This is a genomic window from Corynebacterium spheniscorum (assembly GCF_900113445.1).
GTDB lineage: Bacteria > Actinomycetota > Actinomycetes > Mycobacteriales > Mycobacteriaceae > Corynebacterium > Corynebacterium spheniscorum.
The window spans coordinates 1-57,671 of record NZ_FOPJ01000004.1; the positions used below are offsets into that span (position 1 = coordinate 1).

Consider the following 57,671-nt stretch of genomic DNA (forward strand, 5'->3'; position numbering starts at 1 on the left):
CCTAGGTGGAGGAGTTGTTTTTCTAGGTTCGGCAGGATCCACATGACGCCAACGCCTTTGAAGGCTTGTTCTACTTTGTAGGTGGTTTTGCCTAGCCGGGCGGCGAGTCGGGTAATGGAGGTTTCGTAGTTGTCGGTGCCTTTAGGGAGAACCTTTTTTAAGGTGGAATAGATTTCCTTGTTGATCCGCACAGTCATGTGGCACACGGGATCATCCGGGTGGGTGTTAGCCCAAAAAGGTGTGTCAATCACCTTAAGCTGGGTGCAGGTATCTGCCATGATGATCCCCCGAAAAATTACTACTACTACTACGTGCGATCTTTTTAATCGCATATGTGTCTTGCTGTGTCCTCTATGTTAATAGCACACACCGGGGTTGTCTAGGGGTGTGGGCAAACTATTTTCCACCCCACCCCCACAATTACCCCTGCTACGGTAAACCGGCTGGTGAACACTACTTTCCAGGGCGCTACACATGCTCAATCATGGCGCTAATCAAGCGTCCCACAATGCCTTTCATGCTAATCGAACACGGGCTTTCACCCGCCCCGCTGAATCGCTACTATCAGCGATAACCCACCCATGTTCGATACCTCGCACCCGTACCCCACACATCACCCCACAAACCCCTCAAACCCGCGCCCCATACCTTCGCTATTATCGGTTTCACTTCCCCGTTAAAACGATCAACCCGAGCCTTCCCCACACACAACAACTCACGCCCAGCCCACGCACAACAACGCCCAACAACCCGCACACAACCCCCGAGATTGGAGACTCATGCCCGACCTTGTTATCCACGGGCTAGAGAAAAGCTTCGGCTCGCTCAAGGCCCTCTCAAACGTATCCTTCCAGGTGAAAGCCGGTGAAATCTTCGGTTTCGTCGGATCCAATGGAGCCGGCAAAACCACCGCCATGAGGATCATCCTCGGCGTCCTCGCAGCCGACACCGGAGAAGTCACCTTCGATGGAAAACCCCTTGATCTCAAGACCCGTCGCCGCGTGGGATACATGCCAGAAGAACGCGGCCTCTACCCCAAAATGAAAGTCGGCGAGCAACTCATCTACCTCGCTCAACTCCACGGTGAAGACAAATCCAGCGCCACCAAGTCCATGGAGTATTGGACCGAACGTCTTGGCGTAGATTCCCGTCGCGACGAGGAGGTCCAAAAGCTCTCCCTCGGTAACCAGCAGCGCGTACAACTAGCTGCCGCCCTAGTCCATAACCCCGATGTCCTCGTCTTAGATGAACCCTTCTCCGGCCTAGACCCCATCGCCGTGAATGTCATGAGCGATGTCCTCAAAGAACGCGCCGCAGAAGGCGTGCCCGTCATCTTTTCCTCGCACCAACTCGACCTGGTCGAGCGGCTGTGTGACCGCGTCGGCATCATCCGGGAAGGCCAGATGGTGGCCTGCGATACCATCCCCAACCTGCGCCAACACGATCAACAGGTCGTGGATATCCGACTTCTCAACGCTCTTCCCGACTGGACGCAGCATCTCCCCGCCACCATCACCGTCATAGAACCTGGTGGCAACACCGCCCGCGTTTCCCTCCCCAGCCACGACCAAGAACTTCGCGCCCAACTGCTCGCCGCCGCAACTCAAGCCGGCGCCCTCCAAGAGATCAGCAACTACTATCCCCCGCTCACCGAGCTCTACCGCGAAGCCATCTCCACACCCCACGGAGGCCACCATGCATGATGTACTTCTGATCGCCCGCAGAGAGTTCAAAGTCAGCTTCTTCAAAAAAGCCACGCTGATATCAATTGCGGTGACCTTCTTGCTCATCATCGGCGGAATGTTCTTCATCAGCTGGCTCAGCAAAAACGCTGATGATACCTCAACTGTGCACCTCGGCGTCGCCCCAGAAGCCATGGTCCTCCAAGATGAACTGCACGACACCGCCACCCAACTCGGCGCTGAACTCAACCTCGTAGAGCTCAACGAAAGCACCGCCGTAGAGCAGCTCAAAACTGAGGATATCGATGCGTATATCCAAAGCCTCAACCCCGCCACCGTCCTCACAGAGCATCAGCTTTCGGCCACCGAACAGTCCCTCATTTCCACTGCGGCACAGAATTACAGCTTCAATACGCTGCTCAGCTCCCTCGGCGCTGACCCCGCCCAGGCCAAAGAAACCCTCACTGGCGCGCAACTAGAGGTACGCACCCTAGAAACCGAGGACGCCGCCACCACCGCCCGAACCTTCACGGTCACCCCCATGATCACACTGGTTTTCTTCACCATCATCGTCGCCGGATCCATGCTGGCCATGAGCGTCGTGGAAGAAAAATCCTCCCGCGTGGTCGAAGTGCTCCTCTCCACCATCCGCCCAGTCCAGCTCCTCGCCGGCAAAATTATCGGCATCACTTCCCTAGCCTTCTTACAGCTCCTCCTCTACGGTGCTGCCTTCTCCTTAGGCCCACGCATCCTCGGGCAACCCAACCTCCTCGAAGGCTTCGATATCCCGCTCGGCCTGCACGTTTTGGTCTGGGGATTACTCGCCCTGATCCTCAACTCAGTGCTCTGGGCCGCACTCGCCTCACTGGTCTCCCGCCAGGAAGACATCGGCGCCATCTCCATGCCTATGACCTTCATCCCCATGGCCGGTTTCTACCTCGCCATATTCCTCGTCCAAAACCAGTCCGAGCTCACCCCATTAGTCACGGTGCTCGCTCTGATTCCGCTGTTCACCCCCTTCGTCATGCCCATGCTCTTGGCCAAGAACCTTGCCCCACTCTGGCTCATCGGTGCAGGTTACTTAGTTCTCATCCTCTCGATCCTCGCTGTCCTCTTCCTCGGCGCACGCATCTACCGCCGCGCTGTCCTGCACTCCGGCGGACGCATGAAGCTACGCGAAGCACTCTCCTAACCCTTTTAAGCTTTCCCCGAGACCCGCCGCCCGCCGCCCGCGCCAAGGATGGCGGTAGTCTCGGGGAAAACTTTGCCGCACGTGGTTGCTTACAACCCGAGATTGAGAAAGCGAGGGGCGCAAACCATGAATGAGAAGCAGGAGCGCGACTATCATGCGCGCGGGGCAATTGCGCAGTTATTCTGCTCTTGGCTCAATCACGATGGGGAGCGCGCCAAACTTATGGAACGCCTAGGTGTTCGCACACTGCCAGTCATCCTCCCCGCATTCGGAGACACACTCGCCACTTTGAAAACGGTGAGGAATACGTGGTCGTCCCAGTGGGTTTTCCTGGTCAGGGGTCCAAGGGCACCAAGCTTTGCGTACTGACCATCTCATCTCAAGATTCCAAAACTCTGTGGCAATCAAACACTAATATGGCGCAGGTTGCTGCAGCACTAGATTCCAACAAGAAATGGGACATTGTAGATCTGGCTGCGTTGATTTAAGCACTGAAGCCTTCCCGCACCTCCTTGCCCTAAGACCTGGGATTCTGTTACACAGGTCACATTAGGAGGAATCATGCGAACCGTTGGATATCTCTGGGACTCCCTCTATGGGTGGGTTGATACTGGCAGTGGTGGGTTCAGCCCGGCCGATCCCCTTGCGGGCTTACAACCCATTGCGCACCACGTAGCGCATCCGGACACTAAGCGCCGCTTTCATGAAGCAGTCCAAGTCTCGGCCCTTAAAGAACACCTCACCTTTATGCAGGCCACCGCGGCCAGCGATGAGGATCTATTAAGGGTGCACACCGCGGAATATGTGCAGCGCATTAAGGATCAATCGACGCTAGCGAAGGGTGGGGATGCCGGGGATGGGGCCACGCCTTTGGGTAAGAATGGATTTCATATTGCCGCCTTGGCTGCTGGTGGGGCCATGCGGGCCACCAAGGCGGTAGTAGAGGGGGAGGTGGATTGCGCCTATGCGCTTATTAATCCGCCGGGTCACCACGCTGAGGCGGGCCAAGGGATGGGGTTCTGCCTTTTCAATAATGTCTCGGTGGCGATTGCTTATGCCCGCGAAAAGCTTGGGATACAGCGGGTAGCGGTGGTTGATTGGGATGTGCACCACGGCAATGGCACAGAAGCGATCTGGTGGGATGAGCCAGAGGTATTAACCATTTCGCTGCATCAGCACCTGTGCTACCCGCCGGAATCTGGGTATCGGACCACACATCCGGGTGCCCTGAATATTCCGCTTCCGCCGGGAAGTGGAAATAAGGTGTACGAGCTAGCGATGGACACCGTGGTGGTGCCGGCATTGCGACGCTTCAAACCGGAGTTAATTATGGTGGCCAGTGGTTTTGATGCTGCGGCGATGGATCCGTTGGCCCGGCAGATGCTCACGCAGCGGGGGTTTAACGCATTGACGGAGTCGTTGATGGCGGTGGCTGATGAAGTGTGTGGTGGCAAGGTGGTGTTCTGCCAAGAAGGGGGTTATTGCCCGCATTATGTGCCCATCTGTGGGCTGGGTGTATTGGAGGTACTGACCGGGCACAGCAGTGGGTTTGGGGATCCTTTTGCAGAGATGTTGGATCCACAGGGCGTGGATGATCTCTATGAGCACCAGCGTGTTGAAGTGGAGCGTGCCGCCGAACTACTCGCGCCCAAAGAGTACTAGCCGCGGTGAACCCCGGGCACCTGCTGGGGGGTTGGAATGTGCCGCGCGTGACTCGATCTCGAGGAAGCGTTACCCCCGATAACCCTGTGGTGAGCGGGGGCTCCTGGGACGGGTTGGGAGGGCGGCGGCGGGGTGCGGTGATGCTGAGGTTTTTCGATGTACAGGGCGGGTATGACCCCTGCACTAATGCGGGGAAAAGTGCATAGTTGGGGGTCAGGACTCTTAAGTAATTTCGGTTAGGCTACCCCCGGTGGTACGAGGGTTGGCTAGCCTTAAGTGTTGATGCAGTGCTCTGTGCTGCTTCAGATCCCACGCCCCTTCTTTCAAGAGGTATATATGTCACTGAAGAAAAAGATCACTGCGGCCGCTCTGGCGCTTGCTGGAACGTCGCTGATGGTTGTTGGTTGTTCGAACTCCGAGTCCGCCTCGGAATCCAGCACCACGACCACTAAAACCGAGGCTGCTGAGAAGTCTGAGAAGTCGGAGGCCAAGGAAACCGAGGAAGCATCCGATGGGAAGCTGGTTATCTACTCCGGACGTAGCGAGAAGCTCGTTGATCCGCTGATCGAAGATTTCCGCAAGACCGTCGACTATGACGTCGATGTGCGTTACGGCAAGACCCCGGATCAGGCACAGTTGATTCTGACCGAAGGCGAGAGTTCACCGGCGGATGTGTTCTTCTCGCAGGAAGCTGGCGCGTTGGGTCTGCTTTCTGATCAGGACATGCTGGTCACCTTGCCGGATGATGTACTGAAGATGGTTCCGGCAGGCTTCTCCGGCGACGATAAGACGTGGGTGGGCATCACCGGCCGTGCGCGCGTTGTTGCCTATGACAAGGAGCAAGTCTCCGAGGCTGATGCCCCCGACACCATCGAAGAGATGGTTGATCCGAAGTGGAAGGGCCAAACCGGTGTTGCACCGGGTAACGCCTCCTTCATTGCCTTCGTGAGCGCCATGCGCGTCGATAAGGGCGATGACTTCACCAAGGAATGGCTGCAGAAGCTGGCCGCCAATGAGCCGAAGTTCTACGAAAAGAACACCCACGTGCTTGAGGCTGTCGAAAAGGGTGAAGTCCAAATGGGCTTCATTAACCACTACTACTGGTTCCGTGCCGCCAAGGAACGCGGTGGCGAGAACCTTCGTGCACAGCTGAAGTACGGTGCTGATGGGGACCTGGCTGCACTGGTGAACTCCACCGGTGTAGGCATCCTGAAGAAGGCCGAGAATGATCCCAAGGCGATGGACTTTGTGAAGTACTTGCTCTCCAAGGAAGGCCAGACCTACTTCACCACCAAGACCTTCGAATTCCCGCTGGTTGATGGCATCGAAACCCCCGAGGGCGTGCCCTCCATGGATTCCATGAAGGTTCCGGATGTTGATCTCTCCAAGCTCGGTGATGTCAAGGGCACCGTTGCCCTCATCGATGAAGCTGGCTTGAGCGCCTCCTAAACAACGCGCTTTATGAAGCTACGGACTCGGTCCGGCGCGCCTACGCGTGTCGGGCCTCATCCTATTCTGCTGGTCGCCTCGGTCATTGCCGTGGCGATGGTGGCGACGCCGCTAGTGTTTTTATTCAGTGAAGCCATTGTGGCCCCCACTGAACGAATGCTGGCGGCGCTCGCACGCCCACAGACCAAAACCGCGGCGATCAATACGGTGATGCTCACTGTGAGCGCGATCCTGGGGTCCTTGTTGGTTGGGGTGCCCACCGCCTTTGCGCTGGTGCGCATGGATCTGCCGCTGCGCAAACTCTGGTGGGTGTTAGCAGCCTTGCCGCTGGCGGTGCCCTCCTATGTGGCTGGTCTGGCCTGGGCTGTGATGATTCCGCTGCGTGGCTTTTGGGGATCACTTTTTGTGTTGGTGCTGGTCACCTCCCCCTATGTGACCTTACCGACCGCCGCGGCGCTGCGGCGAGCAGATACTCGGGCTGAGGATGTGGCGCGCACCCTGGGGCGTGGGCCGGCGCAAGCCTTTTTCACCATGACTATGCCGCAAATCGCGCCGGCTGCCGCCTCCGGGGCGCTATTGGTGGGGCTTTATACCATCAGTGAATTTGGGGTGGTAGCTATTATGCGCTTCCGCACGCTAACGCCCTCTATTGAACGCGCCTTTGGTGGCAGTTTTAATCGCGAATTAGCGATGCTGCTTTCGGTGCTTTTGGTGGCCATGGCGTTGGTTGTGATTGCGGTGGAACGCGCCGTGCGCCGACCGGTGATGGTGCAAAAATCCGGGCATGGGCGCGCGAGCTCCACGGTGCGGACCGGGCGGGTGCCGACCATGATCATGCTGGCCGGGATGGCTGTATGTGCAGTGGGAGTACCGGTGGGATTGCTGCTATGGCGTTCTACTCAAGGCATTGCTGGTGGTGGCGTGGAGTGGGCGCGGCTACTGGGTGCAGCGAAAACCACGGTGTTCCTCGGATTTGCGGGGGCCTTGGTGGCAATTGTGGTGGCGCTGCCGGTGGCCATTTTGGCGGCCAGGTGGCGGACACGATCCGCAGTGATCTTAGAGACTGCTGTGTATGTGGGCCATGGGTTGCCGGGCATCGTGCTGGGTCTGTCCATGGTGTACATGTCCTTGAAGGTCGTGCCCTCGCTCTATCAAACGCTGACCTTGATGGTGCTGGCCTATGGGTTGCTCTTCGCCCCGAAGTCTTTGGGTTCCGCGCGCTCGGCGTTGGAGCAGGTGCCTTTGTCTTTGGAGGATGCCTCCCGAACCTTGGGGCGCTCCCCTATTCAAACCTGGTTGACCGTGACCGGACGGATTGCGTGGCCGGGGATTGCTGCCGGTGCTTTGTTGGTGGCGTTAACGGTGATGAAGGAATTGCCGGCGACGTTGATGTTGCGGCCTACCGGGACCGATACGCTGGCGACCAGGTTGTGGCAGCTCACCGATATTGTCGCCTTTAGTGATGCTGCACCTTATGGCGTTGCTTTGGTGTTGGTAGCGGCGGTGCCGGCTTTGGTGTTGGCGCGAGATTCCTCCGGATCTTTGGATGCTGATAGTTCTGATAGAGGAGAAAAGTAATGGCTGGTGGCGAACTCCGTATCCGAGGATTGAAGGCCGGATATGGGCGCGGGCGGATGGTCCTAGATGGGGTGGATCTGGATGTTCCCGCCGGTGGTTTGGTGGCAGTCTTAGGGCCTTCTGGGTGTGGCAAAACCACTCTATTGCGGGTACTTGCTGGGCTATTGCCGGCAAGTGAAGGCAGCGTGGAGCTGGGGGAACGCAACCTGGTGGGAGTACCACCGGAGAAACGTCGGGTGGGGTTGGTGCCCCAAGACGCCGCACTCTTCCCGCACCTTAATGTGAGTGGGAATGTGGGCTTTGGACTACCGCGGGCAGAACGACGCGGGCCTCGGGTGCGCGAGCTATTGGAACTAGCGGGTATCGCGGAATTAGCGGATCGCTCCCCGGCGGCGCTTTCTGGTGGTCAAGCAGCGCGCGTGGCTTTGGCACGAGCCTTAGCACCGAACCCAGATTTGGTGTTATTGGATGAACCCTATGCGGCTTTGGACGCGGGGCTGCGGGGGCGTTTAAGGACCGATGTGGCCGCTATTTTGAAGGCTGCGGGGACCACCTCGGTGCTGGTGACCCATGATCAGGATGAAGCTTTATCCATGGCTGATTATGTGGCGGTCTTAGATTCCGGGAAGGTAGTGCAATGCGCACGACCACAGGAGCTCTATGCGCGCCCCCAGAATGCCTGGGTGGCGAACTTCGTGGGTACCTGCGCAACCTTGCCGGTGAAACGCCGCGCTGATGGTGGTTGGGATTCTGGTTTAGGTGTGATCGAGCAGGCTTCTGCTTCTGCCGGGGTGGGCGAGCAGGCACTGGCGGTGGTGCGGCCGGAGCAGGTGGCAGTGGGAGTTTCTGGGGTTGCTGCAGAGGTGGAGGGGGTGTCCTATGTGGGGCATGCGACGACCTATCACCTGAGGTTGGGTGATGGTGCTGCGATAGAAGCGATGGTGATTGGGGCACCGAGTTATGGTGTCGGGGAGACGGTGCCGGTGGCGCCGCTGCAGGCGCTGCATATTGTGGCTGAATAGCAGAACTCGCCTTCTCTGTTACTTGCAGGGAAGGCGAGCTTCGTTTTGGGTTTAGTCTTTGGGGATGATGAACCAGGCGATGAAGTAGATGAGGGCCTGCGGTCCGGGTAAGAGACAGGACAGAAGGACCGCGATACGCACCAAGGTGGCATCCCAACCATAAGTTTCGGCTAGACCGCCGCAAATACCGGCAATCATGCGGTTAGAGCGAGAGCGGTGCAGACGACGCTGTGGGTAAGCGTTGTAATCATTGAGCGACATGTCTGATGTTCTCCTTTTTTGGGTGAGTTAGGTTCAGGATATCGTGAGGATTTTAGGCCTCGGGCATGAAGTACCAGGCGAAGAAGTAGAGAATGGCCTGGGGCCCGGGGATGAGGAAGCTCAGGATGAAAGCCATGCGCAGGAGGTTGGAATTCCAACCATAGGTTTCTGCGATCCCGCCGAGAACACCTGCAACCAAGAAGTCCCGGCGCGAGCGGTGAAGAATACCGGCGTGTGCGGAGCTATGAACCGGAGCGTAGGCGATGGTCGACATGGTGACGGGGGTCCTTTCTTTCATCTCCCGCGATCTGCTGAAGCTGAAGTGTGTTTTTCGATCTACTTCAAGTCTGCGCGGCAGGACGCAAAAGAACATCGGGACTGACCCCGAAAATCACCCTGAGCTTTCCCCCAGAGCAATGGCCCTAAAACCCTGATGGACCTGGGATTAAGCAGATATCTTCGAGTAATCTGAGGTGGTCTCCATCGAGACGATAACGAGCGCCCAGGGCAATACCAGCGGTGTCGGGGGCATGGCCGAGCTCATCGCTTCGGAAGATGGGCACATGCTTCGGCACAAAGCGGTTGAAGATTGTGAGCAGCTCTGCGAGGTCGTGGTGTTTTTCGAAGGTAGTGAATGTGCCAAGAAGCAGGGCTCGGGCCTGTTCGAGGACCCGCATGTGCTGGAGTTGCGCAAGTTGCGGGATAAGCGCGGCGGGGTCGGAGCTACGGGCTTCGAGAAAAAGGATCTTACTGCGGAGATCCGGGAAATAAGGTGTGCCGGCAAGCTTGAGCAGGCAACGCAGATTCCCGCCGATCAGCACGCCTTCTACTGGGTGCTGCGGGCCGCGAAGCTGGTAGACGTGGGGTTCGAGTAGCTGCTGGTTTCTGCCGGCGAGAAGGTCGAAGAAAGCTTCGGTGCGGCCGGTGGGATAAGTGGCGTGGCGGGCTTGGTACCAGATGGTGGGACGCTGCGCGGCGACGGGGACCAGCACGCTCGTGAGATCCGAATAACCCATGATCGTTGGGAAGGGGGATTCCGGTAGCGCTGGGATGAGCAGCTCAAGCACCTCGTTGGCATAGTTTCCGCCGGAAAGATCGAGCACTACCTTCCCGGCTTGAAGAGCACGGAGGATCTCCGTGCTCCGCTGGGTAGCCGGTGAGGCAGTGTGCTCGTGGTTGCTAAAAAGCTGTGCTTGGGTGACACGATAGCCGCGGGCTGAGAGTGCGGCCACTAACGTGGTGACGCTGCTGCGTTCAGCAGGCGCCAACAAGTTAGAGGTAGCCACCAGATGGATCATGCTTCTTAGCCTATGCGGGAAACATCACCCATGTTCACAGTTTTTTCCGCACTCACAGCATCGAAGCGTTCCGGGAAGCAGGTCAGCACAAAGATCTGTCGCTTCTCCCCTACCTTGTTCAAAGCCAACGCCATGCTTTCTAGGCGCTGGGCATCGGTATTACCCAAGGCATCATCGATGAACATGGGGACGCGATCTTTTTCCTCGATGAGCATGGCCACAGTCAGCCGCTCTAATAGGGCGATCTGTTCCTTCGCCCCACCGGAGAGGTCTGCGATCTCGAAGGTGGTGTTATTTAGGGTGCGTTCCGCGGCCATGAGTGCTTGATCAAGGTGGAAGTCGACGTCCTTGCCGAATACCAAGCGAGCAAGCTCATTAAAGCGCGCCTGGAAAGGTGCTGCATAGGCATCACGGGCCTGGCCATAATACTTCGTGAGCACCTCATAAAGTAGTTTGACCGCTGATGCCTTGGCTTCAATATCTTCCAAGGCAGCGCGAGCGCGATCTTCTTCTACCCGCGCGGCTTCCAGGACTTCCTGGTCACCTTCACCAGTGGAAATCACGCCACGGGCTTCGTAGAGTTGTTCCTCCAGCTTCTCTTGGCGATGTTGACGATTCTTTAGCTTGTTTTCCGCAGCCTTCAGCTGTTCGGACGTGCCGGTGAGGTCAGCGGCATCACGCTGCTTCTCGGCTTCCTCCCAGAGGGTTTTAGCCGCTTCCATGGCTAAGGCAGCGTCCTTAGAGTTTTCCTCTAATTGGCTTAGCGGGATTTCTTTTTCCTTCAGCGCTGCGCGTTCCTGTTCTTCTTCCAAGGCGCTGCTGAGGGTATCCACCTCGGCTTGGGCACGGACGCGGGCTTCTTGCTCAGAGCTGGCCATCAAATCATCGAGAGCTTTTTGGGCATCTTCGCGGCCTTGGGTTGCTTCTTCAGCTGCCTTGTCTGCTTCTTCTAGCTCTTGGGAAGCTTGATCACGTAAAGCGCGGCTCTTATCTAGGTCAAGGTGTGCGCCTGCGAGATCCTCGCCTTCGGACAGTTGGGCTGTGAGTTGCGCCAGCTCTTGGCTGAGCTCATCAAGAGTGCTGCCCGCCGGCAGAATATCTTTGATCCTTTGGTCCAAGCTGCTGCTTTGATCTTGGTACTCGCGGTAGGCGCGATGTGCTTCGCGGGCGCCAGCAAGATCCGAGACCCCGTATTTTTCTAGCAGGTCAGCGAAACTGCGTTCGGCTTTCTCGAGCTCTTCGCGGGAATCCCCCAAGGCATTGCCATCTTTATCGCGGCCAGCGCGATAGGTGAGGTGGAAATCCCCAAGCTCGACGCTGGTGCCCTCACGTAGCAGCACCTCAGTGTTATCTTCGAGGAGTTCGCGCGCTTCGCCATCGACGCGCACCCTGCTGCCCTGCGGGCCTCGAATATCCAGACGCGCACTACTCATGGCGTGATAGTGCTGCTGGATGCTGAGGTTTTGTTGGGCCTCAGTGAGGGCATCCAGATCCTCAGCTTCGATCTGGGTTGCCGGAACCTTCAGGTTCTTGCGCTGGGTATCGAGATCATTGGCTTTAGTGACCACGCTGTGCAGATCAGCGTGGCGCACGACCAGTTCGGCACGGTGGTTATTTCGCCGGGCTTGGCGAAGTTTGTCATCTGCCTGCGTGGTTTTATCTTTCGCCTCACTGAGGGCCTTTTCTAAGGCCTGCTGTTGGGCAAGAAACTTCTCTGAATCCTCATTAAGCTTTTCTAGCTCAGCTTTTTTAGCCTGAAGTGCTTCTTCGCGCTTCTTCAGGTCTTGCTTCAAGGCGAGGCGATCATCGAAGTCCTTCTTGGCGCGCTGGAAATCCGCGGAACGTTGAGTGAACTTTTCCTTGGCCTTCTCAGCTTCTGCAGCGACCGCGGCGCACTTCTGGACAGCTTCTTCAAGAGCTTTGCGGCGTGCTTCAAGCTCCGGTTTTCCGGCGATGAGCTCTTGAATCGCTGGCTCGTTTTTCTCAATCACTCGCAGGGCATTATCAAGGCTCTTCACCTTGTTTTCGCATTGAATACGCTGGTCAATAGCATCTTCGAGTTGTTTCCGATATCCCTTGAAGGTGCTATTTTCGGCACCTGTTTTCGCGGTGTAGTACTTCTTGTACTCTTCCGTGACCCTCTGCATCAGCTCATCGCTAAACGCAAGCTTCAGGTCCTCGCTATCGGCATCCGGGGCAACGTGGCTTTGTGCCGCTAAAGCTTGGGTGACGCAAAGAATTCCTGATGCGGCAATCTGATTTGCCACATCTTCTTGGCGTACGAAGAGCGCCTCCCGCAGATTTTCGTCGGTGTGTTTTTCCAATAGTTCCTTGAATTGGTCATCGGAATCACGGCCGGTTGCGGTGCGTGCGGGACCACCATCTAAGGGAGTTATGGTGAGCTCTGAGCTTGCTCCCCGCAGGAATTTTTTCCTCAGCTGCACACGATATTCGCCCATGGTGGCATCCAGCGCCATCTCCGGGCTTTCTTGCCCCGCCCCTGGGCTACGACTCTGCAGGCTCTTCACATCTTTTTTGGCACTGCCGTGAAAGTCATTAATCAGCGCCCTGAAAGCATCTTGAATGGAGGACTTGCCGGACTCGTTTTCGCCAGTGATGAGCACAATGCCTTCTTCTGGCAGGTCATCGAGGACAAGGTGCTTGATGCCGCGGACATTCTTTATTTCCAAACGGTGAATAATCATGCTTAGTGTCCTTCCGAAGAAGAGCTCAGACGAAAGAGCAAGTTCAACGCATCTCGGGCAGCTTCACTTTCGGCGGCGTCGGTGTCAGCAAGTTCTTGTAATTCCTTGACCGCTGCTTGAGCCACTGCGCCTAGCTCCAGCTGGCTGATTTCTTCTTCGCTTGGTGCAATACGCAGGTCGTGGTAGCGCTTATGCACCTGCAAGCTGGCGAAGGTGCTTTCCAATTCTTCGATCACCCCATGTAGGCGCGCATATTCCGCGATCGGCAAGCTGCCTTGGAGGGAGTAGCGAATAGCGGTGCGGGCTTTTTCGGGGTAGCTGCGTAGCCTTTCTAAGAACCGATCCACGTCATAAGCGGTGGTGAGGTTCGCGTCGATTTCCTCAAAAGTCCAGGTTCCCACCGGGATCTCCTGTACTTCCACAACCGCATCGGTGGCATCGTTTTTATAAATATCCACTACCAGCACGTTGCCGGAATTATTCTCACCGCCATCCCGGCCACCACATTTATTGTGGAAATCGGTGACTTCCGGGGCACCGGAATACCAGGCGCGTTTTTTTGCTTCCACGGGTTGAGCAGAGTGCGTATCGCCTAAGGCGAGGTAGTCAATCACGCCTTGATCCAAAGCCTCGCTGACCTTGACCATGTCAATGCGTTCCGGGGAATCTTCGCCGAAGCTTTGGGTGGGGCCATGGCCCGCCATAATGCGGATAGTATCTGTCGGTTCGAGGTCTTCTAGTACCTCATTGACGAGGTCATGCGGTGCCCGGATGCTGCGTAGCGGGGCACCAATGAGTTCCACGTCCTGAGAGATCTCAATGGGCTGAGAGTCGCTAATGACGTGTATTTTTTCAAGATCTTCGGTTTTATAGAAGATGCTGTCCGCGGTTAAAGGGTCGTGATTGCCGGGCAATAAATACACCGGTATTTCCAGCTTGTTTAAGGCTTCTTTAGCGCGGTTCAACACCCGAGCAGATAGACGATTCTTCTCGAACACATCTCCGGCGATGACAATAAAGGAACACTGCTGATCAACTGCGACTTTGCCTAAAGCCTCAATTGCATCCAAGCGGGCCTCGTTGAATCGGGCTTGTCCATCATCGCCTAGGTAGGCAAGAGTCTTGCCGATTTGTAGGTCAGAAGTGTGCAGGAAGCGCACATGGTGGACAGCATCTTGATAATTAGGGCTAGTCATAGTCTTGGGTGTTCACCTCCTGCAGGTGTTATGGGGTTGAGGAAAAGTGTGAATGTATGTGGGTGGGTTCTTAATCCTCCAGCTCATTGCGTTTCAGTCGCCTAAACGGCGTCACAATGTCTGGATCCGGTAGTTCCGGCACGATATGGGCATCAATGATGCGTGGGCGCGGGGGTCGTTTTAAGGAAGGCTCAAACCGCGGCATCCGAGGGTCATCGTCTTCATCATCTTCATCGGCGAAAACGAGGTGATCATCAATATGATCTCCGAAGTCATCAGCTAGGCGGTAGCCTTCGCCCGTAGAGTCATCTTCTTCCATGCGCTCGCCATATTTGTTGACTGCGCGGCCGACCATGCGGTCATAGATTTCCCTGAGTTCATCAACCGCGTGCTGGGCTTGCATCTTGGTGATCACAACGGGGCGCAAGGCATGCTCCAAAAGGTCTTTGGACCCCTCCTCAAAGACCGGGCTGACCTCCACTGGCGGTAAGGGCGGAAGCCGTTTACCGTGCCAATAGCGCTCTGGCTCAAGCAGCTCAGTTTCATCCATCGGGGTGGCAGCTTCCACCAGTTTTTCGATGTCATCTAGGTCAAGCCCTCGGATTCTGGCAAGCCGATTGGGGTCATCGGACACCATCTCCCCAGCGATAAGCGCTAAAGCCACTGCATGTTTACAGGGCACACGCCCGAAGTCCGGGCAGGTACAACGCCACTCGATATCCTCAACAATCGGGTTTCCCACCATTGCGTCGAAAAGCTCATCGCTAATCTGACCGTCGCGTAGCGCAGCGAGCGATTCGCTATTGCTGAGCATGGCCGCGAGGCGTACCGCATCTTCACCGCGGCGCTCCGGTAGCCAGAGGCTTACCTGGAAAGGTTCGAGCTGCGTGCCCTTGACATATCCAGAAATGCGGTTCGCATCAAAGACCACACCATGGACGCGGTCTTGGCGGGCATACTCAATACCCCGGGTTTCACGTCCGCGGTCAGTCATATCGGCGATCACCCGGAATAACTGATCGGCAATAGGAGAGCGCACACCTTCGGTGCAGGTGCGGCGCACACCTTTTCCGGAGAGTTCCTTCTCCAGGGCCCGCCGGATACGCGCTTCCGCCTCAGCTAGTGGGTCCGGTGGTGTCGGGGCAGAGCCGCGACTGGCACCAAATTTTGCGTAGACGACATTATCAACCTCAGGGCGCTGGGTTTTAGCCCCCAGGTTCAAGGTCGGATGAAGATCATCCTGAGAACCTGAAGCACCGCCATCTTTTCCTTCCGCACTGCGCCGAGCACGCGTGGCGATGAGGCGTTTAATGCTTTCAGCAGGGCTCGGAGAACCAGGCTCAGACTTCTTAGCTACGGCCTTGAGGGCTTTAGCTTTAGCGGTCTTTCCTTTGGTTTTCTCGTCGTCTTCGCTCATCTTTGGTTACTCCTCCTCTCGGGAATATTCGACCAATTCCAAAAGCTGTTCTTCAGGCAGTTCGGTGATCCAGCCTTCACCTTCACCTAAGACCTGGCTGACCAGCACTAGCTTTCCTTCCAGCACATCTTGAATCGCTTCTTCCATGGTGCCTTCCGACACCATTTTGTGCACCATCACGTCCTTAGTTTGGCCAATGCGGAAGGCACGGTCAGTCGCCTGGTTTTCCACCGCGGGATTCCACCACCTATCCATGTGCACCACATGGTTGGCGGCAGTCAGCGTCAGCCCTGTTCCGCCGGCGCGCAGAGACAAGATCATCACATGCGGACCTTCTGGGCGTTGGAAGTCCCGCACCATCTCGCTGCGCTCATGGCGGCTTACCCCACCATGGAGGAAGGGCACGCCTTCTTTGAGGTACTCGGAAAGGAAAGGCTGCAGGATCTTCCCGAAGGCCTTGTATTGGGTGAAGATAATCATCTTCTCATTCCTGTGTAGGGCGTGGTCAATGAGATTCATGAGCTCTTCGACCTTGCCGGAACGATGGTTGCCGTCTGCATCCAGGATCCCGGAGCCATCAGCTAAGAAGTGCGCCGGGTGGTTACAGATCTGCTTAAAGCGCGTCAAGGAAGCCAAGATCAACCCGCGTCGACCCATCTGGCTGGTCTGCCCAGCTCCCGCACAGGCCAAGCCAGTGGCGAGTTGTTTGACCATGCCCTGGTACAAGGCGGCCTGTTCCTCGGTGAGCCGCACCTTGATAATGTGCTCTTCCTTCTCCGGAAGATCATCAATAATCGAGGTGTCGGTTTTCACCCTTCGCAGGATAAACACCGAAGTGATCTGCTTAAGGTGCTCGGCTAAGACGCGATTGTCTTCGCCTTCGATGGGGCGAGCATAGGTGTGGCGGAAGAACTTAGCGGAACCCAGCGCGCCGGGGTTACAAAAATCAATGATGCTGCGCAGCTCAGCCAACCTATTTTCCACCGGGGTGCCGGTCAGCGCGATGCGATGGTCCGTGGGGATCTTCCGCGCTGCTTTCGCTGCCGCGGTGGCAGTGTTTTTAATCATCTGCGCTTCATCCACCACTACATGCGCCCACTCCACCTGACAGAGATCAATAATGTCGCGAGTCAGCAGGTTATAGCTGGTAATACACAAATCGGTCTCCGCCATAATCGCGGCGAATTCCTCATCATGAACCCGCTTATTCCCATGATGCACATACACCGTCATCGAGGGCACAAAGCGCGCAGCTTCCCGCTGCCACGCCGACAACACCGACGTCGGGGCAATCACCACCGTCGGCTTCCACGGGATCTTTTCATCCTCCGGCACTCCCGCCGCCTCAGCTTCAGCGTTCTGCTTCTCCCACTGCGCTTTTTCGGCAGCCAAGAAAGCCAAGACCTGCAGAGTCTTCCCCAAACCCATATCATCAGCCAGCACCGCACCCAGGCCATGCTGCGACATCCAATAGAGCCAGTCCACCCCACGTTTTTGATAGTGCCGCAGCGTCACCTCCACGGTATCCGGCAAGGCAATAGGCTGCGGCGCTACCTGGAAGCTTTCACCATCAATGACTGCCGAAACCCAGCTGCTCTGCAGGCGATCAGCGTTCTGCTCTTCTTCAGTCGGCGCAATATCAATCAGCAATAGCGGATCATCCAATCCACTGGCCGCCTGGTGCATCTTCAATTCACGCATCTTCTGCAAACTGGTCACCAACTGCTGGTTCGCCGCTGAATCCGCTTGCTTCCAGCCTTCCGAGCTGCCGGTTTTTTCCGCCTGAGCGCTAATCAATGCCTGACGCAGCTCCGCCACCAGATCCACTCGCTGCTTCTGCAATAACCGCAACGCGGTAGTTGCTTCCTGCCGAGCATTAAAGTGTCCACGGCTCGTTGCTCTAAAGGTCTTTTCGATCTCCTTATCCAAGCGCCGCAACTGTGCCGCTAGCTTCTGTGAGGGCCCACCCATGAGCAACGCAATTTCTTCTCGCAGCTGCGCCACATCCTCAGAATCCGCATGCAACCACCCATTACGCAGCCGCACGAGCCCTTCTTGGGATACCAGCAGATCCATGATTTCTGCTGGCGATAGCTGAGTATCCCCCAGCGCCACCTGGACATTGAACTTCACTAGCTCATCAAGGCCGAAACGCGTATGCGTGTTGGTGTCATAGGGGTCCACTGCATTAACCCGTGCCTGCGGGCGTCCATCGATCCATCCCTTGGGCCATAAGATCGGCACATCATGGGATTTCAGGCATTCCAAGGGCCCGGCAATGAACTCGGCCATCTCGTTGATATCCAGTAGCGCATCCCAGTCGCCGGTTCCCGCCGCATATTCACGGATCACTGGGTTGATGGAGTCTTCGAGTTCTTCCCTTCGGGTGATGTACGGCTTATAGGGGTCGTGGATCTTCTGCCCCAAAACGCTCTTGCAGTCATAAATAACGCGGCGTTTCTTCGCTAATACGCGCAGCACGTTATCCGAGATTTCTTCATGGCGCACCGGCCTGGGCACACCCTGGTCCTCGCGCATCATCAAGCGCACCATAAAGTGCGGTTCGGATAATTCCGGCATGCGCGTGCTCAAAGCCTCAGCCACATCATCTGGCACCGGCTCAATGACTACCGCCAAATCAATGCGATTGGCAGCCGCATCCTGGGACCATTCGCCGATACGGTGCGAGAGGCTACCGGGTTTGCTCGAACGCGGGAAAGATTCGCCATAGAGGAAGGCACGAGTCACCGGGTTGGTACTGAGCTCTAAGGAGGTCCCGGCTAGGTTGCCTAATAAACGCGGCACCAAGATATCGCAGAAGCGATTAAAGGCCTCATGCGCCACCCCTACCCCACCGTTGGTGGTAATCACCCCAGGTGCGGCCTCAGCGACCTGCTCGATATAGCGTGCAATCGCATCATCATCGGCGAGGCGCCATGCCCCATGAATCTTTTGCCCATGTGGGCGATCCGGATCCACTGCAATATTCGGCAGCACCCGACCGGAGCGAATGAAATTCTTCGTTGCTCGGTAAATATGGAGGAACCAGCGAATATCCGAAGATAAGGCCTCGCGCTGCGCGAAAGTACCTGCTAGGCGTGGGGTCGCAACCGGCGGTAATTTCACAAGGTCGCGGGCACGCCACGGCCGAGGTTCCCCAGCTTCTTCAGCTTCCTCATTTTGTCGTTGACGCCTTTCAATAATGGCGTCCTGGGATTCTAACTCCTCTTCATATTCCACAACCTCAGTCATGGCATCGAAGAGTTTGACCAGGAGGTCAGCGTCCGGCTGCGCGGTAATCAACTCCAATTCAGTAGTGCGCCCGCCGGGGGTTCTTAAGGTACTAGCTAAACGGTAACGGAAATGAGTGCTGTGGATTAGTTCATCAACATGCGGGGGAAAAGTTCCTTTGTCGAGGTGACGCGGGAGAACCACACTGTGGCCCTCCACCTTCTCGAGCCACAGACTCAAGCCCCCCATGTGGTGATTCCACAGCCCGTGCAAGAGAAAATTTGGCATGCCTCTTTGTTACCAGGTGCCGGGGACACAACCTAGCTCTAAGCGAAAATTAATCGAACACCTGTGGATAAACCACGCTGTTCCTAAAAAACCCGTGATCTATCCACAATCCCCTAAGAACTCCCCTCCCCCGAGGCGCCCCCGAGACATCTCGGGGCAACCCGCACCAACCCGCGCCAACCGAGGCGCTCCCACACCACCCCACACCAACCCACAGCTCTCCCGCCCGGGGGTAAGAGATTGAGTGCAGGCCCGGTCAACAGATACCTTGCAATCAGCCTCAGAATTATTCGTGCTCCACGGCCGGAGGGCGCAAGGGCCACACCAAGCCCCACACAAGGGCCACACCAAGCCCCACAAGGGCTCACAAAGCCCGCCCGAAGCCCCGCACAAGGCCGCAACACCCACGCGTCACCGCGCGAATTTCTCTTAGCTGCACTACCCCGAATAACTCAACACCCCCTCAACACCCCTCAACGCCCCTCCCTGGAAGGAGCACCTCCCCCGTGTCGCAGCACACATGGTTCATCCTGGCCATCATCATCTACATGCTGGTGATGCTCGCCATCGGCTATTGGAGTTTCCGCCAAACCACCGAGTACGACGACTACGTCCTCGCCGGCCGCGGACTCAACCCCTTCATCGCAGCCATGTCCGCCGGCGCCTCCGACATGTCCGGCTGGCTGCTCATGGGTCTTCCCGGCGCGCTGTTTGTCACCGGCCTTTCCGAACTCTGGATCGCCATCGGCTTAGCGATCGGCACCTGGGCGAATTGGAAGTGGGTCGCCCCACGCCTGCGCAGCTACTCCGAGGTCGCCAAGAACTCCATCACCCTGCCCTCTTTCTTCGAGAACCGGCTGCACGATAAATCTCGCGCACTCCGCATGATCTCCGCGCTGATCATTATCGTGTTCTTCACCTTCTATGTCTCCTCCGGCATGGTGTCCGGCGGCCGCTACTTCGAGTCCACCTTCGGCGGCAACTACCTCGACGGCATGCTGATCGTCGCTTTCGTCACCGTCGCCTATACCTTCATCGGCGGCTTCCTCGCGGTGTCCTATACCGACGCGGTGCAGGGCATCATCATGTTCTGCTCCTTGATCATCGTGCCAGTCATGGCGCTAATTTCGCTGGATAACCCCGGCGATATCCTCTCCTGGGCGGCCAGCCACGACTATGGACCCTACACCCAGGGCATCGGCAACCCCACCTACTTCAATATGATCGCCGGCGTGGGTGCTGCCACCTTAATCGGCAATCTCGCCTGGGGTTTGGGCTACTTCGGCCAGCCCCATATCGTCATGCGCTTCATGGCGCTACGTAAACCCTCGGAAGCCAAAATCGGTGGCCGCATTGGTGTCTTCTGGATGGTGCTCTGCATGCTCGGCGCGCTATCTACCGCGGTGGTCGGCACGGTGTTCTTCTCCCAAAACCCGGATGTCGCGGTCACCGATCGCGAATCCTTCGAGACGATCTTCCTGGATATGGGCCGTATCCTCTTCCACCCCTTGATCGCCGGACTGGTGCTCACCGCAGTGCTCGCCGCGATTATGTCCACCATGAGTTCTCAGCTGCTGGTGGTCTCTTCTTCCCTGGTGGAGGATATTTTCAAAGTGTTGCGCCGCCAGATCCCCTCCGAAGCGGTGCTCATTAATCTCTCGCGTACTGCGGTAGTTGCGGTCGCAGTTATTGGCGCGGTGCTATCCATCCATCCCTCGGATTCCATTTTGGGCCTGGTGGGCTTCGCCTGGGCTGGCTTCGGTTCTTCCTTCGGCCCGCTCATGCTCGCCTCGCTGTATTGGCGTCGCCTGAATTACCAAGGTGCTATCGCCGGCATGCTCACCGGCGCAATCGTCTCCTTCGCTTGGGGCATGTCCAGCCTCTCGAATCTCATTTATGAGATCGTCCCCGGCTTCGGTTTCGGTGCGCTGGTCATGGTGCTGGTTTCCCTGGCCACCAAGCAGCCCACGGATGCCATGAACGATGAATTCGACCGCGCCACCAAGCTCGCTCGCATCGCCGAATCCAACCCGGACATGGATATCGATAAAGCCATTATCCAAGTCGACGGCTAGGAACCTCTCCGCGTATTCTCCCGTCTAAGGGAGGTGTGAGCACAAGGACTAATTTTCGCCCCGTTCTCCCAGCTTTGCGCTTCCCGAGAGCGGGGTTCCCTACGCGTGCACACATGTGGCGGTGGGTGCTACTTCGGGTATGCCTCACCGCCACGCTCATCTTGGGGTTTAGTCATTTATTAGCCATCTCCCCACGCACCCAATATGACCCCGTCGTCGAAGAAGCTCTTCCCAGCTTCAAAGAGCTCGCCCCGCAACTAAGAACCATTCCCCAAAGAACCCGGGTACTGGGTTATTCCCGCAACGAGTTCGGCCAAGGCTGGGCCCCAGCCTTAACCTCCCAAGGGTCCTGCAGTACCCGCGAATACATGCTCGAAGCACAATTCGGTGCGGCAGCTTTAGAAGGTTGCCGTCTGCGCCATGCCCCAGGCAAAGATCCCTACTCAGCTTTGGAGTTTCGCGATACGACTATCGATATGGACCATATTTATCCGCTGCGCGCTGCCTGGGATATGGGGGCGTATAGCTGGGATGAAAATAAGCGCCGGCATTTCGCTAATGACCCCATCAACCTCATCGGAACCACCGCTTTTCTTAATCGCGAAAAATCAGACATGCTGCCGGGTGAATGGATGCCCCCAGATAAGCACGCCGGCTGTTGGTATGCCCGCCGGATTGCGTTGATCTCCCTGCGCTATGAGCTGCCGCTCACCACCGCGGACCTGCGCGCTATGCACTGGGCCTGCATCCTCGAATAGCAGTAGAAGAGCGTACAGGTTAGATTAGGTTCCTACACCCCCTTAACGCACAACAGCCCTGATGGTGCGTTAGCAATGCTCTAAAACCTCTGAAAGGTGGGAGTTCTACCCCGTGCTCACCCCCGTCCTGATCCTCCATGTTCTGGCCGCCTTGATTTTCCTCGGCCCAGTCACATTCGCAGTATCTGCTTTCCCCAAAGCCGCCTTGGCTGCCCACAATGGTGAAGGCCATGCAGCTGGTCGCGCCCAAATCCTGCACCGCGTGTCTTCCACCTACGGCATGCTCTCGCTTTTGGTGCCGCTGCTGGGTGTGGCAGTGATGTTCACCGAGATGTCCTATTGGCGCGAGGGCCGCTTCCATGCCTCCATCGCACTATCGCTGGTCGCCTGGATCATCCTTTTGCTGCTCATCTTGCCTAAGCAGCGTAAAGCCATGGGTTCGCTGAACCTCCTGGGGGTTGAGGAACATGATGGCGATGAAGATTTCTCTGGTTTGGATTGGCAGAAGAACACCAAGCAAATGAATATGTTCGGCGGGATCTTCAGTCTTCTCTGGGTGATCGTCGCCGTGCTCATGGTGATCTAACATCTCCTTCAAACAGAACAAACCCCTAACAGCTCTTAGCTGCTAGGGGTTTCATTCATGCGGGGGTGCTAAAGGCTAGTCGCGCCAACCGCCGCCACCGCGACGATCATCACGGCCGCCACGGAATCCACCGCGATCATCGCGACCACGGCCACGGAAACCACCGCGATCATCACGATCCCGGCCACCACGGAAACCACCACGGTCATCGCGGCCACGGAAGCCACCGCGATCGCGGCCACCACGGTAGCCACCGCGTTCACGGTCACCGCGGTATCCACCGCGGTCCCCGCCACCGGTATCCGGGCGGATATCAATGCGCTGGCCCGAAATGCGAGTATCAGCCAGGTTGTCAAAGACTTCCTTGGGCAGATCCTTCGGCAATTCCACTAGCGTGTGGTCAGCTGAAATGGTGATCCGGCCGAAGTCCTTGGAGCTCAAGCCACCTTCATTAGCCAGGGCACCCACAATGGCGCCGGGGCGCACATTCTGGCGACGGCCCACAGCCAAGCGGTACACAGACATATCGCCACGGTCGGCGAAACGATCACGGCCACCACGGCGATCATCACGATCAAAACGGCCACCGCGACGATCATCGCGTTCGAAGCGACCGCCGCCACGACGATCATCACGGCGATCAAAGTCGCGGCGACGGCTATCACGCGGCGGTTCCTTCATCAAGAACTCATCGCCACTAATTGCCTGCGTAGCCAAAGCAGCTGCCACATCCTCTAGGGGAACATCATGTTCCTCGGAATAGGACTTCACCAGGGAGCGGAAGATATCAATCTGCGAATCTTCCAGGGCCTCAGTAATGGAGTCCGCGAATTTCTCCTTGCGGGATTCATTCACTTCATCAACGGAGGGCAGCTGCATTTCCGTCAAGGTCGCGTTGGTAGCGCGCTCAATGGAACGCAGCATGCGGCGCTCGCGCGGGGTGACGAAGAGAATCGCTTCGCCGCTACGGCCAGCGCGGCCGGTGCGGCCAATGCGGTGCACATAGCTTTCGGTGTCATGCGGGATGTCGTAGTTCAACACGTGGCTAATACGGTCCACATCCAAACCACGGGCAGCCACATCGGTTGCCACCAGAATGTCCAGGCGGCCGTCCTTGAGCTGGTCCACGGTGCGTTCGCGCTGTGCCTGCGCAATATCGCCGTTGATGGCGGCTGCGGAGAAACCACGGGCACGCAGCTTCTCAGCAACCTCTTCAGTTTCGTGCTTGGTGCGCACGAACAGAATCATGGCTTCAAATTCGGTAACTTCCAGAATGCGGGTTAACGCGTCGAGCTTATTGCGGTGAGCCACATTCAAGTAGCGCTGCGTGATATTGGTGTTCGTGCGGGTTTCCGAACGCACCGTAATCTCATGCGGTTCGTTGAGATACTGCTTCGACAGGCGACGGATCGCATTCGGCATGGTGGCGGAGAAAAGCGCCACCTGCTTTTCTTCCGGGGTGTCCGCGAGAATGCGTTCCACATCTTCTTGGAAGCCCATATTCAGCATCTCATCGGCTTCATCCAGCACCAGGTAACGCAGGCCGGAAATATCCAAGGAACCCTTTTGCAGGTGGTCAATCACACGACCCGGGGTGCCCACAATAATCTGGGCGCCGCGGCGTAGCCCGGACAGCTGAATGCCATAAGCCTGGCCGCCGTAAATCGGCAGCACTTGCAGGCCACCAAGGTGGTCCGCGAAGGATTGGAAAGCATCGGCAACCTGCAGCGCCAGTTCACGGGTCGGCGCCAAAACTAGGGCCTGCGGGAAGCGCTTTTCGCGGTCAATACGCGCCAAAATTGGCAGTGCGAAGGCAGCGGTTTTACCGGTACCGGTTTGGGCTAGGCCCACCACATCATGGCCATCCATGAGCACCGGAATGGTTTGTGCCTGGATCGGCGAAGGAGCTTCATAGCCCACACGGTTAACCGCAGCAACAACCTTCTCCGGCAAGCCCAGGGTGTCAAAGCCCGGAACCTTAGGCTCCTCGTCCTTCACCGCTTCGGTCTTCGGCTCTTCGCTCTTGGGAGCTTCAGTGTGGATCTCAGTGTCAGTGTTCTCAGGAGCAGTCGCGGCAGTGGTGTCCTCCGCCTGCTCATTCGCATTCACGTCGGTCATAACCTCGGTGTTCCCATTGTCTTCGCCGGAGTTCTCTTCGGCTACGACATTCTCTTCAGTGTTCTCAGCAACATCCGCATTCAGGATGTCATCAAGGCCCATGGGGCCATTGTCCGCACTAGTAGCGGTGTTTTCAGCGTCAGTATTTTGATTCATGCTCTCATCGACGCTCGGTGAAACGGCGCCGTCATTCTGCTCAGATTGGTGCGACGAACAATGCGTCGCTGAGGAAAGATCCTCGGTGGTCAGGCCCTCATGATTAGGGGCCTCGGGGTTGTCATTCGCGACGCGTTCATGCGAAGTCACGTTTAAAAACTCTCAATCCTGCACATTATGTGCCCTGCGTTCCAATTTCTGGTCTCAGACCTAGAGCTCCCAGAAATTTCCGCGCACAGCAACAACGTGAAGGTCACACAAGTTTATGAGGTGCCCACGCCAGCCCAAAAGGCAGCGTTTTTACTCGCGAATTATCCTGAGATACCGACACAAAAATATTCCCCCAGCGGCCAAAAACTGCCTGGGGTTCCCATCGGTCATGCTCATTGCCCACCCACGTTACGCTACTTCCGCTCCAACAGCTATTTGACCCTAAAAATTGCTCTCCCCGAGACCCGCCTCCCGCACGCTTCCCACACCCGCACCCCCGCACTGCAAGGGGTACAACTATGCCGCACCTGCACCGTTTTCCAACCCCCTACGTATGTGAGTTAGGTAGCAGTCTTTCTCCCCTGTGGGCCTCGCGAAGTACAGTAATCCGCGGTTGATTTCTTTATCGTTCTTCAATTCCTGCACGCTACTACTCACCACACTCATTCCTCGCGAGGTTAATCGCCACCATGATGGTCCAGGGATCCCCCACCCCGTCTCAGCGCACCGCACCAGTCACCCAGGAAAAGAAAATCCCGGGACTCAAAGCCCGCCACATTCACTTCATCGCCTTGGGCTCAGCAATCGGAACCGGACTCTTCTATGGATCTGCTGGTGCTATCCAAGCCGCCGGCCCTTCCGTGCTCCTGGTCTACCTCCTCGGTGGCGCGGTGGTGTACTTCATGCTCCGCGCACTCGGCGAAATGGCGGTACGCCACCCCGTTTCCGGCTCTTTCGCCGAATACACCCGCGCCTACCTCGGTAACTGGGCCGGGTATATCACCGGCTGGATGTATGCCTTCGAAATGGTGATTGTTTGTCTTGCGGACCTCACCGCCATCGCCATCTATATGCGCATGTGGTTCCCCGATTCCCCACAGTGGATGTGGGTTGCCGTCACACTGCTGGTCGTCGGTGCCGCGAACCTCGCCAGCATCCGTTGGTTCGGGGAACTCGAGTTCATCTTCACCATCGTCAAAGTCACCGCCGTTGTCGCCATGATCCTCGCTGGTGCAGCCATCTTGATCTTTGGTTTAGGCAGCACCCCTACTGATCATGTTGGCCTCGATAACCTGTGGAATGATGGCGGCTTCTTCCCCAATGGTCCCAGCGGAATGATCGCCGCCTTTATCCTCGTGCTCTTCGCTTTCGGCGGCACCGAAATCATTGGTGTTGCCGGAGCGGAAGCCGAACACCCAGAACGCGATGTCCCCCGTGCCGTAAATACCGTGCCGGTACGCATCTTATTGTTCTACGTCGGTGCCATCCTGGTGATTCTGGCGCTGAACCCCTGGCGCAATGTCACCGGTGAAGAATCCCCCTTCGTTCAGATCTTCTCCGCACTGGGCGTCAACTGGGCAGCTGCGCTGCTGAATATTGTGGTTATTACCGCAGCTTTATCAGCTATTAACTCTGATCTTTTCGGTGCCGGCCGCGTCATTACCGGCATGGCCACCCAACATTTGGCACCGCGTTCCATGGGCAAAATCAGCTCCAAGGGTGTTCCCATCACCACCGTCGCCGCGCTCATCGTGGTGCTTATTGTCGGTGTTATCCTCAACGCCATCTTGCCGGAGCGAATCTTCAATCTAGTCGCCGCGCTTGCCACCTTCGCCACCATCTTCGTGTGGCTAATGATCCTGCTGGCCCACCTAGCCTCCCGCCGTGGCTTAAGTGCCGCTGAGCTTCAAGCGCTGCAATTCCCAGTACCGGTCTGGCCGGTGGGACAATACTTCGCCATCGCCTTCATTATTTTCACCTTCGGCATTATGGTGTGGCTTCCGGAATATCACCTGCCGCTGGCAGCCGGCGTTGGTTTCACCCTCATCATGAGTGTGCTCTACGTATTCCGGCGCAAAGAAAAACTCACTACCTAGGCGGCATCTACGCGATAACCCGGTTGTTTACTTGCCAAGGTCTCCCTACCAAAAGTCCAGGAGACCATGGCCACGAGGCCAATGCCCGCGCACACCAAATATGCGAGCCTAAAGCCATAGGTTTGAGCCAAAAAGCCCACCACAATGGGCCCGGTGATAGAACCTAAATCTTGGGCCATCTGGAAATTGGCCAGGACTTTACCGCCAGAGCGTTCATTGCCAATCACATCGGCTAGCACGGCCTGCTGAGCTGGATTAAACATGCCAGCACCAGCACCAGCAATCGCTGAAACGATAAGCAACGCTGTCATGTCATTGACCAACCCAATGCCGCCGGTAAAGATCGCATTGACCAATAAGCCACTCAAAATCAGCGGCTTACGCCCCATCGTGTCCGCCAGGCGACCAGAAAATTGCAGCGCAATGGCATTACCCGCAGCGAAGGTCGCCATCGCCAGACCTGCAACTGCTCCACCTTTATTGAATACCGCGGCAGTAAACAGTGGTAGTGCAGCTACGCGAACACCCAGGTTCAACCAGCCATTAGCAAAACCACCAACCAGCGCGCAGCGATAAGCCGAATCCTTTACCGCCTCCGCAAAGCGCATGGTCTTTTGGACAACCCCATCAGCATTCACTGCCGGGCCGGAGGAAAGCACCGGCATCCGCCACCACACCACAAAGCTGGCAACGCCCAAGCAGGCACCATAAATAAAGAAGGGAATGCGCAGCCCCAGTACCGATAGTGCCGCACCCACCACTGGGCCAATCACATTGCCGATCAGGAAGGCAGAAGCGTAGATCGAAGAACAACGCCCGCGAATAGTCGGCGGCGATAAGCGCACAATCAGGCCCATCGCGGACACCGTAAACATGGTGGACCCCACCCCGGCGAGGAAGCGAAGAGCCAAGATATTCCAATATTCGGTGGAAAGACCAACCGCCGCGGTAGTTACCGCCACGGTAAGAAGTCCAGTTAAATACACCTTCCGCGAGCCCAATTTATCCACCAGGCGGCCGGATACCGGGGCAAAGAGCAAACGCGATGCCGAAAACACGCTCACCACTGCGCCAGCGGCGGCGAGGCTGACATCAAAGCTGCGAGCAAACTGCGGAATAATGGGTGCGACCAGGCCAAACCCTAAGGCGATAATGAAGGCGGCAACCACAAGAACCCAGATCTCGGTGGGGATGCGAACCTTATCGCCTGGTTCCGGCTGGGCCTCTACCGCCTTTTCGCGGCCGCGAGCCTCCGGATGCTCATCTAAGTCAATATGCGTGAGCTGGTCATCAGCGAGGTCCTGGGCGATGTTCTTCTTGGGTTGCTTCCTAAAATTCATTGGGCGCGGTGGTCTTCCCTTCCATCATCTTTGGCGCTTCAGCGAATAAATGGTGGGGACTCGCCCCTTTTTCCGACCCTACTTGGGTCCGCGATACATCCTATCTACCTTGTCAAACAACAGCCTGAACGAAAAGGTGTTCTATTATTTTCTTAGGCGTGTTCCGGCTGCCTTTTAAAGTACGAGCCATGAAAAACATCAAGAACTTCCCCCAGCTCAACGGCCACTCCCTACCGCTTAACTTCACCCGCCGCTTCGCGCGTCGTAGTGATCACGCACTAACCCGCATCCATCAGGTGGATAATGCTGAAAGCTACGCCCACCTGATCGAAAAGTATTGCGCCCCGGAGCTGGCCAATATCACCTCAATTCTGCGCCACCCACGCTCCTTGGCACGCCCCTTGCCCTCATGGCGGCCACCGCAAATAAAGCTTCCAGCACCCCCAGCCCAGGAACACAACCCCCAAGGTCTGGTCCTGGTGATTACCCGCCACCGCGTGGGCCCGCGAGCGAAAGCTCGACTCCGTGGCTTCGGTGAACAACGCAACCCCGCTTACCTGGTGACACTGCGCTTTACCGACCCTCAAGGTGCGGAGGTTGATCCTCAGCTAGCTGAAGCCTGGGTGCGTGTACTTACTCGCGATGCCTGCAAAGGCAGCATCCACGAGATCAGCAACCAACCAACTCTGACTTATCGTTGGCTCGTCGATGGGCACTATGTCCCCTTAAGCGCCCCGGCCAGCCTCTTCGCTGAAACTACGAAGGCTGCATAAGCAATGAATAACCCCAAGTCCGGAAACTATCGAGCACGTGGACCACCAGTGCAAGCATCTAAGGCATAGTGGTTTGACTACCAGGAGTAAGCACATACCTGCCGGCTGTGAGATCTAGAAACGCAGCTATGTTTCTCACGTCCCCCCCGAGCGAGAACGAGCCGGTTGTTTTCTTCCCCCCGAGGATCAAGCAGCACGAATATACAGGAAAATTGCTTGCACCCCCCTTTCTGGTTGTGCGGCTTCGCAATGCTGGTATCCAGTTCTTTGCCTGACACCATGTCTCGAGAGCACCCCTCCCCCGAATCTCGAGACAGGAAATCTCCTTCCGAGAGTGGATACCTAAAATCACCCTCGTAGGTTGCTGGCGTTCCTATGCCACGTACCGAACCTACGAGGGTGATTCTTTTCTTAAGAGCTAGTCGTTGAAGTTCGGGGCGAAGGGACTATTCCCACCAAGCCCACCTTCATCAGCGTCGGGCCCAAAATCATCATCCGAAAACTCACCATCGAAGTCGTCTTCCCACATGGGAAGCTCCCAATCGCGATTGAGCAGCTCCGCTTCCCAATCATCGGCCTGTTCAATTGCCAGAGAAATAATGTCCAGCGCGCGATCGAGGTCCTCGGTTTCGCCTAGCTGCAAGGTTTCCGACATATAAGGAACCCCCATCTCCAGGGAGCGCAGCTTCGCTTCTTGAATCACGATCTCGAGCATCGCATCATCGGTGATCGGTTCGCCGGAGTTTTCTTCCACTTCGGCTTGAATGTCATCGATCAAAGCCTTGGTCTCTGGCAGTACGGTTTCAAACTCAACCGCGACCGACGTCGTACCTTCAGTGGTGCTAATGGAGAGATGAATCGTAGAGGTCTCCCCCACAAAGCCCATCACTTCGAAGGGATTACCCGGGTCTGGTACAAATTCCACATCGCCGAGCCGCTCATCATTACCGAGCATGAGATCGGAAAGAAAAGTTGCTGCCTCATTAGTGGCCACGTGTTGGGCGACTAGGTTAACCGCATCATCAACGCTGGTGGCCACGGCAACGAGGACCTCTTCTTCCACAATGTCGCCGTCTTCGGAGTCAAGGGAAACGGTATATACATTCGCGGCCGGCAAAATTGGGTCGATTTCTTCGAAACGGACCTCAAGGTCACTGGTGATGGGGACGAACATGGTCGAGTCATGAACTCGCGATTCGATGCCTTCAGCATCCAGGGCTGCTGCGATGTCCTCGAAAAAGCTCATTATGTGGTCAATTCCCTTCAGTAGAGAGGCGCTACGGCCACAAAGAGAAGGCAGATTCGCCCACGCCTTGCCTGCTGAGCAACCACGCTGAGCTCCTGATCATTTCCCATGCACCAGCACGAAAGATCTCAGGCCCGCGTGATAACCGTCGCTAGCCGCGATAGATCCCACCACCTTCGAAACGATCCCTGCGGGGGATAATCCTTCAGGCGGTATAAAAGCTAAGCCTACTGAGAAGCGGCCACGGTTCACAGGTGCCGCCTTATTCTTACTGTTCACCCAGTACACGGCGGGGCTACTGGTCACCTAACCCCAGTTCCTCCATAAGCTCCGGGCGGCCTACGCCCCACTCGCGCATGTCATAGCTTTCCCATGCCCGGCGACGCAGTGACTGCGGATCATAAACCACCCGTGGGTGCTCATCGAACACCATCGTTGCTCGAGGCGGTCGGGAATCCGGGTAAGGCTCATAGTGCGGCCACTCCACCCCAGGATCACCGTGGTGGATGAAATTGCGCCAATACCGCTGAATCAAAGAGGTCAGCTCCCCGATCGCTTCCGCATCCCCAGGTCGCGATAAGGCCTTCGTCTTCGAAGCGGAAGGAGTACCGAACACCGCAGATAACTCCAAGGCATGGATTGCGCCTAAGCGAAGGCGCTTCAACGGCGATGGTGCGTAATCAAAGCGGTACATCCAGGTAGGGGCAACTGCAGCATGTCGGGCTGCCAAGGTGATTGAAGGTGCCCAGAAGAAAGAGTCACTGACCAATTGTGAAAAATCTGCCCGCGAGGTGGCATCCCCATAAGCGGCTAACACTGTGTCAGCGTTGTCTGGATCAAAAGCCCGCAGTAGACGCTGCGCTGCCCGATTACGAGCGGCGGTGCGTAAATAGAAGGCCTTGGAAAAACTCAGCTCATCAGCATTCGTCCCCATCAGCATCGGCACCTTGGCTTGGTTCGCGGCAGCAAAACTATCCAAGGGATGATCCGGCACCATCGCGCCATCCACGGCTGGGCCATAACAAGAGTTCAGGTGGATGATCTCACGGGTACGCCACATCATGGCCTGCCCGGCGCGCACCACATCCTCATAAGGGGCTTCGCGTAATTCTTTTAAGCCCGCTGTTGCTGGTAGCGCCATGCGGTAAAGCAGCTCACGTGCCCAAAATGTTGATTGGGTAATGGAGTGCACGATCGCAGCCGGAGCAGATTGCACAATCACGCGGTGAAATAAACCGTGGGCTGCTGGACAGGACATCAAGGTGATAACGGAGTTCGCACCCGCGGACTCCCCCATCAAGGTCACTTGATTGGGGTCCCCACCAAAAGCAGAAATATTTTCTTTCACCCAGCGCAGTGCCAAAAGCTGGTCATAAAGCGCCGGGTTAGCCACACAATCATCCCCCAGGCTTCTTAAGTCAAGGAAGCCTAGGGCCCCGAGCCGGAAGTTAATAGAGACATAAACGCAGTCTGCGGACCGCGCAAAATCAAAGCCACGCAGCATCGGGTCATGGGAGCTTCCGGTAATAAAACTGCCGCCATGGAAGTACACCACCACCGGTAAAACATCGGCATCATCTGGGCGCACAATATCTAGGGTCAGGCAATTTTCTTCCCCGAGGACCGCATCATTAAAGGAATAGGTGGGTTGCGGGGCTACTTTCCCATAGGTGGTGCATTCTCGTACTCCACTCCAAGCCGCTACCTGGCGCGGCGCCCGGAAACGCGTATGCCCGCTTAGAGCCCCGAACGGGATTCCTCGGTAGCTGCGGATCCCACGTTCGCGGTCAACCAGTCCGCTAAGTTTCCCATAGCCGGTTTCTACTACCTCTTCGGCGCTGGTGGCCTCCCAATTGAAGTCACTATCAACCTGCGCCTGTGCTGGTTTTTCTTCGCTATCTCTCCCCCACATCCGGCCCGGATACGGGTTCCAACGGTTGCGCTGGCCTTGCGCAGCCAGCTTTTCTTGCTTATCCACCAAAGCCGCGGCGCGACGAACCTTTTTCTTTTCTTCTTTCTCTGCGCTCTTAGCGGTCTTCTTCTCTTTGCGCAGTCGCTTTCGCTCTGCTTCGCGTTCTTCTTCTTTGGCGCGCTCAGCTACGCTACGCAGCTTCTTCTTCAAGGGCTTCTCTTCGCCCTTCGCTGCCTTCTTCTTGGACTTCTTTTTCTTCTTCTCTGTTTTCCTCAGCTTCTTGGCGAGCTTCGCCTCATCGTCCATGATCAAAGAATCTGCCAGGGAGACCTCAGTGGCTTCCGCGGAGTTCTTCGAATCATCATTCTTCATGCCTTCCAAGGTAATAGGGAGAAGTAATTTGTCGAATTAGAGGCAAGGTCGGCGGAGTACGCTTTCCCCTAGGCAACCTTCACGGGAATATAGCGATCGATAAAATACGTTGCATAATTGGAATGCTCCTACGCCCACACCCAGCAAGAGAGCGCACCTAAAGAAAAGAGGCACACACTCCATGAGCGAACACATCTCTGTCCTCGACGCCCTAGGTTCTGATCCCGCCACCATCGAAGACAACGCCGGTCCGGTGGGTCGTACCCTCATCCGCGCCTTGGACAAGGCCGTCCATGTGCAGTCCGGTGCAATTAACGCTTATATCAACACCATCCGAGCCCGTAATCCGGAAGCTTCCCCCGCGGAGATCCAGGATATTTTGGATAAGCACTTCATGATGGTCGCTACTGGTTCCGGGGCATCCGCTGGGGCCGCAGCAGCTATCCCGGGGATTGGATTCTTCATGGGTGCAGCTGCGGTAGGTGCCGAGTCGCTGGTGTTCTTAGATGCCGCCAGTTTCTACACTGTCGCCAGCGCTAAGATCCGTGGCGTAGATATCTCAGATCCGGAGCGTCGTCGCACGCTGATCCTCATTGCGCTGCTTGGTTCCCAAGGCACCGCGATTGTGGATGCCTTCTTAGGAGAAGCCAACTCCAAGGGCCGTTTACTACCCGCCCCTAGTGCCATTGCGCGTTTCTCGGCACCAAAAATTACCGAGATTAACTCCCGGCTCTTGCGCACTACGCTCAAGCAGATCCGTAAGCGTTTCACTCACGCTTGGGTTGGCAAGCTCATGCCCTTGGGTGTGGGTGCAGTATTAGGCACCATGGCTAATCGCAAGCTTGCTACCAGCGTGGTCAATAACACCAATGAGACCTTCGGCCCGCTGCCGGATGAGTTCGATGAACCAGCCCCGCGTAAAGAAGAGGTCATCGATGAAGATGGCAACCCCATCGTTGATGACTCCGGGGTCATCGCCAAGGCAAAGTCTGCTGCCGGAACGGTGGCCAAGGGCGCGGTGCAGAGTGCCGGAACAGTAGCCGGTGCAGTCGGCACGGTCCTTGGTAAAGCCGTGGAAAAAATCCAGAATAAGGATGATAAAAATTAGGACCAGCGCTTATTGACAAGTAGTCAATAAAGCGGTGTAGGGTGCCTACACAAGGTCAGTCCCCACGCGTCGCCAAATCAGTGGCAAACTGATTAAGGTCTGACATGGGGACTTCGTCTTTTCTCACCCCCCGATCATGGATAGGTAGGCGATTAACCCATGCAGCACCTGTGGGCAGCCCTCAGACGCCACCGTGGACTCACCGCCACCACTTTGCTCGCGGGCCTGATCAGCATTGTTTTCGACGCAGTGATTCCACTGCTCACTCGCGATGCGATTGATACCGCCACCGGGGTGCGCACCCCAACTACCGGCCCAGACCATAGCCGCTGGTTCCAAGTACCAGACACCATCCACGGCATCATTGTTGTTTTATTGATTATTGCTGCGGTGAAATACGCCGGGCATTTCACGCGTCGTTTTACATCCGGTTGGCTTGCCTATCACGTCCAACATGACCTGCGCATGGCGGTGCTGACGAATCTACAAAGGCTCGATCCCCCAGCCCGCCGAAGCTTAGGTACCGGCCAGGTGGTGTCTCGCACCATCTCTGATCTTGGCCAGATCCAGCGTCTCCTCGGCATGGCCCCAATGGGGCTGACGATGGTTCTGCATCTCGTGCTAGTCGTCGCCATTATGGTGATTATCTCCCCGCTTCTTACCGCCGTAACTTTGGCCTTGGTGCCGCTGATTGTGTGGGCGGCAGCGCGCTCTCGTAAAGCTTTATACGGTGCCACCTGGTTAGCTCAAGCAGCCGGCGCAGATGTAGCCACCCATGTTGAGGAAACTGTCACCGGTGTGCGCATTGTGAAGGCCTTCCACCAATCCGATACTGAGGTAGAACGCAACGCTGCCTTAGGCCGCACCCTCTACTCACTGCGTATGCGCGCAGCAAGGCTCAATGCCCGCTTCCAGCCCGTATTAGAGCAACTGCCTCAAGTCAGTGTCGTCATTGTGGTGCTGGTTGGCGGCATGCTGGTGATGCGCGAATCCCTCAGTGTGGGAACCTTCTTTGCTTTCTCGGTATACCTCAACCGGGTCACCGAATTCGCCCGGATTCTTGCTTCCATGGTGGTGCGCTTTTATATGGGGCGCGCAAGTATCGACCGTGTTGCGGATCTGTTAGATGCCCAACCTGTACATCCCTTCATTGAGGCTGAGCCTAAAGAGGCTCCGCGCGGCACCGTAGAAGTCAAACTCGAACACATTGCCTTGGCTCCGACCTTGGTGGACACCACACTGGAACTGCCCGCCGGGGAAGTTACCGCTCTGGTGGGCCCCCCGGGCTGCGGCAAAACCCTCCTGGTTCGGCTCATCGCTGGTCTAGATCAACCAGATGAAGGGCAGATTCTTTTCAATGGCCGCGATTTACGAGATTTTCCTGAGGAAGAACTGCGTCACCTCGTTAGCTTCGTGCCCGATGAGCCCTTCCTTTACTCCGGGAGCATCGCCCATAATATTGCGATGGCTACGGGCGCTAGCCAAGAAGAAATTGAATACGCTGCAAAAATTGCCTGCGCCAGTGAATTCATCGATCGCTTAGAAGATGGTTATGACACCATCGTCGGCGAACGTGGCCTCACGCTTTCTGGTGGACAACGTCAACGCATTGCCTTAGCCCGCGCACTGCTTGCCCGCCCCAAAGTTCTCCTACTAGATGACGCCACCAGCGCTATTGATGCGGCAACCGAAGCCCAGATTGTCGCGAATCTACGTGCAGAGCTACGTGGAGTAACCATCCTGGCAGTCGCACACCGTCACTCCACCTTGGATTTGGCTCAGCAAGTAGCGCTCATGGATGAAGGCCGAATTATCACCTGTGCGCCCTTGTCGGAGCTAGAGAAGCATCCTGGCTACCAACAGCTCATGGGCTTCCGGGAACTCACCGCTGCAGCGGTACCGGATGATCACACGTATGATCCAAACCTACCCTCCCATGGCGATACCCAAGACCAAGGTGAACCACCTCTGGACCAAGACGTGTCGGATGAACAACTCTGGCCCCATCCTTCCTGGGAACTAGAAGAAGCTCACTATGTGGGTATTGGGGCTGCTCCCCCACCGCCTGGGGTAGATACCCGCATCCCAGAAGAGGTGCTCCAAGAAAAGCCCCGCGAACCTATTCTTCAGGACGCGTTCAGCATGCGCGAGATGCTGGGTAGCGTCCGCGGCCTCATCGCAGCCGTAGCGGCACTGCTCATCATCGGTGTGGTGATGGATCTATCCTTCCCCACCCTGATTCGTTGGGCGCTCGACCATGGTGTTGCCCAAGGCGAGGTCAGTGTTCTGTGGTGGTTGAGTCTGACCGGGCTTATCGTCATTGGCATCGCCTGGGGTGCTGCCGCGTGGCGCACCGTATTGGCCGCTAAAACCGGTGAAGGGTTGCTGTACCAGCTACGTTTACGCAGCTATGCGCACCTGCAATCGCTCTCGATGAATTATTTTGAGACGCACCTATCCGGCCGCATTATGACGCGCATGACCACCGATGTGGACAACCTAGCTGGCTTCTTACAAACCGGTTTAGCCCAAACAGTGGTGTCAGCCGGCACCCTCATCGGCATCTTGGTGATGCTCGGTGTCACCGCACCTTCACTTGCGCTGATCGCCGCCGCTTTCCTGCCCATCATTATCATCGCCACCATTTTCTTCCGGCGCTATGCCGCCCGCCTCTATACCCGCGCGCGGGAGGAAATCTCACAGGTCAATGCAACTTTCCAAGAAGCCTACAATGGCGCGGAAACCACCCAGCTGCACCTAATGGGAGAAGATACCTATGAGCAGCTTAGGGAAGAATCCTCCGCCTACGTCAAAAGCCGGATCACCTCCCAGGCTCTCGTTGCAGCGTATTTCCCCGGGTTGGGGTTCCTCTCAGATATTGCCCGCGCGGTGGTGCTCGGCGTCGGTGCCAGCATGATCAGCGATGAACAGATCACCACCGGTGTCATGATTGCCTTCCTGCTCTACCTCGCCCAACTCTTCGGCCCTATCCAACAACTCGGCCAAATCTTCGACACCTGGCAACAGGCCTCTGTCTCTCTTAGCCGCATCCGCGAGCTGCTGGCTGAAAAACCCATCGTTGAGGACACCGGCACCCGCACCGACGCCGCTGAACGAGCCAGCGAAGACCTCGCCTTAAATAATGTGAGTTTCGCTTATGGCGAGGATCTACCGGAAGTAACCCACGATATGCAGCTGCTGCTCCCAGCTGGCACCACCACGGCTTTGGTGGGCCCCACTGGGGCCGGGAAATCCACCGTGATTAAGCTCCTGGCACGTTTTTATGACCCGGCACATGGAAGTGTCGAAGCCGGAAAAGTAAATATCCGTGAATTCCCCATTCCTAACTGGCGAGCACAATTAGCGATGGTCCCCCAAGAACCGCATCTATTCCAAGGAACAGTTGCCTCCAATATCGCTTATGGTCGTCCGGAGGCCAACAGAGAAGAAATCATCGCGGCTATTAGGCGCGTCGGCGCAGCCGAAGTTCTCGCCCAACTCCCCCACGGTGTGGCCACCCAAGTCAATGAACGCGGCCAAGGTTTATCTTCTGGGCAACGCCAACTCATTGCGCTCGCCCGCGCGGAGTTGGTTGAACCACGGATTCTGCTGCTTGATGAGGCCACTGCCACCTTAGATCCCGCTACCGAAGCACAGGTGCTCGGCGCCGCGGAAAAGATCACCGATAGCGCGGCACAGCCACGCACCAGTGTGATTGTGGCGCACCGTCTTGCTACCGCGGAGCGTGCGGATCATGTTGTGGTGATTGATCATGGCCGCATCATTGAAAGCGGCTCCCCGGCTACCCTGGCGGCTAATCCGGACTCCGCTTACACCAAGCTGCGCCGAGCGGCCGGCATGGCGCGAGCCCAATTAGATAATTTGCGGCCAAGCCCAAAACCTGGTGAAACAACCTCCGAGATCTAGCTCATCCCAGCTCAACAGCGGTGCTTGACACAAATCCTGGAGAAAACTCTTAACGTTATAAAATATGTTCGGTTGAACAGTAGGCACCATATGGGGGGAGGTCATGGCAATAGCTATCACGGGCACCATGCGCCCGACTACCCTATGAGGGGTCAATTGCTGTGACGTACAGTTGATTTATAAACACCCACCTTAACGAATGAAATGAGGCGAGCACCTGCCGTGAGCAGCGCGAGTACTTTCGGCCAGAATCAGTGGCTGGTAGACGAGATGTACCAGCAGTTCAAGAAGGACCCCGCATCCGTAGATAAGGAATGGCGGGAACTCTTTGAACGCGACGGCGCCCCTGCATCTGCAGCGGGCACAGCCTCGGCTGACCAGCCCTCGAAGCCTTCCCAGGCGTCTCAGGCCAGCCCAAGCAACCAGCCCAAGCAGCCAGCCCAAAATAAGCAGCCCGCCAACCAAGGCGCCCCCGCACCAAGTGCGGAGAAGGCTGCTCAGCGGAAGAAGGAAGCAGAAGCCCGCAAGCAAGCTAATTCTCCGCTTTCCCGCCTTAAGGACGCCCCGGAGCCCGGCAAGACCCCGCTGAAGGGCATGTTTAAGGCCATTGCCAAGAATATGGATGTCTCCTTAGAGATTCCTACGGCGACCTCCGTGCGCGATATGCCGGTTCGACTCATGTTCGAGAACCGCGCGCTGATTAATGACCAGCTCAAGCGCACCCGCGGCGGCAAGATCTCCTTCACCCACATCATTGGTTATGCCCTGGTGAAGGCCGTTATGGCGCACCCGGATATGAATAACTCCTATGACGTGGTCGACGGCAAGCCCAGCGTCATTACCCCGGAGCACATTAACCTCGGCCTGGCCATCGACCTGCCCCAAAAGGACGGCAGCCGTGCCCTGGTCGTGGCCGCCATTAAGAAGTGCGAAACCCTCAACTTCACCGAGTTCGTTGATGCCTACGAGGACATCGTCGCTCGTTCCCGCAAGAATAAGCTGACCATGGATGATTTCCAGGGCGTCACCATTTCGCTGACCAACCCCGGTGGCATCGGCACCCGTCACTCCGTGCCGCGTCTGACCAAGGGCCAGGGCACCATCATCGGTGTTGGTTCCATGGATTACCCCGCTGAATTCGCCGGCGCTTCCGAGGACCGCCTCGCAGAGCTCGGCGTTGGCAAGCTGGTCACCATCACCTCCACCTATGATCACCGCGTAATCCAGGGTGCAGAATCCGGTGAATTCCTGCGCACCATGAGCCAGCTGCTCATTGATGATGCTTTCTGGGACGAGATCTTCACCGCCCTGAATGTTCCCTACACCCCCATGCGTTGGGCCCAGGATCTGCCGAACACCGGTGTTGATAAGAACACCCGCGTTATGCAGCTCATCGAGGCTTACCGCTCCCGCGGTCACCTGATTGCCGATACCAACCCGCTGCTCTGGCACCAGCCGGGCATGCCGGAACCGGATCACCGCGACCTCGACATTGAAGCCCACGGCCTCACCCTCTGGGATCTGGACCGTACCTTCAACGTTGGTGGTTTCGGCGGCAAGGAAACCATGACCCTGCGTGAGGTGCTAGCCCGCCTGCGTGCCGCCTACACCCTCAAGGTCGGTTCCGAATACACCCACATCCTGGATCGCGATGAACGCGAATGGCTGCAGGATCGCCTCGAAGCTGGCATGCCCAAGCCCACCAACGCTGAGCAGAAGTACATCCTGCAGAAGCTCAACGCTGCTGAGGCTTTCGAGAACTTCCTCCAAACCAAGTACGTCGGCCAGAAGCGCTTCTCCTTGGAAGGCGCGGAGTCGCTCATCCCGCTGATGGATGCCGCTATCGATACTGCCGCCGGCCAAGGCCTGGATGAGGTCGTTATCGGTATGCCGCACCGCGGCCGCCTCAATGTGCTCTTCAATATTGTTGGCAAGCCGCTGGCCCAGATCTTCAATGAGTTCGAAGGCCAGATGGAACAAGGCCAAGCCGGTGGCTCCGGTGACGTCAAGTACCACCTCGGTGCCGAAGGCGAGCACATCCAAATGTTCGGCGATGGCGAAATCAAGGTCTCGCTGACCGCCAACCCCTCCCACCTTGAGGCCGTCAACCCGGTCATGGAGGGTATCGCCCGCGCCAAGCAGGACATCCTTGATAAGGGCGAAGGCGGCTACACCGTTATGCCGCTGCTGCTCCACGGCGATGCTGCTTTCGCTGGCCTGGGTATCGTCCCAGAAACCATCAACCTCGCCCAGCTGCGTGGTTATACCGTTGGTGGCACCGTCCACGTGGTGGTCAATAACCAGATTGGCTTCACCACCACTCCGGATTCCGGTCGCTCCTCGCACTATTGCACCGACCTTGCCAAGGGCTTCGGCTGCCCGGTGTTCCACGTCAACGGCGACGACCCCGAAGCTGTCGTGTGGGTCGCGCAGCTGGCCACCGAATACCGCCGCGAATTCGGCAAGGATGTCTTCATTGACCTCGTCTGCTACCGCCGTCGCGGCCACAACGAGGCTGATGATCCTTCGATGACCCAGCCGAAGATGTACGAGCTCATCAACGACCGCGAAACCGTTCGTGCTCGCTACACCGAAGACCTGCTGGGCCGCGGCGACCTCTCCAAGGAAGACGCCGAGAAGGCTGCCCGCGACTTCCACGACCAAATGGAATCCGTCTTCAACGAGGTCAAGGAAGCCGGCAAGAAGACCCCGCAAGCCCAAGAAGGCATCACCGGCTCCCAGGAACTCACCCAAGGGTTGGATACCTCCATCACCAAGGAAGAGCTGCTGGAAATCGGCCACGCCTACGCCACCATGCCGGATGGCTTCACGCTGCATAGCCGCGTCGCCCCGGTCGCCAAGAAGCGTGTCGAGTCCGTCAAGGAAGGCGGCATCGACTGGGGTTGGGGCGAATTGATCGCCATGAGCTCCCTGGCTAATGCCGGCAAGCTGGTCCGTCTCGCCGGTGAGGATTCCCGCCGCGGTACCTTCACCCAGCGCCATGCCGTGGTCTTCGACCCCGAAACCGGCTCCGAGTACAACGGACTGCACGAGCTCGCCCAATCCAAGGGCGATGGCAAGTTCCTGGTCTACAACTCCGCGCTCACCGAGTACGCCGGCATGGGCTTCGAATACGGTTACTCCGTCGGCAACCCGGATGCGGTTGTCGCCTGGGAAGCGCAGTTCGGTGACTTCGCCAATGGCGCCCAAACCATCATCGATGAGTATGTCTCTTCCGGTGAAGCCAAGTGGGGCCAGACCAGCAGCGTCATCTTGCTGCTGCCGCACGGTTACGAAGGCCAGGGCCCGGACCACTCCTCCGCCCGCATCGAGCGCTTCCTGCAGCTATGCGCCGAAGGTTCCATGACGGTCGCTCAGCCTTCCACCCCGGCCAACCACTTTCACCTGCTGCGCCGCCAGGCGCTGGGCACCATGCGCCGCCCGCTCGTGGTCTTCACCCCGAAGTCCATGCTGCGTAATAAGGCCGCGGTCTCCTCGGTGGAAGAGTTCACCGAGGTCACCAAGTTCCGTTCCGTCATCAATGACCCGAACCTGGTCGATCACAATGGCAAGGTCGTCGGCGATGCTGACAAGGTCAAGATCATCATGCTGGTCTCCGGCAAGCTCTACTATGACCTGGAGAAGCGCCGCCAGAAGGATGGCCGCGATGATATCGCCATCGTCCGCATCGAGATGCTGCACCCGATCCCCTTCAACCGCCTGAAGGAAGCCTTCGACTGCTTCCCGAACGCCGAGGAGATCCGCTTCGTCCAGGACGAGCCCGCCAACCAAGGTCCGTGGCCCTTCTACAACGAGCACCTGCGTGAACTGATCCCGAACATGCTTCCCATGAAGCGCGTCTCGCGTCGTGCGCAGTCCTCCACCGCCACGGGTATCGCTAAGGTACACCAGGTGGAGCAGGCCCAACTCCTTGATGAGGCCTTCGAGTAAAGACTAAAGATTAAGGGCTTTCCCACTTCCCAGGGAAAGCCCTTTTCTTTATGTTTTAGCCTGTCCCGAGATCCGCAGCCAGGGCATAAAAATACGTGCAGCCAAAGCAACTAAAAAACGGGTTAAGTAGCAAAAAGTGTGCTTTTTTCGGCGTTGTGGCTGGTCAGGGTATGTAAATCCGGGTTTTATTAGGTTCCGGGGCTTATATCCGCAACTTTAACGTTCAATCGACCGGAATGACACCCACATGTGCCAAGCGCGGTTTGGTGTGCTTTCCCAGTGATCAAAACCCAACGCAATGCCCCCTATGCGCTGGGCAATAAAGAAAAATGGCACACCACTAAAGGCACCACCCGCTGGCGATGCAAAGACCCCAACTGTGGTGCCTCCACCACACGCAACCGCACCGACTCCACTAACGCCCATTATTTTCAGGCGTTCCACTCCTATGTCACCTGCCCTGCCACACTGCCCCAACCAGCCACACAACACCACACAAGCCGCTGGACACTAGACCGCAGATTCGCCCCATTTTGGCTTATCGATATACCCAACCCGGGAGATCCCCACCGCGTCTACGACCAAATCTTCATCGACGGCACCTACACCGCAACAGGTTGCTTACTTATCGCAGCCTCCCGAGACCATGTCATCGCCTGGCACTGGGCAAAACGAGAAAACGCTCATGCCTACACCCAATTGCTCAAGAAAATCGCAGAACCCTTATGCGTTGTTCTTGATGGTGGGCAAGGTGCATCAGTCGCGATCAAAGCCTGCTGGCCTAATGCTTTAATCCAGCGGTGTCTCGTACATGCTCAACGGGTGATTCGGCCCTACACCACCAGTAGGCCTCGTGCTACCGCTGGCAAAGCAATCTACGCGCTGGCGCTAAAACTCACCCGGTCCTTGGTCTCCTGGTCAAACTTCTTTGGCATAGCCCAAATTTTCCCATCTACTCAGACGGACCAAAACCCAGAGCACTTCAATATGGTCGCGTTGGTAGACATAGTGAAGATCACATACCAAAACGAGTCTGGGAGTGGACTGTTCAACGGTAGGCAGCGCAAAAGAAACGTAAGTGATAGGAGTTATTTTCCGAAGATCACCTTTGGTTTTCCGTCTTATTGCGCAATATGCTGTGGTGCTTGTACCTGTCCTACTCACTACTGCTTTCCACTTGCAGCCCCGTATCCGATAGTGCAAGTGATTAATCCAATGAAGCCGCATCCGATCGCTATTTCTTGCGGTAGTGACATTATCAACAAAACGCAGCTAGCTACGTAAGCAAGAGTTGCAATGAAGAACCACCAAACTGCGGCTGTAGATCTATACCTAACCAAAGGGTGATGTGTTTTGGAACTATAAGCAGCTGGTATAGCAGTAGCGCAAAGGATAGCCGCGCAAATCATCACGGAGAGCGGAAACCAAATACTACCCAAAATTCCTCAACTTAATAACAGCAGAAAGGACGGCACCTGCGAACTTTGCAGCGTTTTTCGTCAGCCTTGGTAACGCAGTCTTCCCAGGTTCGCTTGTCCATCGGATGATAGTTGCGGGAGCACGAATTTCTTTTTTAGGCGCGAGTATCCATCTCTTTCACGGCTTTCTTCGCCTGCTGTCCCGCCAGGATCACCCCACCGCTGACAACCACCACGTACGCCCCGGTGAAGTAGTACATCCACTCAGGCTTAGTAAAGGCCGACCACACCATGCCCGCGGCCAAGAGCAAACCAATCACACCGGCGGCCATCAGGGTAGGTGCGCAGGCCTTATGAGCCACCGTCCAGGTCTCCTCACTACGCATGGTCTCTACTGTGCGGATCCCCAGGAAGTTATTCATCTTCAGAGTTCCCGATTTCGCCTGCATTGCGCTGACAATCAGCAGCAGCGAAGAGGGGATCAACACAACGAGGAGGACAATAACAATCAGTTCCATTGCGGCCTTCCCACAACTGCAGCATGTATCACTTAGCGAAAACAAAGTTACCCAGTTGGGGGGGTAAACAATTTCCCGGGGGTACCTGCGGGGGATCCAAGCGCCCCGATTAAATCAGCTTGGCGTCCAACCACTCGCGCACGGCATCCTCCAAAGAGGAACTCTCTGCTTTCTCCGCCAGGTCTTTCAAGGTCTGTTCATCCAGATAGCGACCTAGCTTATTAATGGCATATCGGGTCTCACGATCCAGGGCGGCAGCATCATAGATCGGAATGATGTTCTGGGGCAGATCCTTAAATTCACTCTCGCTGCACCCCTGTGCCGGGGATGGGTCAGGCACCTGCAAGAACCCCGCAAGCGAGTGCACCGCATACTCATAGGTGGCCCGCTGATTATCCTCGGAATTCGGCTGCGCATCAGCTTCCGCGAATTTCTTCTCCAATCCTTCTGCCAGCTCCGGCTGCGCGCGCCCCACCACATCCCCTGTACACGCAATCACCATGCCCACACGGCGCTCATTAATGGCCTCCCAGCCCTCCCCCGCCGCAATATCTACAACCTCATTGCGTTTCCCATGCCGGTTCAATGCCTGGGAATACAGCTCCGCCAAGATTTTTTGCTCCGGCTCATCAGCATCCTGGGCAATGGTGATGCTCGCCAAGCGCTCTTCCTGCGAAGCCGAATGCGGCTCCGCAGCAGCAGAGCAGCCAGCCACGCACAGCAGCATGGGCAGCAAGAAAAGTTTTAAGCCGGGTTTCATCACAGCTGTCGAGTTTATCGCTTATCCTGCGCGCGCTGGTTCTCCCCAATACGTAGCTCCCCACTATTCACCGCACGAGCAATGGCATCGCGAGCTTCCACCGCATGATCTGGTTTGCACAGCACGTCATAGCGTCCGGCCACAATCTGGGTTTGGGAGGTGAAATCCCGGCGTCCCGCCGAAGCAGCATAAGGCACTGCCGCCATAATGATGCCGAAGATAACGCCCAATAAAATACCGGCGATAAGCGGCGCTAGCCAGGCTTCTTGGAATAACCCCATCAGTAGACCAATGAAGGTGCCCAACCAGGCGCCACTAGCCGCACCACCCATCAGTACCCGCCCCCAGGTGAGCCTCCCGGTGACTCTTTCTACTTCCATCAGGTCCACGCCCACGATGGTTAGTTCGTTGACGGGGAAGCCATTATCGGAGAGCATATCCACCGCGCCTTGGGCTTCGGCGTAGCTATTGAAACTGCCAACCGGCCAGCCTTCTGGGCGGCTGCGCAATCCACGGGCTGAGGCGTTCGGTGCCACTGGGTATGTCTCCTTGCCAGCTCATTCTTCTTCTACTAGGGATAACGCCTAATGATGGTCGATTGTTCCATACCCAATAGTTAAGCAACCATGGTGGCAAACACAGCCGCCGAAGCAATGGAATTCACCGTCATATGCAGCGCCACAGAAGCCACCAAGCTGCCATGGAAATTGCGCAAAAGCGCGGCCGCCACGCCGAGAACAAACAGATAGGGAATCAGCACCGGTGTCATGTGCGCGAGCGCGAATACCAGCGAGGTAATAATCACCGCTGCTGTGAAGCCCCACTTATTGCGCGCAACATTGAAGAAAATTCCGCGGAAGAAGAGTTCCTCCCATAGTGGGGTAAAAATCGCAACACCGATAAACCAGAATGGGAAATAGCCGAACCCCACACTGGCAACGCCATCAGCGAGCTGCGCTTGAGCGACTGGTTCCGGGGCTTGGAAAACGCCAAAAATGATGAGCTGCATCCCCACGGCGATGATGACAACCAAGGGGAGCTGCCAGAGTAAATGCCAGCGCCGCGGCCCCAAGGGCACGGCCCCGATCTGTTCCCTGCTGACCTTATGGAATTTCAGCAACCACCATAAGCACGTAAGGGTCACCGCAGAATGCAGTCCCAGCGTCAGGACCAAAATTTTAAAGAACCCAACATCGTCGGAAACCCCGAGGAGAAGACTCAGCAAAATCGACAGGCCAAAAAGCACCACCACTGAGGTCGCCACCACAATGAGCGCTGCGTGAAAAAGAATCTTGCCGCCCAGTGGCTTCTCAAAGCGTGGGCACTGCATATGCGCTTGAGCTACAGGCTGTAACCACTGCGGCTCTGCATAAGGATTCGGCATCATTTCGGATGTACCCGTCCGTTGGGATGGGGACTGCGGATAGCCCTCTCCCACCGGTTGCCAATAGTTGTCGCTCATTTGCAGACAGTCCCCTTCTAGTACTGCGCATCGGTATCTCAGATGTGTTCACCGAGTCTGCGATGAACAATACCTGCGGAATAAAGAAAAAGGGGTGCCTCTGCGTAGACTCAACACCTATGAGTTCCGTAACCCGCGTCTATGCCGGGCGGCTATCGGGAATGGTGGTGCGCAGCCCTGACACCGAACCCATTGGTCGTGTCCGCGATGTCATCGTCAATATCCGCCCCGATGGCCAACCTTCTAGGGCCTTGGGACTCGTCGTGGAGATGTTTAATAAGAAACGCATCTTCCTCCCTATGCTGCGCATTACCGCCATTGAACCAGGTGAAATCACTCTGGTATCTGGCTCGGTGTCTTTGCGTTCCTTTAGTGTGCGCACTGGTGAGCTCAGCATTATGGCCGATATGGTGGGCTCCAAGGTTCATACGGATGATCCGGAACTCACTGAGTTACATGACCGCCCCGTAGAAATCGCGGATGTCGAACTCGAACGCACCCGTACCCGCGATTGGATTATTAGCCGCGTCGCGGTCTTCGGGCAGCGGCCTAAGTTCGGCCGCGCCCCCAAACTCAATATCGTGCCCTGGTCGCATGTTCACGGTGTTACTGCCGCGGGTGTGGGGCAAACCGATACGGTCGCAGAAATGATCGCCGAGTTCGAGGATATGCGCCCGGCGGATGTCGCCAATATCTTGATGGATCTTTCCACCGGCCAACGTATCCGCATCGCCGGTGCCCTTAATGATGAACGCCTCGCCGATATCCTCCAGGAGCTTCCCGAGGATTCTCAAACGGAGCTACTCGAAGCCCTCGATATTGAACGCGCCGCTGTGGTCCTAGAAGAAATGGACCCCGATGATGCCGCCGATATCCTCCAAGAACTCCCCGATGCTAAAGCCGAGGTTCTGCTGGAGCTTATGGACCCGGAGGAGTCCGCCCCGGTGCGCCGCTTGATGAGCTTCTCCCCCGATACCGTCGGTGCGCTGATGACCCCCGAGCCATTGGTCCTCACCCCACAAACCACCGTCGCCGAGGCTCTCGCCTTGGCACGTGATCCTGATCTGCCTACTTCGCTAGCGTCATTGATCTTTGTGGTTCGCCCGCCCACTGCAACCCCCACTGGCCCTTATTTGGGGTGCGTGCATTTACAAAAGCTCTTGCGCGAACCACCTAGCACGCTGATTTCTGGGATCCTGGACCCTGATTTGCCGCCGCTTTATGCCGATGATTCCCAAGAAACCGCGGCACGCTATTTCGCTACCTATAACTTGGTGTGCGGCCCGGTCCTTGATGAAGATAAGCACCTGCTCGGCGCGGTGGCGGTGGATGATCTGCTCGACCACATGCTGCCGGAGGATTGGCGCGAAAGTGGGCTCCGCCCAGAAGAAAACGAAGAGCAGCAATCCACACAGGAGGTGAAGCATGGCTGATTACAGCGCCCGCCCGGATCTCGATACTCCCATCGCTGGGCAACGCCGCAAACTCATCAACCTCGATGCCGATGCGGTGGGCCGCACCGCTGAAAATGTGGCGCGCTTCTTTGGCACCGGCCAATACCTCATGTGGCAGACCCTCATCGTGATCGTCTGGATCGGCCTCAACATCGGTGGTTTTTGGTGGAATTGGGATCCCTACCCCTTCATCCTCCTCAACCTCGCTTTCTCCACCCAGGCCGCCTACGCCGCGCCGCTCATCCTCTTAGCCCAAAACCGTCAAGAAGATCGCGATAAGATCGCGCTGAATGCGGATCGTCGGCGTTCAGAACAAACCAAAGCCGATACTGAGTTCCTCGCCCGCGAGCTCGCCGGTGTGCGCCTCGCACTTGGCGATATGGTGTCGCGTGATTATTTACGCCATGAACTTGAGGACCTTCGTGGCCTGCTAGAACGCATGGAAGCCAAGCTCGATGATGCCACCGCCGCCACCATCGAGGATGCCTCTGAGCTCTCCGAGCCCACCCAGGGTGATGTGGATGAAGAAGACCTCCCCGCCCCGCAGCCCACGCCGCAGGACTACACTTAGGCCGCAATGTCTCATATCACTGAATCCGCGGTTCGCGGCGCCCTGTCCCGCGTAGAGGACCCAGAAATCGGCCGGCCGATCACCGAGCTCGGCATGGTTAAATCCATTGAGATTAATGGCAAGGACGTTCACGTAGAGATCTACCTGACCATCGCCGGCTGCCCCCTAAAAACCACTCTTATTGAAAATACGCGCGCGGCCGTCGAGGAACTCGAAGGCGTCGGTACTGTTACCGTCACCAATGACGTCATGTCCGATGAGCAGCGCCGCGAACTCCGCGCCACGCTGCGCGGCGGGGTCGCCGAACCGGTCATCCCCTTCGCCCAACCGGATTCCACCACCCGCGTCTTCGCGGTGGCCTCCGGTAAAGGCGGGGTCGGTAAATCCTCCATGACGGTCAACCTCGCCACCGCCCTGGCCGCCCGCGGCTTACGCGTGGGCGTGCTCGATGCGGATATTTATGGTCACTCCATCCCCGGCATGATGGGCTCTGATCAGCGTCCCAACCAGGTCGATGACATGATCATGCCGCCCATCGCCCATGGAGTGAAGATGATCTCCATCGCGCATTTCGTGGAAGGCAACGCCCCGGTCGTGTGGCGCGGCCCCATGCTGCACCGCGCCATCCAACAATTCTTAGGCGATGTGTTCTGGGGAGACCTCGATGTCCTCCTGCTCGACCTTCCCCCCGGCACCGGCGATGTCGCGATCTCGGTCGCCCAGCTCATCCCCAACGCTGAGCTGCTGATTGTCACCACTCCCCAGGCCGCAGCCGCGGAGGTGGCGGAGCGCGCGGGCACCATCAGCCTCCAAACCCGCCAACGCATCGCCGGCGTTATTGAAAATATGTCGGCCATGGTCATGCCCGATGGCAGCCTCCTCGATGTCTTCGGTTCCGGCGGCGGCGAAGCTGTCCGCGAGCGCCTCAGCATGCTCACCGGCACCGACGTCCCGCTGCTCGGCCAGGTGCCGCTTGACCCCAAACTCCGCGAGCACGGCGACGACGGCACCCCCATCGCCATCAGCGAACCCAACTCCCCCACCGGCCAGGCCATTAACGCCATCGCCGATAAACTCGTCGTCCGCCGCGAATCCCTCGCCGGCAAACCCCTGGGCCTCAACGTCGAGCGTTAAACCCAGGGCTATCCCCGAGATCGTGGGGTGCTCCAAGGCACTCACCTGCGGGAGTTCTCCTCCCGCAGGTATGCCGCGCCAAGACAGTTTTAGGCGTTAACAGCAAGTAGCGTGCCCAGAAGCAGCAAAAATACGATTTCCAGCACCAGTCCAATGCGGTTGATGATCTTTTCATAGTTCATAGGGCGCCACTTCGCCAGCGCTGCGCATAGCCCAACACCAAGCAGCCCACCAGCACTATTGGTGATCACATCCGTGATATCGCTACCGCCAATAGCAAACACATACTGCGATAGCTCAAACCCGATACTCAGCAGCACCGCCGGCAGCCACTGCAGTAGCCAATGCTTCTTAGCCAGGAAGATGCGCATATACATTCCGAAGGGAATGAACACCACGAGGTTATAGATGATCTCGTCGAAGCTGATCTTCCCATTGACAATCATTGACTCCCCGAAGGGAACCAGATTGAGATTCCGCATCTGTGGAATCTCATCAACGCTGGTGGCAAATTTAAACAGAGTCAACCACACCAACAGCGCAAAGTAAATCCCGAACACCACATACGTTGGCCAGCGTCTCCTCGTTTCAACCATGCCCCCCAACTTTAACGTGACAAAAGAGTATTTTGGCTGGTCACAGGGTTTTTTAGGTGATAACCCTGAGGTGGTCTCAATCTTCTCGCCGATTCTGTCTCAGGGTTTCAGCAGTCGCAAGGAATTCCTCCTCCGATAGCGCCAGGTGAAAATAGTAGCCGCAGTTCAGTACTACTCATACTTCTGACTATTCGGCAGTCAGAGTATACGCTGCTAGAGCCATAGAAAGGATGTACAATAATTGCGAAACTCTGCATAAACTATGAGGTGCCCCGGAAGACAGGACCCCCGAACGAGGCGATGACCGGCCTGAGTCCCGCAGCAGGGCGAAAACTTCAGTGTAGAATGATCAACTAGAAATATCTGCACAAATCCTACTCTACGTTTCGTAGATAGGCATGACGATGGAAATACCACCGCTTTCTTTGCCACTGCATTACTGTCAAGAACATTGGGTGTTTTAGATGCTTAAATCCATAAGCCTGCAATAACTATATTGCTTCGCTCCCGACCAAAAACTCGAGAAACTGGACGTTATTAACTATGTTTATGAACCAAATGGATCTGGGAAAACTACAATAAGTGCAGCACTGAACGATCCGGGGGCAAGCGCACTCGAGCCGGTCTGGGAGGGCGATCCACAAACGATCAAGGTATACAACCGGAATTATGTGCAAGATACTCTCGCCTCGACGATGCCGGGAGTCTTTTCCCTGGGGGAGGAAAGCCAACAGATAGTCCAGCAAATTAAAGACCTGACAGATCAGGCAAAGGACCTAGCAGAGAAAAAATTTAGCCAACAACAAGACATAAATTCAACCAAAGAGTCTAGAGATAAGCTCGAAGCGGAAGCGGCTGATCAAATTTGGAATCGTCTCGCGGACTTCCCTTACGAACTCCGCCAAAAAATGAAGGGCCTGAATCGCAGCAAAAAGGACGCCTTTTCCCTAATTATCAGGCACTTCAAGGACTCCACGAAGCCCAATAAAACAGACCTGGACAGACTAAACCTGGATGATCTAAAGAGCCGTGCAGAAAAGGTTTTCTCCTCAACGTTGCACGAGGTCGGCACAGCCCCGCCAGTGCCACCAATCACGTGGAAAGAATGCCACCTTGCCGACAGCCTGCAAACACCGGTCACATCGAGTGCTGATGTCCCGCTGAAGACACTCATTGATGAACTAGACAACTCTGACTGGGTGCGGCAGGGTAAAACTTACCTCGAAGCCCAAGAGAAGCATCCACCACAGTGCCCGTTTTGCCAAAAAGAAACCGATGATAGTTTAAGGGAGCAGCTATCGCGACTTTTTGATACACATTACGAGAACCAGATCGCCTCAATCAAGAAACTAGATCAGGAGGTTAAACAGTTCTACGAACAGTTAAAGGAATATCACAATAACTATCTGAACATCGGCATCAAATATAGTAACCACGATTCATTTGAGGCTTCCTTCAAGGACCTTCAAAGCGCATTGCTCCAAGCCTTACAGCAGCTTGAAAAAAAAATTTCAACGCCTGCCATGATCTACGACAACCCGCACCTAGCGGACCATTACCAGCAGGTCTTGCAACATTCAAGTCAAATTAGCGCTGAAATCAAAGCGCACAATAATCTCGCTAGAAATCAGAACGAAGAAAAAGATCATCTAATAGATCAAAGCTGGACCTATCTAATCTGGATAACGTTGAAACATGACCTGCAGAATTACCTTACCAAGAAAGAGGGGCTGGACAAGAAAATTGGTGGGCTCGAAGAAAAAGTAAAAGATAAAAGTTTAAAGCTGAAGGACCTTGAAAAAGATATCAAGTCGTTGCAATCGAAGACGGCATCCAGTCAGTATACAATCGACAAAATAAATGAGTTACTCAAAGTCCACAGGTTTCACAGCTTCAAGCTGAAAAAGGCCCCCAACCCGGAACAGGGTTACCAGATTGTAAGGTCCGACGAGGTTATCGCAGATAGTAATACGCTTAGTGAAGGTGAGCGAACCTTTCTCACTTTCCTGTACTTCTATCACTCATTGGAGGGGCAGATTGGGGAGGGCGAAACCCCTCGATTATGTGCAGTTATCGATGACCCGATCTCCAGCCTTGACGCGGATATTATGTTCGTGGTCTCTGCACTAATACGTAACATGATTAGGCTCGTTCAAGAAAATGAACATGACAGAGTGGATCAGATACTGATCTTCACTCACAATACTCGTTTCCACCAGGAAGTCAGTTACCCGTCCAAAGGGCGTACAAATAAGAATTCTATGTTCTACCGGATCAAGAAATTGTCTCCTGCACCCAACGAGATTGAAGCCTGTGGTCGTAAAAACCCTGTTCGCTCCTCGTACCAGGAGCTATGGGACCAAGTTGCCGATGCAACCTTACATCCCGATAAGCCTATGCCGTGGCTTGCAAATACGTTGCGCAGGATCCTTGAAAGCTACTTCATGGCGCTTGGCGGTTACACCGACCTCTATTCGCTCGCGGATGAGCTGTCTCAAGCCCAGCGGATGCATCATCACGCTCTTGTAGCCTGGTCGCATCGCGGGTCTCACCGAATCATCGACGATACTATTTTTGCCCCAATCCAAGCATCGAATCAAGACTGGCTAAAGGCTTTCGAAAATATTTTTTCCCGGGCTTCCGGCGGTGCACACCTAGGACACTACGAAATGATGTTGGAGGAGGCAAAACCTGCGCCTGCCAACCAGTCCTAACCTACATCTTAAGCACCTGACTTCCTTTTAGCTCGGCGTACTGGAGTTAAGTTGCACTGGTTGCTTCTCCTATTCTTCTACGCCTGGGTCTGCTGCATAGACAGGTAACAACTAGATTGGCTGGTGGCGGCGGCCAGGGATTAGTAACAGGAGATACTCTCGCCGTTGATGCTTGCTACCGAAAGCTGTTAGCCAACGATAAGCTATCCCATCTTCAACATGAATCTTGCGGGGTCGATGAAGCGCTTGAATCGGTTTGTATGCTTAATGGTGATAGCAACACCACATGGAATAGTAGCCGTTCAGCATCTCCGTGAGAAATAAGGAAGCCCACCGCTTCATGACGACCTGTGCGCTTAGAGGTGTGCTTCGACCATCTCCTTCAGTGTTGCTTTCCAGTTTTCTTCCGGGAGCACACACCCAAGCTGGGAGTGTGCTTTTGGAAGCTTTGCGGCTTCTTGGCGACCCATTTTGATAGTGGGACATTCCTAGTGACAAAAAGTTGCTCGGCTGCCCCATGCCTATCGGCTGGCATCAGCAACTGGATCCCCCGTTAGGCTGATCGCAGCCAATCTCCTCCGGCTTACGAACAATCTGGCCAACAAGTGTCTTGCTAAAAGTTTCTCCGTGAGACAACCTGCCAGACTGTTCAGCCCAGACCGTCGTGTCATAATCCAACTAGGCCGAGAAACCTGCCTATACGACCAGTTCCAGATCGAGTTCCTATCTATCTCAAGCTCGGGGGATATTTTTGAAAGACAGATCCTCTAGACAGCAATTCTTGAAAGTGTTAACGTTGAACTAACACCATTTAGTGTAGCCTTACCATACTGGAGAACCGGTCAAGCTTCTGGTGTTTCCTTTAACCAAGTGGGATACGCATCCCCCAAGCCACAAAAGGAGAGCGCCGTGAAATTACTTCACCGCAAATCTTTACCCGCAGCAGCCCTATCACTGCTGCTACCCGTCGGTTTCCTTAGTGCCCCTATCGCTCAGGCAACCGAGCCGACGCCTGTTTTCGAGGACGGGACCGTAAGCACCTACACCCAGCTCAGCCCTGAGCTGATCTCCCAGGCATTTGATGAACTAATTAATTCAGATGTCCCCCACTCTCGGAATTCCGATGGGACTGTGTCGTTTGAGCTGTCGGAAGGCTTCTCCATTGCGCTTCCTGATCCAGCAATGTCTAATGGCCCTGTCCCCCTAGTTAACGGGGGAACGCGAAATGGAGGATTCTGGGTTGAATTCACTTCGCAAGAGCAGGATCTTCTTATTAGCGGTAGCGGTTTCGCTCTCGGCACTGCTATTTGTTTGATCCCGGGAGTCGGCCAAGCAGCATGCATCGTGATCGGAGCAATCATCACTGCAGCCACGGTGTATCTAAGTCACCACCGTAAGTGCCCGGGCAGCATCCGCTTTGACTACAATTGGTGGGGTCAAGTGGAGGGTACTCGCTGTGTCTGAGAAATCGAGTAGAAAAGCTGTCCATCCAAACGCCATCACTGTCGCGATCATGGGAGCTTTTCTGTCGGTGTTTATAGCTGGAAGAAACCAATCGGTCATCGCCGGTGAAATCTTCCTCGCCCTTGCCTTAATTGGGGCGTTTGCAGTGAATCATTTCAGGCAGGATTAGGTTCGAGACTGGACTAGGACCCCCTCCCACCGCTTCGCTTTCGTTTTACCAGTGCAGGTCTTTGCGGCGTTTAGCAGGCACTATGCGCCGAAACTTTCGACTACCTGCATGCTAGGTTGCTAGGCGATTTCACACACGTGAGGAGGGGGTCGACCTCTAAGACTTTGACCAGCCTTGAAATCTTCATTAATTCAACCACACTCCCGCGTCAAAATAATCGTTTTATATTTTCTAATGACTAATATCTTCCGACCACTACGTGCGATATAAGTGCCTTTTCTTGTGCCAGTTGTCCTAAAACATGCCAATCTGGCTCGAACGACCCGGAAGATATTGCTGCGGGAATTTTTCCAAAGCACTCTCGCTGGGCAGAGTATTCTCAACTTGGAAATCACCACTGTGATTCAGCTGGATGGGTCTAGTAAACGCCGCAGTAACTGGTTACTCTACCCAATTAAACGCTTGTCGCCCTGAACCTGACGCAACTCTTGGGACTCTTTACGATTCACAGTTTCCTGCGCGCCGTTTGCAATACGTTCTGCGCGTAGCCACTTATCAAAGTTACCAGCATGAACCCCAAAATCATGGGCAACCTAAGTCAGTGGGACATCCGGATCCCTCGCTAGCGCACTCCGAATCACATCCTCTCGATTCTCCTTGGGATACCTCTTAGGCATACAAACCGCTCTCTGACTAGTAGTAGTAATTATAAAACTACTGACCAACCAGGCTGCCTCCAACTGGCCTGGTCTGGGAATATCCGACCGATTAGCTTGATAGTCGCCTTACAACCCACCTTGCTAATGGAACATGAGAGATCGACTCATGAAGAGGTTCTCTGAGCACACCCGTGTGCAGATCGTTGCGCAGCTCGAAAGCCGAGCAGCAAGCCGCATCGGGGCTGTCTAAGGGCGACATCGCCCGCGAGCTTGAAGCCAGCGAGGCTGTGCTGGTTCGTTGTCTCCGTAATTACCGCCAGTTGGGCCGTAGCGAAGCAATAGAACTGTTCGGGTTGCGACAGTAAAACGGGCGGCTGAAGAAGCTTCAGGGTGCAGCTAAATTGAAAGAGCCGCGTTCAAGGAGTTGCCGGAAAAATAGATTCTAAGCCAGTCGACCGGCATATCGCTGCCTATACGTTGACCCAATCGGGCTATAACCAACGATTGGCGTGCCAAGTCGCTGCGCTTTCCCGCTCAACCTACGACGCCTACCAGACTAAACGCCGAAATCACGCCCACATTACCGATAATCAGAATCAAACGGAAGGTGATAAGAATGCCGCCGTACACGCTTGGCTGCGCGAGTTCGCCGCGACGCTCACCGGTGGGGCCACCGGCGAGCGTGGGAGTACGCCAACGCCGAAGGATTCGAATCGACCACGATGCTCTCTGACAGCTATTGCGAGAAGAAAACCTGCGGGGTTTCCCGTGAACAACCCACAATGCGCACAGTTGCTGTATCCAGGCCACGCGATGAAGATTCTCTACGTTATCGATGAATGCACCCGAGTACATATCGGGGTTGCCATTGACAAGAAACTGCCCGCCAGCATGGTTATCGAATTACCAGACACCTTCGCCCGCGAACGTGGCCGACCTGCAGTTATCCGAATGGACAACTGGCCAGAGCTCACCTGACCTGCGCTGGCGGCCCAGGCAAAAGAAGACAGCACCGTCTAGGCGTTTATCCCCCCAGTCAGGCCTTGGCAGAATGGATTCGTCGAATCGCTGCCCAACCGGATGCGCGAGGAAGTGCTAGAAGATAACCTATTGGAAGATTGTGCTGGTCTAGACTGCTGCCTAGCAGCGTGGTCCGATCGGTACAACAACTACCATCCACATTCCGCGTAGGCCTACCAACTCCCCGGCAGCCTTCACACAAGCCTGAAAACAGCGCCAACAAAACCCGCAACTATTAAGCTAAACCGTCCGAAAACTCAGACCAGACCACAACCCATACAGCAGGCCTCCAGAGCGTTATAACCAGAACCACCGACACCTAATATTGAATTACCAGCTGCCACCGGGTTCACTGACAACCGGAACGAAAACGATCGAATCCCAACCGGTCATGTTTTCTCCAACTGAACTGAGACCCCATTCCAGGCTAGAAGCTACCACCTATATTTATCGCCCCGGTCCTGCCTTTTTCGATGGTTAGATCTCAACAAGGATGGAATCCGACTGCACAATCACTCGACGAATCGAGGGAAAAGTGTTTGTACCGAGTAAATTTTCCGAACCTCTGGATAAGATCGTTCTCGAGGATTAAAATATGAGCCAGAGCACTTAAACCCCGCAACTGAGGAGCGCCACAATGGCTGATAACAGCAGCATTCCCCGCATTCACCCCAACGCAATTGTCGTCGGCGTCATGGGGGCATTCCTTGCCATCTGGCTAGCCGGTAGAAATGGCTCGGTAGTTACGGGCGAGATCTTCTTTGCCGTAACCATCCTCGCTGCCATTGCCGTCAACCATGTCAAAAAGCGCGAGCTTCTGACTACGTAATATCATCCCAGGAGAATTCGCCACGGCTATGCGGTTGTGGCGGATCTTGTGGGGCCGGCGCGGGCTGCTGCGGGGCAGCCGCCTGCTGGGGCGGGGTTGGGGCCGGGCGGGTTGGCGGTGCCGGTGTTGGGGGCGGCACCTGTTGGTTCATCGGTACGGATGAGCGCTGCACCTGGTAGCTTTCCGGGGCATTCATGCTCTGGCGATAAGCCTGGCCAGCTGTATCCTCGGCCATGATTTTCCGGGGATCGAAGCTATCGAGGAATTCGCCATCACCATCAAAGAGGGCTTTGGTGAGTGCCGCTTTGGGGCCCATGCGCTGCAGGGCAGCAAGCTGGCCGATGGGTTTTTTAAATTCTTCAAATTCTTGGCCGAACTCGCCATCGAGTTCTTTCTTGGCGTTATTGATGGCTTTGCGGGCAGCGAATAGTGCCGCACGCACATCCTTGACCACCTCGGGGAGGCGTTCGGGGCCTAGGACAATGAGGCCCACGATGAGGATCCCGAAGATCTCAAACCAGCCAATATTTGAAAACACACATCCACCTTAGCGCTCGCCCTATACTTCGGCATGCTAGCTGCCTAAAACGCGCCTCCACCAGGAGGTTTCTTGGGTATTGGGGTCGTTAACCTTCACCTTGATATCGCTTAAAACGCTGAGCCCCTTGATGAACACCTTGGGTGCGCCGGGTAGCGGGGCGCTGGATTCAATCTTGTTGTCCGACAGGATTGCATTGTTGTCGCTATAAACTTGGACGCCGGGTGGCACGGTTATTTTCAGGTCGCTGAGCACCAAGGTTGCATTGATAACGATCTCTAGAGACGAAGGCGTAGCTTCGCAGAGATCTAAGTTAACATCCCCAAGTACTGACACTACGGTCATTTCCTTCGGGATCACCCAGTTACCGGTTCGTTTATGGTCACTCAAGACCGCGATGGCGGTACCAGAAGCCTCTCGTGGAGCGGGAGGTTCACCAAAGGGAGAAAGTTCAGAGCCGACGTGCGACTCCAGAATGAGTTTTTCTAATTGCTTCGGGTCTTCGGTAGACCACACCAAGCCAGCGAGTTCGCTGAACTCTCCTAGATCAAGGCGACCCTCCCCCACTGCTCTTTCTAAGACCGCTTGAGTTTCCTGTCTCAAGGGATACAGCGGATCAGGGGTGGTCATAAGTTCTCCGGGTGCGAGTGCTTCTGGGTCTTTTTACGCATACGGCCCGCGATACCGCTGAGATGGGTATTAAAGAGTTCTTTGATGCGTTCGCGGTCCGGTGCATCTGGCGGCAAGCAGGCCTTGGGCCCTTGAGGGCAAGACACTTCAATGCCAGCGAGTTTGGCTATGAGATCACTCGGTGCGTGCAGGGTGCTATCAACTTGGGAGCAGGCCTGCAGGGCTGCGGCGGCGCGGCATTGGCGTTCTACTTCGGCGCGGCACTCTGGGCAATCCATGAGATGATTCTCAGCGCGGCGAACAGCGGCGGGGGTGAGTTCCTTGTCGACGTATGCGGCGACAGCT

41 protein-coding genes and 2 pseudogenes (1 of these 43 running past the window's edge) are annotated in these 57,671 nt (G+C 56.1%); 23 read left to right on the forward strand and 20 right to left on the reverse strand.

What is annotated here, in order from left to right; genetic code table 11:
* Positions 1-278: hypothetical protein (locus tag BMZ01_RS04085; RefSeq protein WP_143067440.1), on the reverse strand; the 278-nt coding region annotated here is incomplete at its 3' end.
* A 501-nt stretch (positions 279-779) separates the two neighbouring features.
* Between BMZ01_RS04085 and BMZ01_RS04090 the strand changes: the two genes are divergently transcribed.
* The 6 genes from BMZ01_RS04090 to BMZ01_RS04120 all read left to right on the forward strand — a co-directional run bounded on the left by BMZ01_RS04090 (position 780) and on the right by BMZ01_RS04120 (position 8,585).
* Entirely contained in the window at positions 780-1,703 is a 924-nt protein-coding gene (locus BMZ01_RS04090) for an ABC transporter ATP-binding protein (RefSeq protein WP_092284748.1), read from the forward strand.
* The gene (locus tag BMZ01_RS04095; protein WP_092284750.1) at positions 1,696-2,874 is read left to right on the forward strand and encodes an ABC transporter permease; all 1,179 of its coding nucleotides are present in this window, start codon (positions 1,696-1,698) and stop codon (positions 2,872-2,874) included. Before BMZ01_RS04090 ends, BMZ01_RS04095 begins: the two co-directional genes overlap by 8 nt.
* 561 nt (positions 2,875-3,435) lie before the next feature.
* Positions 3,436-4,536 carry a class II histone deacetylase gene (locus BMZ01_RS04105; protein ID WP_092284754.1) on the forward strand — a complete coding sequence of 367 codons (1,101 nt, stop codon included), beginning with the start codon at positions 3,436-3,438 and terminating at the stop codon, positions 4,534-4,536.
* A 336-nt stretch (positions 4,537-4,872) separates the two neighbouring features.
* Positions 4,873-5,985: an iron ABC transporter substrate-binding protein gene (locus BMZ01_RS04110; RefSeq protein WP_177180055.1), complete on the forward strand. Its 1,113-nt coding sequence runs from the start codon at positions 4,873-4,875 to the stop codon at positions 5,983-5,985.
* A gap of 114 nt (positions 5,986-6,099) precedes the next feature.
* The gene (locus tag BMZ01_RS04115) at positions 6,100-7,563 is read left to right on the forward strand and encodes an ABC transporter permease (RefSeq protein WP_218140937.1); all 1,464 of its coding nucleotides are present in this window, start codon (positions 6,100-6,102) and stop codon (positions 7,561-7,563) included.
* Positions 7,563-8,585 carry an ABC transporter ATP-binding protein gene (locus BMZ01_RS04120; RefSeq protein ID WP_177180056.1) on the forward strand — a complete coding sequence of 341 codons (1,023 nt, stop codon included), beginning with the start codon at positions 7,563-7,565 and terminating at the stop codon, positions 8,583-8,585. Before BMZ01_RS04115 ends, BMZ01_RS04120 begins: the two co-directional genes overlap by 1 nt.
* Before the next feature lie 51 nt (positions 8,586-8,636).
* Here the strand turns inward: BMZ01_RS04120 and BMZ01_RS04125 are convergent, their stop codons facing one another.
* The 7 genes from BMZ01_RS04125 to BMZ01_RS11350 form a co-directional block, all read right to left on the reverse strand.
* Entirely contained in the window at positions 8,637-8,846 is a 210-nt protein-coding gene (locus tag BMZ01_RS04125) for a PspC domain-containing protein (protein ID WP_092284758.1), read from the reverse strand.
* 52 nt (positions 8,847-8,898) lie between these two features.
* Complete coding sequence (locus tag BMZ01_RS04130) at positions 8,899-9,120, reverse strand: PspC domain-containing protein (protein ID WP_244887584.1); 222 nt, start codon at positions 9,118-9,120, stop codon at positions 8,899-8,901.
* A 148-nt stretch (positions 9,121-9,268) separates the two neighbouring features.
* A complete protein-coding gene (locus BMZ01_RS04135) occupies positions 9,269-10,132 on the reverse strand; it encodes an LD-carboxypeptidase (RefSeq protein WP_177180057.1) in 864 nt (287 codons plus the stop codon).
* 17 nt (positions 10,133-10,149) lie between these two features.
* Positions 10,150-12,849 carry an AAA family ATPase gene (locus BMZ01_RS04140; protein WP_092284763.1) on the reverse strand — a complete coding sequence of 900 codons (2,700 nt, stop codon included), beginning with the start codon at positions 12,847-12,849 and terminating at the stop codon, positions 10,150-10,152.
* Between the two features lie 2 nt (positions 12,850-12,851).
* On the reverse strand, positions 12,852-14,045 hold the full coding sequence (locus BMZ01_RS04145; RefSeq protein WP_092284765.1) for a metallophosphoesterase family protein: 1,194 nt from the start codon (positions 14,043-14,045) through the stop codon (positions 12,852-12,854).
* A gap of 70 nt (positions 14,046-14,115) precedes the next feature.
* Entirely contained in the window at positions 14,116-15,462 is a 1,347-nt protein-coding gene (locus tag BMZ01_RS04150; protein ID WP_092284767.1) for an SWIM zinc finger family protein, read from the reverse strand.
* Between the two features lie 6 nt (positions 15,463-15,468).
* Positions 15,469-18,933, reverse strand: coding sequence for a DEAD/DEAH box helicase (locus BMZ01_RS11350; RefSeq protein ID WP_223845825.1), 3,465 nt, complete (start codon positions 18,931-18,933; stop codon positions 15,469-15,471).
* A 554-nt stretch (positions 18,934-19,487) separates the two neighbouring features.
* Here BMZ01_RS11350 and putP point away from each other — a divergent pair.
* The 3 genes from putP (at position 19,488) to BMZ01_RS04170 (ending at position 22,400) form a co-directional block, all read left to right on the forward strand.
* Positions 19,488-21,056: a sodium/proline symporter PutP gene (gene putP, locus BMZ01_RS04160; RefSeq protein ID WP_092284769.1), complete on the forward strand. Its 1,569-nt coding sequence runs from the start codon at positions 19,488-19,490 to the stop codon at positions 21,054-21,056.
* A 113-nt stretch (positions 21,057-21,169) separates the two neighbouring features.
* Positions 21,170-21,814: an HNH endonuclease family protein gene (locus BMZ01_RS04165; protein WP_092284771.1), complete on the forward strand. Its 645-nt coding sequence runs from the start codon at positions 21,170-21,172 to the stop codon at positions 21,812-21,814.
* Between the two features lie 112 nt (positions 21,815-21,926).
* Positions 21,927-22,400, forward strand: coding sequence for a DUF2269 domain-containing protein (locus BMZ01_RS04170; RefSeq protein WP_092284773.1), 474 nt, complete (start codon positions 21,927-21,929; stop codon positions 22,398-22,400).
* A 75-nt stretch (positions 22,401-22,475) separates the two neighbouring features.
* Here the strand turns inward: BMZ01_RS04170 and BMZ01_RS04175 are convergent, their stop codons facing one another.
* Positions 22,476-24,620: a DEAD/DEAH box helicase gene (locus BMZ01_RS04175; RefSeq protein WP_092285047.1), complete on the reverse strand. Its 2,145-nt coding sequence runs from the start codon at positions 24,618-24,620 to the stop codon at positions 22,476-22,478.
* A gap of 734 nt (positions 24,621-25,354) precedes the next feature.
* On the opposite strand from BMZ01_RS04175, the gene BMZ01_RS04180 reads away from it, so the two are divergent.
* The gene (locus tag BMZ01_RS04180; RefSeq protein WP_177180058.1) at positions 25,355-26,761 is read left to right on the forward strand and encodes an amino acid permease; all 1,407 of its coding nucleotides are present in this window, start codon (positions 25,355-25,357) and stop codon (positions 26,759-26,761) included.
* On the opposite strand, the gene BMZ01_RS04185 is transcribed toward BMZ01_RS04180, so the two are convergent.
* Positions 26,758-28,101 carry an MFS transporter gene (locus BMZ01_RS04185; RefSeq protein ID WP_092284775.1) on the reverse strand — a complete coding sequence of 448 codons (1,344 nt, stop codon included), beginning with the start codon at positions 28,099-28,101 and terminating at the stop codon, positions 26,758-26,760. The genes BMZ01_RS04180 and BMZ01_RS04185 overlap by 4 nt on opposite strands.
* Before the next feature lie 188 nt (positions 28,102-28,289).
* On the opposite strand from BMZ01_RS04185, the gene BMZ01_RS04190 reads away from it, so the two are divergent.
* Positions 28,290-28,874, forward strand: a complete 585-nt coding sequence (locus tag BMZ01_RS04190; protein WP_092284777.1) for a hypothetical protein — start codon at positions 28,290-28,292, stop codon at positions 28,872-28,874.
* A gap of 418 nt (positions 28,875-29,292) precedes the next feature.
* On the opposite strand, the gene BMZ01_RS04195 is transcribed toward BMZ01_RS04190, so the two are convergent.
* Both BMZ01_RS04195 and BMZ01_RS04200 read right to left on the reverse strand, forming a co-directional pair.
* Complete coding sequence (locus tag BMZ01_RS04195) at positions 29,293-30,120, reverse strand: hypothetical protein (RefSeq protein ID WP_092284779.1); 828 nt, start codon at positions 30,118-30,120, stop codon at positions 29,293-29,295.
* 295 nt (positions 30,121-30,415) lie between these two features.
* Positions 30,416-32,404, reverse strand: a complete 1,989-nt coding sequence (locus BMZ01_RS04200; protein WP_223845826.1) for a carboxylesterase/lipase family protein — start codon at positions 32,402-32,404, stop codon at positions 30,416-30,418.
* Positions 32,405-32,585: 181 nt separating this feature from the next.
* Between BMZ01_RS04200 and BMZ01_RS04205 the strand changes: the two genes are divergently transcribed.
* From BMZ01_RS04205 to BMZ01_RS04220, 4 genes and pseudogenes are all read left to right on the forward strand, one after another.
* A complete protein-coding gene (locus BMZ01_RS04205) occupies positions 32,586-33,512 on the forward strand; it encodes a hypothetical protein (protein WP_092284781.1) in 927 nt (308 codons plus the stop codon).
* 159 nt (positions 33,513-33,671) lie between these two features.
* The gene (locus tag BMZ01_RS04210) at positions 33,672-37,439 is read left to right on the forward strand and encodes an ABC transporter ATP-binding protein (RefSeq protein ID WP_092284783.1); all 3,768 of its coding nucleotides are present in this window, start codon (positions 33,672-33,674) and stop codon (positions 37,437-37,439) included.
* A gap of 222 nt (positions 37,440-37,661) precedes the next feature.
* Complete coding sequence (locus BMZ01_RS04215; protein ID WP_092284785.1) at positions 37,662-41,390, forward strand: multifunctional oxoglutarate decarboxylase/oxoglutarate dehydrogenase thiamine pyrophosphate-binding subunit/dihydrolipoyllysine-residue succinyltransferase subunit; 3,729 nt, start codon at positions 37,662-37,664, stop codon at positions 41,388-41,390.
* Positions 41,391-41,626: 236 nt separating this feature from the next.
* Positions 41,627-42,293 (forward strand): annotated as a pseudogene (locus BMZ01_RS04220) (transposase); the annotation flags it as partial.
* A 670-nt stretch (positions 42,294-42,963) separates the two neighbouring features.
* On the opposite strand, the gene BMZ01_RS04225 reads toward BMZ01_RS04220, so the two are convergent.
* From BMZ01_RS04225 to BMZ01_RS04240, 4 genes are all read right to left on the reverse strand, one after another.
* A complete protein-coding gene (locus tag BMZ01_RS04225) occupies positions 42,964-43,326 on the reverse strand; it encodes an SdpI family protein (protein ID WP_092284787.1) in 363 nt (120 codons plus the stop codon).
* A 109-nt stretch (positions 43,327-43,435) separates the two neighbouring features.
* Entirely contained in the window at positions 43,436-44,089 is a 654-nt protein-coding gene (locus BMZ01_RS04230; RefSeq protein WP_143067442.1) for a type 2 periplasmic-binding domain-containing protein, read from the reverse strand.
* A gap of 11 nt (positions 44,090-44,100) precedes the next feature.
* On the reverse strand, positions 44,101-44,622 hold the full coding sequence (locus tag BMZ01_RS04235) for a YflT domain-containing protein (protein ID WP_092284791.1): 522 nt from the start codon (positions 44,620-44,622) through the stop codon (positions 44,101-44,103).
* An 80-nt stretch (positions 44,623-44,702) separates the two neighbouring features.
* A complete protein-coding gene (locus tag BMZ01_RS04240; protein WP_092284793.1) occupies positions 44,703-45,548 on the reverse strand; it encodes a CPBP family intramembrane glutamic endopeptidase in 846 nt (281 codons plus the stop codon).
* A 119-nt stretch (positions 45,549-45,667) separates the two neighbouring features.
* Here BMZ01_RS04240 and BMZ01_RS04245 point away from each other — a divergent pair, with 119 nt between their 5' ends.
* Genes BMZ01_RS04245 through BMZ01_RS04255 form a run of 3 tightly spaced genes read left to right on the forward strand, consistent with a single transcriptional unit; the run spans position 45,668 to position 48,707 of the window.
* On the forward strand, positions 45,668-46,981 hold the full coding sequence (locus BMZ01_RS04245) for a magnesium transporter MgtE N-terminal domain-containing protein (RefSeq protein WP_092284795.1): 1,314 nt from the start codon (positions 45,668-45,670) through the stop codon (positions 46,979-46,981).
* On the forward strand, positions 46,974-47,573 hold the full coding sequence (locus BMZ01_RS04250; RefSeq protein ID WP_092284797.1) for a DUF1003 domain-containing protein: 600 nt from the start codon (positions 46,974-46,976) through the stop codon (positions 47,571-47,573). Before BMZ01_RS04245 ends, BMZ01_RS04250 begins: the two co-directional genes overlap by 8 nt.
* A 6-nt stretch (positions 47,574-47,579) precedes the next feature.
* Positions 47,580-48,707 carry an Mrp/NBP35 family ATP-binding protein gene (locus BMZ01_RS04255; RefSeq protein WP_092284799.1) on the forward strand — a complete coding sequence of 376 codons (1,128 nt, stop codon included), beginning with the start codon at positions 47,580-47,582 and terminating at the stop codon, positions 48,705-48,707.
* 89 nt (positions 48,708-48,796) lie between these two features.
* Here the strand turns inward: BMZ01_RS04255 and BMZ01_RS04260 are convergent, their stop codons facing one another.
* Positions 48,797-49,303: a VanZ family protein gene (locus BMZ01_RS04260; RefSeq protein WP_092284801.1), complete on the reverse strand. Its 507-nt coding sequence runs from the start codon at positions 49,301-49,303 to the stop codon at positions 48,797-48,799.
* A 518-nt stretch (positions 49,304-49,821) separates the two neighbouring features.
* Here BMZ01_RS04260 and BMZ01_RS04265 point away from each other — a divergent pair.
* The 5 genes and pseudogenes from BMZ01_RS04265 to BMZ01_RS04285 all read left to right on the forward strand — a co-directional run.
* Positions 49,822-52,017 (forward strand): annotated as a pseudogene (locus BMZ01_RS04265) (AAA family ATPase); the annotation flags it as partial.
* 1,456 nt (positions 52,018-53,473) lie between these two features.
* Positions 53,474-53,650: a hypothetical protein gene (locus BMZ01_RS11150; RefSeq protein ID WP_177180059.1), complete on the forward strand. Its 177-nt coding sequence runs from the start codon at positions 53,474-53,476 to the stop codon at positions 53,648-53,650.
* Between the two features lie 1,427 nt (positions 53,651-55,077).
* Positions 55,078-55,287, forward strand: coding sequence for a hypothetical protein (locus BMZ01_RS04275; protein WP_092284807.1), 210 nt, complete (start codon positions 55,078-55,080; stop codon positions 55,285-55,287).
* A 48-nt stretch (positions 55,288-55,335) separates the two neighbouring features.
* Positions 55,336-55,500, forward strand: a complete 165-nt coding sequence (locus BMZ01_RS11525; RefSeq protein ID WP_092284809.1) for an integrase core domain-containing protein — start codon at positions 55,336-55,338, stop codon at positions 55,498-55,500.
* Between the two features lie 466 nt (positions 55,501-55,966).
* The gene (locus tag BMZ01_RS04285) at positions 55,967-56,158 is read left to right on the forward strand and encodes a hypothetical protein (RefSeq protein ID WP_092284811.1); all 192 of its coding nucleotides are present in this window, start codon (positions 55,967-55,969) and stop codon (positions 56,156-56,158) included.
* Here the strand turns inward: BMZ01_RS04285 and tatB are convergent.
* The 3 genes in view from tatB to BMZ01_RS04300 are tightly spaced (at most 36 nt apart) and all read right to left on the reverse strand, a layout consistent with a single transcriptional unit that may run on beyond the window.
* Positions 56,151-56,696, reverse strand: a complete 546-nt coding sequence (tatB, locus tag BMZ01_RS04290; RefSeq protein WP_092284813.1) for a Sec-independent protein translocase subunit TatB — start codon at positions 56,694-56,696, stop codon at positions 56,151-56,153. The genes BMZ01_RS04285 and tatB overlap by 8 nt on opposite strands.
* A gap of 36 nt (positions 56,697-56,732) precedes the next feature.
* Positions 56,733-57,326 (reverse strand): DUF1707 SHOCT-like domain-containing protein, encoded by a 594-nt coding sequence (locus tag BMZ01_RS04295; protein ID WP_092284815.1) that lies wholly within the window; start codon positions 57,324-57,326, stop codon positions 56,733-56,735.
* Positions 57,323-57,671, reverse strand: the 3' portion of a protein-coding gene (locus BMZ01_RS04300; protein ID WP_092284817.1) for an anti-sigma factor family protein. Its footprint extends 59 nt past the window's final position; the window shows 349 of its 408 coding nt (coding positions 60-408); its start codon lies off the right edge, out of view; it ends in the stop codon at positions 57,323-57,325. Before BMZ01_RS04300 ends, BMZ01_RS04295 begins: the two co-directional genes overlap by 4 nt.

What these genes read in the sequence shown, in the direction of transcription:
- BMZ01_RS04145 (WP_092284765.1), bottom strand. Translation starts at nt 14,045, where the DNA reads ATGACTAGCCCTAATTATCAAGATGCTGTCCACCATGTGCGCTTCCTG.
- BMZ01_RS04200 (WP_223845826.1), bottom strand. Translation starts at nt 32,404, where the DNA reads ATGAAGAATGATGATTCGAAGAACTCCGCGGAAGCCACTGAGGTCTCC.
- BMZ01_RS04180 (WP_177180058.1), top strand. Translation starts at nt 25,355, where the DNA reads ATGATGGTCCAGGGATCCCCCACCCCGTCTCAGCGCACCGCACCAGTC.
- BMZ01_RS04190 (WP_092284777.1), top strand. Translation starts at nt 28,290, where the DNA reads ATGAAAAACATCAAGAACTTCCCCCAGCTCAACGGCCACTCCCTACCG.
- BMZ01_RS04175 (WP_092285047.1), bottom strand. Translation starts at nt 24,620, where the DNA reads ATGGGCCTTGATGACATCCTGAATGCGGATGTTGCTGAGAACACTGAA.
- BMZ01_RS04140 (WP_092284763.1), bottom strand. Translation starts at nt 12,849, where the DNA reads ATGATTATTCACCGTTTGGAAATAAAGAATGTCCGCGGCATCAAGCAC.
- BMZ01_RS04150 (WP_092284767.1), bottom strand. Translation starts at nt 15,462, where the DNA reads ATGAGCGAAGACGACGAGAAAACCAAAGGAAAGACCGCTAAAGCTAAA.
- BMZ01_RS04295 (WP_092284815.1), bottom strand. Translation starts at nt 57,326, where the DNA reads ATGACCACCCCTGATCCGCTGTATCCCTTGAGACAGGAAACTCAAGCG.
- BMZ01_RS04205 (WP_092284781.1), top strand. Translation starts at nt 32,586, where the DNA reads ATGAGCGAACACATCTCTGTCCTCGACGCCCTAGGTTCTGATCCCGCC.
- BMZ01_RS04165 (WP_092284771.1), top strand. Translation starts at nt 21,170, where the DNA reads ATGTGGCGGTGGGTGCTACTTCGGGTATGCCTCACCGCCACGCTCATC.
- BMZ01_RS04130 (WP_244887584.1), bottom strand. Translation starts at nt 9,120, where the DNA reads ATGTCGACCATCGCCTACGCTCCGGTTCATAGCTCCGCACACGCCGGT.
- BMZ01_RS04255 (WP_092284799.1), top strand. Translation starts at nt 47,580, where the DNA reads ATGTCTCATATCACTGAATCCGCGGTTCGCGGCGCCCTGTCCCGCGTA.
- BMZ01_RS04240 (WP_092284793.1), bottom strand. Translation starts at nt 45,548, where the DNA reads ATGAGCGACAACTATTGGCAACCGGTGGGAGAGGGCTATCCGCAGTCC.
- BMZ01_RS04285 (WP_092284811.1), top strand. Translation starts at nt 55,967, where the DNA reads ATGGCTGATAACAGCAGCATTCCCCGCATTCACCCCAACGCAATTGTC.
- BMZ01_RS04090 (WP_092284748.1), top strand. Translation starts at nt 780, where the DNA reads ATGCCCGACCTTGTTATCCACGGGCTAGAGAAAAGCTTCGGCTCGCTC.
- BMZ01_RS04250 (WP_092284797.1), top strand. Translation starts at nt 46,974, where the DNA reads ATGGCTGATTACAGCGCCCGCCCGGATCTCGATACTCCCATCGCTGGG.
- BMZ01_RS04110 (WP_177180055.1), top strand. Translation starts at nt 4,873, where the DNA reads ATGTCACTGAAGAAAAAGATCACTGCGGCCGCTCTGGCGCTTGCTGGA.
- BMZ01_RS04195 (WP_092284779.1), bottom strand. Translation starts at nt 30,120, where the DNA reads ATGAGCTTTTTCGAGGACATCGCAGCAGCCCTGGATGCTGAAGGCATC.
- BMZ01_RS04125 (WP_092284758.1), bottom strand. Translation starts at nt 8,846, where the DNA reads ATGTCGCTCAATGATTACAACGCTTACCCACAGCGTCGTCTGCACCGC.
- BMZ01_RS04225 (WP_092284787.1), bottom strand. Translation starts at nt 43,326, where the DNA reads ATGGAACTGATTGTTATTGTCCTCCTCGTTGTGTTGATCCCCTCTTCG.
- BMZ01_RS04105 (WP_092284754.1), top strand. Translation starts at nt 3,436, where the DNA reads ATGCGAACCGTTGGATATCTCTGGGACTCCCTCTATGGGTGGGTTGAT.
- BMZ01_RS04245 (WP_092284795.1), top strand. Translation starts at nt 45,668, where the DNA reads ATGAGTTCCGTAACCCGCGTCTATGCCGGGCGGCTATCGGGAATGGTG.
- BMZ01_RS04185 (WP_092284775.1), bottom strand. Translation starts at nt 28,101, where the DNA reads ATGAATTTTAGGAAGCAACCCAAGAAGAACATCGCCCAGGACCTCGCT.
- BMZ01_RS04210 (WP_092284783.1), top strand. Translation starts at nt 33,672, where the DNA reads ATGCAGCACCTGTGGGCAGCCCTCAGACGCCACCGTGGACTCACCGCC.
- BMZ01_RS04095 (WP_092284750.1), top strand. Translation starts at nt 1,696, where the DNA reads ATGCATGATGTACTTCTGATCGCCCGCAGAGAGTTCAAAGTCAGCTTC.
- BMZ01_RS04120 (WP_177180056.1), top strand. Translation starts at nt 7,563, where the DNA reads ATGGCTGGTGGCGAACTCCGTATCCGAGGATTGAAGGCCGGATATGGG.
- BMZ01_RS04260 (WP_092284801.1), bottom strand. Translation starts at nt 49,303, where the DNA reads ATGGTTGAAACGAGGAGACGCTGGCCAACGTATGTGGTGTTCGGGATT.